Genomic DNA, 57,671 nt, shown 5'->3' with positions numbered 1-57,671 from the left:
GTCGATGTGCTCGCCACGGACCGGCGTCAGCAGCGGGGCGATGCGCGGATCGAGCAGGTCGGTCACGGCCATGCCCCAGATCGCGTCGTTGCGTGGTTGTGCGGATTCCGCCAGCAGGCGTGCGGCAAGATCGCCGCTGGAAAGACGCAGCACATGGATGTCCAGATCCGGCAAGGCATGCCTGGCCGCATCCAGGTAGCTGGCTATCTCGTCGCTTTCCAGCGCGGAATACACGGTGACCTGGCCCGCCTGCGCCACGCCGCAGGCCATGCCCAGGGCGACTGTCATGGCAATGCTGCGGAATGGACGCATGGATGGCCCTATGCTGTGACGCGGGTTGTCTTCCACCTGAGGGGGCACCATACCCCACCCATGTGGCATTTTGGGTATATTTGCAAAGCTGTGGTTTTACTTCCAGCAGAGAATTTTCGTTTTTGTCATCCCACCGAAACGTGTTGCCGCTAAGGGGCGCACGGCCAATCCCAGGAGTTCTGTCGATGGAATCGTTGTCCGCCGCCGGGCGGAAGGAGTTCGAGGCATTCGCCACCGGCATTGCCGATAACGCCCGCGCGCTGTCGTTGCCGCGGTTTCGCCGGCCCGTCGACGTCACCCTCAAGGGCGACATGAGCCCCGTGACCGCCGTGGACCGCGGCGTGGAATCGATGCTGCGCGAGCGCATCGAGCACGCCTGGCCCACCCATGGGTTGCTCGGTGAGGAATACGGCGCCACTCGCACCGACGCGGAATTCGTCTGGTCGATCGACCCGATCGACGGCACCCGCAGCTTCATCTCCGGCTGGCCGCTGTGGGGCACCCTGCTGGCGCTGCTGCATCGGGGCCGACCCGTCATGGGCGTGCTCGACATGCCCGCCCTGGACGAACGCTGGATCGGTCACGTGGGGGTCGGTACCACCATGAACGGGCGGCCATGCCGCACCACGGGCTGCGAGGCCCTGGCCGACGCCACGCTCTACACCACCACGCCTGACATGTTCGACGCGGCGGAGTGGGCACGCTTCGATCGCACCAGCCGCGCGGCGTACAGCCGCCGCTTCGGCGGTGATTGCTACGGCTACGGCATGCTGGCCTCCGGGCATATCGATGCCGTGATCGAGGCGAACCTCATGCCGTACGACTACCTGGCCATCGCGCCGGTGGTGCAGGCGGCCGGTGGGGTCATGACCGACTGGGAAGGCCGCGACCTGGGCCTCGACAGCGGCGGCCGCGTCGTCGCCGCAGCCACGCCTGCCCTGCACCGGGCGATCATCGCTTCACTGCAACAGGACTGACCTGCATGGTCTCGCGCGATCGTCGCCGTTTCCTCCAGGCTACCGGCACCACCGTCGTCGCCTCGCTGGTGGCGCAGGGATTCCCGGCGGCGATCGCACGCGCGCTTGCCACGGCGCCCGATCGACGCACGGGCAGCATCGCCGACGTCGAACACGTGGTCATCCTCATGCAGGAAAACCGCTCGTTCGACCATTATTTCGGCAGCCTGCGCGGCGTGCGCGGGTTCGGCGACACGCGCGTGCTGGAACTGGGCACCGGCGACCCGGTATGGAAGCAACCGGTGGCCACGTCGCACACCAAGGGCTGGAAGTCGCGCGGGCTGGCAGACGATGTGGCCTGGGTCTATCCCTTCCACCTGGATACCCGTGCCAGCGGCGACCATCACGAAGGCACGGATCATGGGTGGAGCACCGGACACGGTGCGTGGAACCTCGGCCGCAACGATCGCTGGATCGAGCAGAAGCAGGATGTGCTGACCATGGCGTACCTGCGTCGTGAGGACGCCGCATTCCACTATGCGTTGGCCGACGCGTTCACCGTGTGCGACGCGTACCACGCCTCCGCGCTGGGCGACACCGCGATCAACCGCATCTACCTGTGGAGCGGCTCGTGCGATCCGTCGGGGCGCCTGGGCCGCAAGCCGAACGGGCCGGGCACCGAAGAGCGTGCGGACGCCAACGGGTATACATGGACGACCTACCCGGAGCGCCTGGAAAAGGCGGGTATCCGCTGGCGCGTTTACCAGGGCGGTACGGGCGAGCCGGGCTCACCGACCGACAACTACACCGACAACTCGCTGGAGTTCTTCGCCGCCTACCAGGTGAAGGAGGGCGCGGATCCACAGGGCCCGCTGGTACGCAACGGCGCTTCGACGCACACTTTGCGCGACTTGCGTAACGACGTGATCCATGGGCGACTACCGCAGGTCAGCTGGATCGTCGCGCCTTATCAATACAGCGAACATCCCACCTCATCCCCGGCCGACGGCGCGTTCTACATCCGCCGCGTGCTCGATGCACTCACCGTCAACCCGAAGGTGTGGTCGCGCACGGTGCTGTTCCTCAACTACGACGAGAACGACGGTTTCTTCGATCATGTGGTGCCGCCGGCGCCGCCGTTGCGCAGCGAGGAAAACGCGCAGGGCAGGGTGTCGGACGATCTGGTCGCCGGGCTCGACGACGAGATCATGGACCTGGATGCGCACCCGCGCATCTCCGCGCCCATCGTTCCCGGCAGCGATCCGCGCGGCCGGCAACCGGTCGGCCTGGGCAACCGCGTGCCGATGATCGTGGTGTCGCCGTGGACCCGCGGCGGCTGGGTGTGCTCGGAAACCTTCGACCACACCTCGGTGCTGCGCTTCCTCGAAAAACGCTTCGGCGTGGAGGAGCCGAACATCAGTGCGTGGCGTCGCTCGATCTGCGGCGACCTGACCAGCGCGTTCGACTTCGCGGCCGAGGTCGACGAGCGCATGCCGACCCTGGGTGTGCCGGAAGGCTCCAGCGGCAAGGCACCGATCCGTGTGCCGTCTGCGCAGTCGATGCCGGTGCAGGAAGCCGGTACCCGCCCGTCGCGGACATTGGGTTATGCATGGACCATTCAGCACAGCCTGGATGGCGACAGCAGTCGCATCGTCTTTGAAAACATGGGGCGCCTGGGTGCGGCCTTCCTCATCTACGACGGTTTGCAGCGCGATGCGCCGCCGCGTCGTTACGCGGTGAGTGCGGGCACGCGCGTGGCGGATCGGTGGGACATGCCACAAGCCGGCGATGCCTACGATCGCCGCATCCATGGCCCGCAGTCGTTTCTCGCACATCTTCGCGGATCGAGGCAGCACATGATCGAAGCGTCGGTGTCGGGCGTCGGCGGCGAGCGCCGGCTTGACGTGCACCTGAGCAACCGCGGGCGCCTGCCGGTCGAGGTTCGGGTGACGGAGCGATACGCTGGCGCGTCGGCGCATCGTGTGGTGGTCGAGCCCGGCAGTGAATCGACGTTTCCGCTGCAGCTGGGCGCCAGCGCGGGATGGTACGACGTGACGATCGACCTGCCCGACGCACCTCGATACCTGCGTCGGTTTGCCGGGCATCACGATGACGGAAAGCCGGCGACGAGCGATCCGGGCTACGGTGCGACCGAGCAGCGCATCGATCAGCCGTTTCGCAATGATCAGCGATGAATGGAAGGGCTCGCCGTCATTGGCGGTCGTTTTCTCGCCGCACCCGTACGAACACGGCGGTTCCCGGCGACGGCACAAGCGACGGCACTAGCCCATGTGCCTGGTACGCAGCTAGCCCGAGCGGGCGGCCCATGCCCGGCGAGCCCCGGTTGGAAGCGACCAGGGGCGCGGATGGCTATACTCTCTGGTCAGCCCCAGCGAAAGTCTCCCCGTGACCCACGAACTCGCCTCGATCATCGATTTCATCCGCTACGGCGCCAGCCGCTTCTCGGCCGCCGGCCTCACGTTCGGCCACAGCCACGACAATCCGATCGACGAGGCCACGCACCTGGTGCTGGCCGCGCTGCACCTGCCGCCGGACATTCCGCCGGCCTACGGCGCCGGTGTCCTCGTGGCGGACGAGAAGGCGAGGGTGCTGGAGCTGATCGAGCGCCGCGTGACCGAGCGCGTGCCGGTGGCCTACCTGGTGGGCGAGACCTGGTTCGCGGGCATGAAGTTCAAGAGCGACCGCCGCGCGCTGGTGCCGCGCTCGCCCATCGCCGAGCTGATCGAAGGCCGCTTCACGCCCTGGCTGGACGATCGCCATGTCACCCGGGCGCTGGACCTGTGCACGGGCTCGGGCTGCATCGGCATCGCCATGGCCGAATACAACCCCGACTGGCAGGTCGACCTGGTCGACGTCAGCGACGACGCCCTGTCGCTGGCCAACGAGAACATCGCCTTCCAGCACGTGGAAGACCGCGTGCGCGCGATCAAGTCCGATCTGTTCGCCGGCGTCCAGGGCGAGGTCTACGACCTGATCGTCTCCAACCCGCCCTACGTCACCCACGACGAATACGCCGCCATGCCGCCCGAATACGGTCATGAACCGGTCCTGGGATTGACCTCCGGCGATGATGGACTGGACCTCACCCTGCGCATGCTCGACGAGGCTGCCGCTCACCTCAGCGAGGATGGCCTGCTGATCGTCGAGGTGGGCGACAGCGAGCATGCGCTGGTCGCGCTGCTGCCGCGGGTGCCCTTCGTCTGGCTGGAGTTCAAGGTCGGCCAGATGGGTATCTTCGCGCTGGAACGCCGCGACCTGATCGAGCACGCGGCCGACCTCGCCGCGGCGCGCGCCGCAAGAAACTGACCCCATCGGAAACACCGTGTCCTCCAATACGTTCGGCAAGCTCCTCAGCGTCACCACCTTCGGCGAAAGCCACGGCCCGGCGATCGGGTGCGTGGTCGACGGGTGCCCTCCCGGTCTGCCCCTGGAGGCGGCGGAATTCCGCGCCGACCTCGAACGGCGTGCCACCGGTCGCTCGCGGCATACCTCGCAGCGGCGCGAGACGGACGAGATCGAGATCCTCTCGGGCGTCTACGAGGGCGTTACCACCGGCACGCCCATCGCGCTGCTGATCCGCAACGTGGATGCCCGCTCCAGGGATTACGGCAACATCCTGGAAACGTTCCGCCCCGGCCACGCCGACTACACCTACTGGCAGAAGTACGGTGTGCGCGACCCGCGCGGCGGCGGACGTTCCTCCGCACGCGAAACCACCATGCGCGTGGCCGCCGGTGTCATCGCCAAGAAGTGGCTCGCCCAACGCTACGGGGTAACCGTACGTGGTCACGTCGCGCAGATCGGCCCACTGGTGCCGGGCGGCTTCGACACGGCGGCCATCGAGGGCAATCCGTTCTTCTGGCCCGATGCGTCACAGCTGCCCGAGCTCGAGTCCTACATGGATGCGCTGCGCAAGTCGGGCGATTCGGTGGGGGCGAAGGTCACGGTGGTGGCCGACGGCGTGCCGGCCGGGTGGGGCGAACCCATCTACGGCAAGCTGGACGGTGAACTGGCCGCGGCCATGATGTCGATCAACGCGGTGAAGGGCGTGGAGATCGGCGACGGTTTCGACGCGGTCGCCCAGCGCGGCACGCAGCACCGCGACGAGCTGTCCACCGACGGTTTCCTCTCCAATCATGCGGGCGGCATCCTCGGCGGTATCGCCTCCGGACAGCCGGTCGTGGTGTCCATGGCGTTCAAGCCCACGTCCAGCATCCTCGTGCCCGGCCGCAGCGTCGATCGGGCAGGGCAGCCGGCGGAGGTGGTGACCAAGGGTCGGCACGACCCCTGCGTGGGTATCCGCGCGGTGCCGATCGCGGAGGCCATGATGGCCCTGGTGCTGATGGACCAGGCCTTGCGTCACCGCGCACAGTGCGGTGACGTGGGCGAGGTTCCGCCGCGCATTCCCGGCAGCGTGGGGAACGGCGCATGACGCGGCCCACGGTATGGGTGGCCCGCCCGTTCTTTCCCGACATCGTCGACCGGCTCCGCGAGCACTTCGAGGTGCGCGCGGAGACCGAGGAACGCGGGTTCTCGCCGGCCGAACTGGCCGAGCGCCTTGCCGATGTCGACGCCGCGATCACCGGGCTGGCCGAGCGGATCGACGCCGGCGTGCTGGAAGGTGCACCCCGGCTCCGCTTCGTCGCCAACCTGGGCGTGGGCTACAACAACCTCGACCTGGATGCCCTGACCGCGGCTGGCGTGGGGGCCTCCAATACCCCCGACGTGCTCAATGAGACCGTGGCCGACTATGCCTGGGCCATGATGCTTGCCGCCGCGCGCCGCGTCGGCGAGGCCGAACGCTGGCTGCGCGATGGCCAGTGGAAGGGGCCGCGTTTCGAGGGCTGGCTGGGGGCGGACGTTCATGGATCCACCATCGGCATCCTCGGCATGGGCCGGATCGGCCAGGCCATCGCGCGCCGCGCCGCCGGTTTCCGTGCCCGGGTGATTTACCACAACCGCTCGCGCCTGGACGCCTCGATCGAGCGCGAATGCGCCGCTACCTACGTCGACAAGGCCGCGCTGCTGGCCCAGGCCGACCACCTGATCCTGGTGCTGCCGTTCACGCCGGCCAACCGGCACGCCATCGGCGAGTCCGAGCTGAAGTCCATGAAGCCCACGGCCACGCTGGTCAACATCGCGCGTGGCGGCATCGTGGACGACGTGGCCCTGGCCCGGGCGCTGGCTGAGGGTGACATCGGCGCGGCCGCCCTGGACGTCTTCGAAGGCGAGCCCCAGGTCCATCCCGACTTGCTTCGGCTGCAAAATATCGTCCTCAGCCCGCACATCGCCAGTGCAAGCCGCGACACACGTCGCGATATGGCGGCGCTGGCTGTGGACAATGTGCTGGCGGCGTTCGGACACGGTCCCCACGCCGGCCGGCCCCCCTCGATTCTCAATCCGGGGGTGCTGGCCGACGCCGGCCTTCCCGGTTCCCCACGCCCTGACGAAAGCGACCGATGAGCAAGAAGACGAGTTACAAGGTGGCCATGGTGGGCGCGACCGGCGCGGTCGGCGAAACCCTCCTTTCGATCCTCGCCGAACGGGATTTCCCGATCAGCGAACTGGTGCCCCTGGCGAGCGAGCGCTCGGCAGGCGGTACGGTCGATTTCGCGGGAAAACCGCACGTGGTGCAGGACCTGGCCACCTACGATTTCGACGGGGTGGACATCGCGTTCTTCTCGGCCGGCGGCTCGGTCAGCCGCGAGCATGCCCCGCGCGCGGCGGCGGCCGGTGCCGTGGTGATCGACAACACCTCCGAGTTCCGTTACCAGGACGACATCCCGCTGGTGGTCTCGGAAGTGAACCCGCACGCCATCGCCGACTACACGGCGCGCGGCATCATCGCCAACCCCAACTGCTCGACGATGGGCATGCTGGTGGCGCTGGCGCCGATCCATCGTGAGGTAGGCATCGAGCGTATCAATGTGGCGACCTACCAGTCAGTGTCCGGCGCAGGCCGCAGCGGCCTGGAGGAACTGGGCAAGCAGACCGCCCAGATGCTCAATTTCCAGGAAGTGGAAGCGGGCAAGTTCCCCAGGCAGATCGCCTTCAACGTCATTCCCCACATCGACGACTTCCAGCCCAACGGCTATACCAAGGAAGAAATGAAGATGGTCTGGGAGACCCGGAAGATCCTCGAGGATCCTTCGATCCAGGTGAATCCGACCGCCGTGCGCGTTCCGGTGTTCTACGGCCATTCCGAGGCCGTGCATATCGAGACCCGCGACAAGATCACGGCCGAGCGCGCCCGCGAACTGCTCGAGGCGGCCCCGGGCGTCGTCGTGCAGGACGAGCGCAGGGCCGGTGGCTATCCGACCCCGGTCGGCGACGCGGCCGGCAAGGACCCGGTGTTCGTCGGGCGCATCCGTGAGGACATCTCCCACGAGCGCGGCCTGGACCTCTGGGTCGTGGCCGACAACATCCGCAAGGGCGCTGCGCTGAATGCCGTGCAGATCGCGGAGATCCTGATCGAGGATTACCTGTAATGCATCGACGCGTCGTCGCCGCCTGCCTGCTCGTGTCGCTTTCGCCCTGGGCGGTGGCGGCATCGCAGGTGACGCAGGCGACGCCGACCGAAAGCCCCGCCGCCGCACGCGCGCGGCTGGAGGCCGCGCAGCGGCAGGCGGATGCCGAGAACGTCCGGGTCAGGCAACTCAAGGCCCGGATCGATACGCTGGAGTCGCATTCCGATGCGGCGGCGAAAGCCCTGGCCGAGCGCGATCGCAAAATCGCCGAGCTGCAGAAGCAACTCGCCGGACAACACCCGTGACGGCCTCGGTCGGCACGGTTTGACGAACAAAGGGGGCGTGTACAGGGTTCGCGAACGACAGCAGGGTTGTCGCGTAACTGCCCGTGTACGCTATTGTTAGTTGTTGCTGGGGTGCACTACAGTGGCGCCTTCGCGGCCGACCGCCCGAAAGAGGCGCGCCGTCAGCATGATTTTAGTTCGGGGGAAGTCGTAATGAACCGTACGTTGAAGCTGTCGATCATGCTGGCGCTACTCACGGGAGGCGGCCAGGCATGGGCGCAGAACCTGGGCCCGGTCCAGATGCGCTCCACCATGGAACAGCCGCTGGTCGCGGAAATCCCGCTGAGCGGCGTGTCGGGTAGCCTCGACAGCGTTCATGTCGCCCTGGCCTCCGACGAGGCTTTCTCCCGCGCCGGCCTCAGCCGCGAGGGCCTGCCTGTCGCGCTCAGCTTCACCGTGGCCCGCAACGCCGGTGGCCAACCCGTCATCCGCGTGACCAGTGGCGCGCCCGTGCGCGACACCTATCTCGATTTCCTCGTCGAGGTGTCCACGGGCGGCAACAAGGTGGTCCGTGAGGTCACCATGCTGCTGGACCCGCCGGGCACCCCGATCTCCGCGCCGTCCGTCGGTGCGCCGACACCCACCGCGCGTCCGTCGCGTACCTCCGAGGTGCCCTCGCGCACGGCCGAAGCCGCCCAGCCACGCCCGTCGCGCAGCGAGGCCACTCCACCGGCCGCCGCGCCGGAAAGGGCGCCGACGCGCCCGGCCTCGCGTGCGGCGCCCGCCGCCAGCGGCTTCTACGGTCCCGTCCAGCGGGGCCAGAGCCTGTCCGCCATCGCGCGGGACCATGCTGGCGGCGGCGACATGAACCAGATGCTGCTGGCCCTGCACAAGGCCAATCCCGATGCGTTCTATCGCGACAACATCAATGCGCTGAAAACCGGCGCGGTGTTGCGCGTGCCGTCGCCGGAAGATGTCCAGGCCCAGTCCGCGGCGTCCGCGCTGGCCGAGGTGCGTCGCCAGAACGAGGCATGGCGCGCCGGCTCGGCCCGTAAGCCGTCCGTCGTCGCCGACGGCGCGGCCACCGGTGCCACGCAGGACACCGGCAAGGCCACGACTCCCGCCAACGACCGCCTTGCCATCGTCCCGTCGAAAGATGGCGGTGAAGCGGCATCCACGCGCGCCGGCACCCGTGACGGCAAGGGCGACGCGCAGGTGGCCGGCCTGAAGCAGGCGCTGACCACCCAGCAGGAAAACGTCGCCTCGCTCAAGCAACAGGGCGCCGAGCTCACCTCCCGCGTCAGCGACCTCGAGGCGATCAATACCAAGAACCAGCGGCTGCTCAGCCTGAAGGACGCCGAGATCGCCGAGCTCCAGCGCAAGCTGGCCGACGCGCGCAAGGGGGGCGATCAGGCGGCACCGGCAGCTACCGCCGCCGCGAAGCCGACGCCTGCGTCCGCGCAGCCGCCGGTCGCGGCACCCGCCGCTACCTCGCCCGCCGCGACGGCACCGGCCGTAGCGACCTCGCCGGCGACGCCCGCATCGTCCGCCCCGGCCCGGCCCGCATCGGCGGCGCCGGCCGCCACGGTGGCCACCGCGCCGCTGAAGGATGCCGTGAACACGGCGCCGGCCGCGACGCCGGTCCGGAAACCCACCGGCGTGACGCCCGTGCCGGTCGACGACAATCCCTGGTACATGCAGCCCTGGGCGTGGGGTGGCGGCGCCGTCGTCATCCTGCTGCTTCTGGTGGCAGCCGTGTTCGGCCGTCGCAAGCCGAAGCCGGAAGAGGCGACACCGGCCTCGCTGGCCGACCGGTTCGGCCAGCAGGAACCGACCTTCGGCGAGTACGGCCACAACGATGCGATCGACCCCGACCAGCGCGAGATCCTCGACGTCCTGGCCGAGCATCCGGACGACATCGGCCTGCACCTGGAACTGGTCAGCCTGTATTACCGCCGCCGTGACGTCGACCATTTCGAGGCCGCCGCCGAAGCCATGTTCGCCCACGTCGCCGACCCGGATCAGCCGGAGTGGCGCGAGGTGGTGACCATGGGTGAGGATCTTGCGCCCACCCATCCGCTGTTCGGTGGCGTCCCGGTGGACGAGATCGACGAGCCGTACGACACCTATACCGCCGGTTCGCCCCACACCGCCGACGAGGTCGCCGCGCTCGAGGAATTCGACCTGGGCCACTACGTGACCAGCCCCGAAGACGACGAGTTGCCGCTGCGTCCCGAGCCGCAGAAGCACAGCGAGTACCACTTCAACTTCGACCTGACGCCGGTCCAGCGCGCCGAGGCCGAGCATCGCGCCAACGCGCCCGATGTCTTCGACGTGGACGCGCCCGAATCGCCGTACAACGAGGCGCCGCTGCACGACGCGGCACACCACGACACCGATGCGGCCGACGAGCGGCACGTGCCGCCGGCCTCCACCTTCGGCGATATCCTGGGCGAGCAGACCCGCGCGCATGAAGAACCCGCGCCGAGCTGGTCGTTCGACGAGGATCGCGACGGAGTGGTCGAAGCACCCGTACCGCTCGACGAGTCGCATCGTTCCGATACGATGGCCGATGTGCACGTACATCACGCGGAAGAGCCCCGCTTCGACGAGCCCCGCTTCGACGAGCCGCCGGCCTTCCCGACGTTCCCCGACGAGGAGCCACTCACGGATCACGTGCGCGACAACTTCAGCGACGACCCGGTCGACACCAAGCTCGACCTGGCCCGCGCCTACCTCGACATGGGCGACGCCGAAGGCGCCCGCATGATGCTCGACGAGGTGATCGCCGAAGGTACGCAGATGCAGAAGGACACAGCCAAGCGGATCCTCGACGACATCGTCTGATCCGGTGGTTCGCCCCTGCGAAGGCCCCGGTGCGTGCACCGGGGCCTTCGTCGTTTCGTGTCAGGGCACTTATGTCCGGTCGAACACGAGTTCGCGTTCCGGCCAGCGAAGGGCGCCCAGCCGGGTCAGGAAGGCTTGCCCCGCCAGGCGCTCCTGGAATCGTCGGCCTACCGAATAGTCGATGCAGTAGACGTTGCGGTCGGGCCCCAGCGCCTCGTCGAAGGGAACCCCTTCGAACAGGTCCTTGCCGCCCTTGCCGAAGGCGCGCCTGTCCACCGACACCGGCCAGCGCCAGTAGTGGCCGATGACGACGGGCACGGTGCCGCGATAATCGTTCCACCAGGCGGCCCGCTCGACCATCCGCCATTTTCCGCTGCTGAAGAAAGGCGCCTCGCCGATCCGCTCCACGCCGGAGGTCAGCACGCGAACGGGGTTGCCCATCTGGCGGATCTCGTCGACCTGCGCCATGCCGTGGAGCATGCTCATGGCGGCATCCGGGTCGCGAAGCGAGTCGCCGATGTGCTTCGCGTCGTTGTCGGCCGCGACGAGCAGGCCACTGCTCACCAGCCGCGCTTCCGCGGCGTCGTCCGCCACCGTGAACAGGTCGGCCACGGTGTCGACGGTCGCTGTCTTGATCTCCTGCACGGACGTTTCGTTCCAGCAGGCATGCACGACACGTAGTTCCGGGCTTTCGAGGGCGATGGGCAGGTCGCCGAAAAAGGACAGGTAGTCGCTCCGCCTACCTGCATCCGCATCGGTCGAGGTGAGGAACTTGCCTTCGTCGCGGTCGTGGTTGTCCTCGAAGAACCAGCCGTTTCCTTCCTTGCGTGAGCCCCGCAGGATATTCAGCTCGTGATTGCCGAGTACGCATTGCGCACGTCCCGCGGCGACCAGCGCGCCAACCAGGTCGAGCACGGCGGGGCTGTCCGGGCCGCGGTCGCACAGGTCACCGACGAAGACGAGGCGTCGCCCCTCGGGGTGGCGGCCCTGTGCGTCGTAGCCCATGCGGGAAAGAAGCTGATGCAGGGCCTCGATTTCGCCGTGTACATCGCCGATCAGGTCGAGCGGTCCGTCGAATAGCTTTCCTATGAGCGCCATGGGTTGCCTTGTGCGTTGTTGCGATGGGGACGTGGTGGAGATGCGCTTGCCGGTGCATGCGACGCCGTCGCTGGCATGCCGGCGGAAGGTACCATCCTCGCCGCCTCGCACGATGTATTCGTTTTTCGGGTGGAGACGCCTGAGTCGATGTTGTGCAGGGCTTCCTTCGTGGCGGATGCCTTGAGGGTTCGCGGACATCGTCCGCTCCTACACATGCGTTGCGTTTGCCTTATGGTAACATATATGGCACCATATCCTCCTGAACAAAGGATTGGTGGATGGTCACAATTCAGGAATACGTCGCAGACGACGGGCGCAACTATTACCGTGAATGGTTCAACAGCCTCACCGCGCCTGCCGCCGCCAAAGCGGCCACGGCCGTTGCCCGTATGGCGGCGGGCAATACCTCGAATCTCAAAGGTATTGGCAATGCGTTGGCTGAGTGGAAAATCGATTGGGGTCCTGGAATTCGCCTTTATGTATACCAGGACGGTGACCGGCTCGTAGTTATGCTCGGTGGCAGCGACAAAGGCGATCAGTCTGCTGCAGTCACTGCGGCGGCTGCGCTGGCCGCGGAATATAAAGCGCGCAAAAAAGCAGCTACGAAGTGGGTCAGATCAGCAGAAAAAATTGCCAGCAAACACGTAGGAAATAAAACCAGCAAAGCCGGCAAGAAAAAATAGCCGTCCAAATGACGGTATGAACATCCTGATCGAGGAGCCTTTATGGCACTGACAGTAGACTATCGCGAAACCATCGCGAATCGCATCAAAGAAGATCCTGAATTCGCAAGCGCGCTTCTTGACGAAGCCATGGCACTCATGGTGAATGGTGAAGCCGAGGCTGCACGCCTCCTCATGCGTGACCTCACCCATGGATTGGTCGGGTTCGAAACCCTCGCCCAGGCCACGGGAACGCCGTCCAAATCGTTACATCGGATGCTTTCGCCTCGCGGCAATCCGAGCATGAATGTACTGTCCGGCATTTTTGCCGAACTGGTGAAGGCCACGATCCATGCGCGGGCATTGGTGCATGTAAGCGCTGAGCCTCTCGTCGCCTGAAGCTGGGTGGACCAGGTTGATCTTCATGACGACCAAACGGAGACGTGGGTGAGGCTCGTTGTCTGAAGAGCTGGCTTCGTTTTGCGGTGTGAGACGCCTGCGTTGATGTTGTGCAGGGCTTCTTTCGTGGCGGATGCCTTGAGGGTTCGCGGACATCGTCCGCTCCTACCTGGGCGTTTGTTGGGTAGTCAGTCCGGGCGTTTGCTGGGTGGCCAGTCCGGGTTTTTGTTGGGCGGCCGGCATGGACTTTTGTTGGGTAGCCAGTTCGGCTTCGAAGTTTTGCCGTGCGTCGGTGGCATAGGCGCGGCAGCCGGCGGGGTCGATCATGGCGTCCGTGCCGTCTTGCTTGCGCTTTGCGACGCGTTCCCAGAAATCGACCATCTCCGGATGCGGGGCGATGGGGATATCGCAGGGCAGGTCGGCGACGACGGCAAAGCTGTGTTCGAAATCCCGGACGATGTCGGGATATCGGGCATTTCCTACCAGATGGAAGCCTGGGGCGGAAAGGCTGCCCACGTCGACCATGGCGAGACAGCGCCTCCCCTCGCAGGAAGTCCAGGTCCAGGTCGTATTGCCCTTGGTGTGTCCGGGTGTCGCGTGGGCCGTTATCGTCAGGTCGCCCAGGTGCAGCACCTCGCCATCCACGACCGTTCGATCCACGTGCACAGGCGGGAAAGCGAACCCGTTGCCGTACTGGGGATCGTCGTTGCCGCCACGTTCCAGCAGGGGCGCGTCGGCCACGTTGGCGATCACCTTCGCGCCGGTGTCCGCGGCCAGCCGGGCCAGGTCGCCCGCATGGTCGGAGTGCGCATGCGTATTGAGTATCCACTTGATGTCGTGCAGGCGTATGCCGAGCTGGCGCAGGTTCGCTTCAATCAGGACGGCGTCGCCGGGTACGCCACCGTCGATAAGGATGTGCCCGCCAGACGACGCAATGAGGAAGACGCCCAGCCCCCTGGTTCCGACGAACCAGGTGTTGCCGTAGATGCGGAAGGGCCTTTGCGGCGCGGTCCACGCGGGGTGTTCGGCGATGTTCCCGCGCAGGTCCGCGGACATCCGGTAGGGCGCGTTCGCTGCCGTCGTCGCTGGCTTCCGGGTCGCTTCGCTGCGGGCGGCATCGCTGGCTGGCGTAGCGGTATGGGCGAAGGCCGTCGAGACGAGCAGGGCGCAAACGAGACTTGCGTAGGTGAACGATGCCATGGGGTCAGCCTGCGTGATAGTTGGTCCGCTGCGAGCATGCGGGCCGCACGGGGCCTCCCGGAGGCGTGATTGTGGCAACCACGGGTCGTTGTGGGGGTGTCCCTACGCGCCCGAACGCACCGCCTGGCGCGCGAATGGTACCCTTTGCGGTTTCCACGGCCCCCGACACCTTTCCCATGCGCATCGCCCTTGGCGTCGAATACGACGGCACCGATTTCTTCGGCTGGCAGCGGCTCAGCCATGCGAAGACCGTGCAGGGTGCGCTGGAGAAGGCGCTCGGCTTCGTTGCCCACGCGCCGGTGGAGGTCACCGCGGCCGGCCGCACGGATGCCGGCGTGCACGGACGCTGCCAGGTGGTCCATTTCGATACCGAGGTGGTGCGCGACATGCGCGGCTGGATACTCGGTGCGTGCTCCAACCTGCCGCACAGCGTGGCGGTGACCTGGGCGCAGCCGGTGGCCGACGACTTCCATGCGCGGTTCTCGGCGCGTGCGCGCCGCTATCGCTATCGCATCCTGCCGCGCTTCGTGCGCCCCGCGCTGGACGCACGATTCGTCGCCTGGGAGCGGCGGCAGATCGATGCGGAGGCCATGCACGAGGCGGCGCAGGCGATCGTGGGCGAGCACGACTTCACGGCGTTCCGGGCCATTTCCTGCCAGGCCGCGCATGCGCGGCGCAACGTGCGCGCCATCCGCGTGTTCCGCGAGGATATCCACGTGGTGGTGGAGATCGAGGCCAATGCCTTCCTGCATCACATGGTCCGCAACATCGTCGGGTCCTTGCTGCGGATCGGCCGCGGCGAGGAAGCCGTCGGCTGGATGGCCGAGCTGCTGGCCGGCCGCGACCGCGAGGTGGCCGGTGCCACCGCGCCCGCGGAAGGCCTGACCTTCCTCGGTCCGCTTTATGAACCCCACTGGGGGCTACCACAGGAAGTGACGCAATGACCCGGATCAAGTTCTGCGGCCTGACCCGCATCGACGACGTGCAGCTGGCGGTACGCCTCGGCGTGGATGCCATCGGCCTGGTGATGACGCGCCGGAGCAAGCGCTTCGTCGACCCCGTGGCGGCGAAGCGCCTGCGCGACGCCGTGCCGCCCTATGTCAGCGTCGTGGCGCTGGTGATGGATGACGAGCCCGCCTTCATCGATGAAGTGGTGCGGGTGGTACGCCCGGACATGCTCCAGTTCCACGGCACGGAAACCGATGCGCAGTGCGCCGCCCACGGCGTGCGCTACACCAAGGCCATCGCGATGGGCGAGGGCGCCCCGGCCCTGGCCCGGCTGCATCTGTTTCCCGGCGCCGCGGGGCTGCTGCTGGACGGGCACGGCCTGGGCGAGCAGGGCGGCAGCGGGCAGCGGTTCGACTGGTCGTCCATGCCGCAGGATCTTGCGCAGCCGCTGATCCTGGCCGGTGGCCTGGACGCGGACAACGTGGCCGAGGCGATCCGCATCGCGCGGCCCTGGGCGGTGGATGTCTCCAGCGGCATCGAGGTTTCGCCGGGCATCAAGGAAGCGGCTAAGATGGAACGCTTCATGTCCGCCGTACGACGATAGCGAGAACGCAATGACCGAGATCACGGATTTCCACGCCTACCCCGACGCGCACGGCCGTTTCGGCGACTACGGCGGCATCTACGTGGCCGAAACGCTCATGGAACCGCTGGCCGAGCTGACCGCCGCGTACGAAAAGCTGCGTGTCGATCCGGACTTCATCGCCGAGCTCGACCGCGACCTCAAGTATTACGTCGGCCGCCCCAGCCCGGTCTACCTGGCCGAGCGCCTGACCCGGCACGTCGGCGGTGCGCGCATCATCCTCAAGCGTGAGGACCTCAACCACACCGGCGCGCACAAGATCAACAACACCGTGGGCCAGGCGCTGGTCGCCCGGCACATGGGCAAGACCCGCATCATCGCCGAGACCGGTGCCGGCCAGCACGGCGTGGCCAGCGCCACCGTGGCGGCACGCCTGGGCCTGAAGTGCATCGTCTACATGGGTGCGGTGGACATCGAGCGGCAGAAGATCAACGTCTATCGCATGCGCCTGCTCGGCGCCGAGGTGGTGCCGGTCACGTCCGGCTCCAAGACCCTCAAGGATGCCCTCAACGAGGCCATGCGCGACTGGGTCACCAACGTGACCGACACCTTCTACATCATCGGCACCGTCGCCGGCCCGCATCCGTACCCGCAGATGGTCCGCGACTTCAACGCCATCGCCGGTCGCGAGGCGCGTGAGCAGACCCTCGAGCAGTTCGGTCGCCTGCCGGACGTCATCACCGCCTGCGTCGGTGGTGGTTCGAACGCCATCGGGCTGTTCCACGCCTTCCTCAACGACCGCGACGTGCGCATCGTCGGCGCCGAGGCCGCGGGCGACGGCATCGCCACGGGCCGCCATGCCGCCTCGCTGGCGGCCGGCAAGCCTGGCGTGCTGCACGGCAACCGTACCTACGTGCTGTCGGACGCCAACGGCCAGATCGTGGAAACGCACTCCGTCTCGGCCGGTCTCGACTACCCCGGCGTCGGTCCGGAACACGCGTTCCTGAAAGATGCCGGCCGGGCGGAATACGTCGGCGTCACCGACGACGAAGCCCTCGAGGCCTTCCACCTGCTGGCCCGCACCGAAGGCATCCTGGCGGCGCTGGAGTCCAGCCACGCCATCGCCCAGGCGATCAAGCTGGCGCGTGAACTGCCGAAGGACGGCCTGGTGCTGGCCAACCTCTCGGGGCGTGGCGACAAGGATGTGCACACCATCGCCGAGCGCGAGGGGATCCTGCTCTGATGAACCGCCTCGACACGCGCTTCGCCGCCCTGAAAGCCGCCGGCCGCACCGGCCTGATCACCTTCGTCACCGCGGGCGATCCCCTGCCTGACGCCGTGGTGCCGATGCTCCATGCGCTGGTGGCCGCCGGCGCCGACGTCATCGAACTGGGTGTGCCGTTTTCCGACCCGATGGCGGATGGCCCGGTCATCCAGCACGCCAGCGAGCGGGCCATCGCCCAGGGCGTGGGCCTGGCCAACGTGCTGGCCTGGGTCGCGGCCTTTCGTGAGGCAGACAACGAAACCCCCATCGTCCTCATGGGTTATCTCAACCCGGTGGAGATGTACGGTTACACGGAGTTCGCCGAAGATGCGGCGGAGAAGGGCGTCGACGGCCTGCTGATGGTGGACTGTCCGCTGGAGGAATCCCACGTGCTGGAGCCCCTGCGCGCGGCCGGCCTGCACCAGATCGTGCTGGCCTCGCCCACCACGGCCAAGACCCGCCTGGAGGCCCTCTGCGAGGCCGCCGCGGGCTTCCTGTATTATGTGTCGGTTGCCGGCATCACCGGTTCGGCCCAGCTCAACACCGGCGATATCGCCGAGCGCGTGGCGGCGGTCCGGGCGCGGTCCAGGGCGCCGGTGGCCGTCGGTTTCGGCGTGCGTGACGCGGCCAGCGCCGTGGCGATCGGGGCCTTCGCCGACGCCGTGGTCATCGGCAGCGCGCTGGTCGATCGCCTGGCCGGCGCCGAGTCCGCCGACGATGCCGCTCGCCGCGCGCACGATTTCCTTTCGCCCATCCGCGCCGCGCTCGACGCGCGCTGATCGGCACCACCCTTTCGGAGAACCACCATGAACTGGCTGCAGAAAATCATGACGCCGAAGACCCGCGCACCCAGCGCGGCCGTCGGCAAGGGCAAGGTGCCCGAAGGCGTGTGGGAGAAGTGTGCCGGCTGCGGCACCGTGCTCTACAAACCCGAGCTCGAGAAATCGCTGATGGTGTGTCCCAAGTGCGGGCATCACCACGCCATCTCGGCGCGCGTGCGCCTCGACGCATTCTTCGACGAGGGTAGCGCCACCGAACTGTGGCCAAAGCTCGAGGCCGTCGACGCGCTGAAGTTCAAGGACCAGAAGAAGTACAAGGACCGCGTCGTCGCCGCGCAGAAGTCCACCGGCGAGCGCGACGCGCTGATCGCGATGTCCGGTCGCCTGCTGGAGCGTCCGGTGGTCTCGGTCGCCTTCGAGTTCGCCTTCATGGGTGGCTCGATGGGCTCGGTGGTGGGCGAGAAGTTCGCCCGTGCCGCCGAGAAGGCCTTGGCCGATCGTAGTGCGCTGGTCTGCTTCGCTGCCACGGGTGGCGCGCGCATGCAGGAAGGCCTGTTCTCGCTGATGCAGATGGCCAAGACCTCGGCCGCCCTGGCGCGCATGCGCGATGCCGGCGTGCCCTACATCTCGGTGCTGACCCACCCGACTACCGGCGGCGTCTCGGCCAGCCTGGGCATGCTGGGCGACCTCAACGTCGCCGAGCCCAAGGCCCTGATCGGCTTCGCCGGCCCTCGCGTCATCGAGCAGACCGTGCGCGAGACCCTGCCGGAAGGCTTCCAGCGTCCGGACTTCCTGGTCGAACACGGCGCCCTCGACATGGTCGTCGACCGTCGCGAGATGCGCGATACGCTGGGTTCGGTCTTCGGCATCCTCGGCAAGGCGCCGCGCGTCGCCGCCTGATCAGACCAGCACCCGCTCCGCCCACAGCGACAGCGTACCCAGGGCGCCACCGATCACGGTGGCGGCCAGCACGTCGCTGGGGTAATGCAGCCCCAACACGACACGCGATGCGCCGACCAGCGCGGCGAAGCCGATCAGGAACGGTGCCAGCACCGGATAGTGCGCCACCGCCACGACGGTGAACGACACCGCCTGTAGCGTGTGGCCCGACGGAAAACTGAACTCGTCCAGCGGCGGTATGTGCGCGATCACGCCGGGGCAGGTGCGGAACGGGCGCGGGCGACGCGTCCAGCGCTTCAGCACGCGGTAGAGCATCAGCGCGGTAAGCCCGGTGACGGCCATCTGCAGCGCCACGGCCACGCCGTGCCAGCCGCCGACCAGGGCGATGACGCTCATCAGGGCGTACCAGAACACACCGTCGCCCAGCCGGCTGACGGCACCGAAGAAGATCCCGATGGCCCGGCGTGCGCCCCACCGGTTGGCGGCGACGCACATGCGGCGATCGAGGTTGGCCCTACGCGGCGACGGCGGTACGCGATGCATGGACGTTCTCCTCGGACAGGGATGTCATGATCTGGTCGAACTCGGCAATCACCGATTCCGGCGACGAACCGGCTACCGATGCGCGTGCCGCACTGCCCATGGAGCGGCAGGCGAGCAGGTCCGCACCCAGCACCGCGGCGCGTTCGATCAGGCCGCCTTCGTTGCCCGGCGCCACGCGGATGCCGTTCTGCCCGTTGCGGATGAATTCCCGCGCGGCGGCTTCGGCGTAGGCGACCACCGGGGTACCCGAGGCCATGGCTTCCAGCACCACGTTGCCGAAGGTTTCGGTGAGGCTGGGGAATACGAAAAGATCGGCACTGGCGTAGCAGGCCGCCAGTTCGTCGCCACGGCGCGTGCCGGGGAAGACGATGTCCGGATGAGCGGCTTCCAGCGCGGCGCGTGCCGGACCGTCGCCCACCATCACGCAGCGGGCCGTCGGCACGCGTCGTTGCAGGGCACGATAGGCATCGACGACCACCTGCAGGTTCTTTTCCGGGGCGAGGCGACCGACGCTGAGCATCACCGGCGCATCGGGCGCGGCGCCCCAGGCGTCACGAAGGCGCTCGTCGCGACGCTCCGGGTGGAAGCGCCGCGTGTCCACCGCGCGGCGCAGCACTCGCACGTCGTGCACGCCCAGGTCGTTCAGTTCGGCGGCCAGCTGGCCGGTGGGAACCAGCGTGGCGTGCGCGCGGCGGTGGAAGCGCGCGAGGTACTGGCGTACCAGGGGCGTCAGTGCGCCGAAGCCGTAATGGCCCACGTAGAAATCGAAGCGGGTATGGAAGCCGGTGGCTACGGGAATGCCCAGGCGGCGCGCCGCACTGACCGCGCTCCAGCCCAGCGGGCCTTCCGTGGCCACGTAGATCGCGTCCGGGCGGTCCGAGCGCCAGCGACGTTCGAGGCGAAAGCGGGAGGGCAGGCCGAAGCGGAGGCTGTCGTAGCGGGGCACGGCGGCGGCTTCCACCGCCAGCACGTCCATGCCGGCATCCGCCAGGGCGGGTGTATCCGGGTGGATCGGACGAATGAGGTCGACCGTATGGCCCCGCCGCAGCATGCCGCGGGCCAGCGACTGGACGGTCAGGGCAACCCCGTTCACGTCCGGCGCGTAGGTCTCGGTAACGATGCCGAGTCGCATGGCGGTGCCCCTTGTGTCCTGAGCCTGAGCCATCCTTGCGTGCCGGCATGTCGCGGGCATGATGGCCAGATGACCGCGCGGTTACGACGTCCACCGGGCGTATCGGTTAAAATCGCGGTCTTGTCCGCCCGATGATCCCCACGATGACCGTCCGCACCCGATTCGCTCCCAGCCCCACCGGCTACCTCCACATCGGCGGTGCCCGCACCGCGTTGTATTGCTGGCTGGAATCGCGTCGCCGCGGCGGGGAATTCGTGCTGCGCATCGAGGACACCGACCGCGAGCGTTCCACCCAGGAGGCCGTGCAGGCCATCCTCGACGGCATGCAGTGGCTGGGCCTCGGCCACGACGAAGGCCCGTACTACCAGACGCAGCGCATGGATCGCTACCGCGAGGTGGCCGACCAGCTGCTGCGCGAGGGCAAGGCGTATTACGCCTACGAGACCAAGGAAGAGATCGAGGCCATGCGCAACGCCGCTATGGAGGCGGGCGTCAAGCCGCGTTACAACGGCTATTACCGTGATCGCAACGAGCCGCTGCGCGACGATCCCAACCGCGTCATCCGCTTCAAGAACCCGTCCACGGGGTCGGTGGTGTTCGACGACAAGGTCAAGGGTCGCATCGAGTGGTCCAACGAAGAACTGGACGACCTGGTCATCTTCCGTTCGGATGGTTTCCCGACCTACAACTTCGCCGTGGTGGTCGACGACATCGACATGGGCATCACCGAGGTGATCCGCGGTGACGACCACGTCAACAACACGCCGCGCCAGATCAACATCTACAAGGCGCTGGGCGTGCCCGTGCCCGAGTTCGCCCACCTGCCCATGATCCTCGGCCCGGACGGGCAGAAGCTGTCCAAGCGCCACGGCGCGGTGAGCGTCATGCAGTACCGCGACGACGGCTTCCTGCCGCACGCGCTGCTCAATTACCTGGTCCGGCTGGGCTGGTCGCACGGCGACCAGGAAATCTTCTCCGTCGCCGATATGAAAACGCTGTTCGACGTGGCCGACGTCAACAAGGCCGCGTCGCGTTTCGATGTCACCAAGCTGTCATGGCTCAACCAGCATTACCTCAAGCACGACGACCCCGCCACGCTCGGTCCCGAGTTGGCCTGGCACCTGGCGAAGATCGGCATCGACCCCTCGCAGGGTCCGAACCCCGCGGATGTCGTGGTGGCGTTGCGCGATCGCGTGCAGACCTTCAAGGAAATGGCCGAGCGCGCAAAGATCTGGTACGGCCCGATCGTGGCGTGGGATGACAAGGCGGTCGAAAAACACCTGCGCACCGATACCGCGGTGGCGGCACTCGAACAGGCCAGGGCCGAACTTGCCGCGCTTGCCGAGTGGACGCCCGAAGCGGTGCATGGCGCCGTCGAGCGCGTGGCCGCCGCGCTGGAACTGGGCATGGGCAAGGTGGCCGCGCCGCTGCGCGTGGCCATGACCGGCACCCAGGTCTCGCCGTCGATCGAGCACACCATCTACCTGGCCGGCCGCGACGGTGCGCTGTCACGGATCGACGAGGCGTGCGCCCGCGCCCGTGGATGAACTGCTCGCCCGGGCGATGCAGGGCGTCGACCCCGACGCCCCCGGTGCGTTCCTGGCGATCTTCGCCAATCTGATGCGGCTGGTGCCATGGGGCGAACTGATCCTGTGGCAGGTCGTCTTCATCGTGGTCGGTGCCGCGCTCGGCTGGTGGCGCGGTCGCCTCGTCGCCGGTATCGTCGCCGCGCTGGTACTGGGTCCCTTCGGCTGGGTGGTACCGTTCCTTCCTCGCAAGCCGCCACGCTTGCCGCCGCCACTCCCGGGGTCGAAAAAGCGCTGAACGGCCCGCGTGTTAGGATGACGCACACGAGGATATCGATGTGACCACGCCCGCAGCCCATAAACACGCGCACGACCACCACGACGACGCCCGCGGCTTCGTCGCCGCTGTCGAGCAGGCGTCGATCCAGCGCGGCCTGCGCCTCACGCCCCTTCGGCGCGAGGTGCTCGAACTGGTTGCCGGCGCGGGCAAGCCGATCAAGGCCTACGACCTGCTGGATCGCCTGCGCGAGAAACACGGCAACGCGGCGCCGCCCACGGTCTATCGCGCGCTCGATTTCCTGCTGGAAAACAGCTTCATCCACAAGCTGGAATCGATCAACGCGTACGTGTCCTGCCACCATCCGGCGGAAGCGCACCAGGTGCCGTTCCTTATCTGCGACAAGTGCCACTGCGCGCAGGAAGTCTGCGACGAACGCGTTGCCGAACTGATCGAGGCGCAGGCCCGCGCACTCGGGTTTCGCCCGCAGGCGCAAACCCTCGAAGTCCACGGCATCTGCAAGAACTGCCGCTAGGAACCCTATCGCGCACATCGTGCGCTCCTACGCCGCGTTCGGGCTCCGGCGCAAAAAAAACGGGGCGTCGCAATCACTGCGATGCCCCGTTCCGTTTCCGACCGGGCCGGGAGGGGGGCGTCCGGGTCGGTAACTCAGAAGAACGCGCGCACGCCCACGGAGATGTTGCGACCGGGCATGGGTGCCACGTCCTTGAACAACGAGGTGGCGGGGCGCGCCGTCTGGTTGGTCAGGTTGTTGCCGTCGACGAAGGCTTCCCACTGGCTGCGATCGTCGTTGACGAAGGTCCACGCAAAGTGCGCGTTGACCAGGGTGTAGCCCGCCGTATCCGTTTCGAACGCGGCGATCTTGTCCTGTTTCATGTAACGCACCGCACCCAGGCTGGCGCGCAGGCTGTCGGCGCTCCAGCTCAACGTGGAACCCACGCGACCGGCGGGAATGCGCGGCACGTTGCCGGCGCCGTCGGACAGCGTGGCGCGTACCGTGTCGCCAAACACGCGAAGATCCCAGTTGCCCGACGTGCCCTTGGCCAGGTGGAAGGTCGCTTCCGCCTCCGCGCCGCGGAAGGTCGCGTCGTTCTGCGACCAGATACGCACGGGCAGATCGTCTTGCACTTCGCCGGTGTCGGCCAGGTAGATGAAGTTCTTGTACTTGTTGTAATACACCGCCACCTTGCCCTCGACCGCATCACCATGGAAATGCAGGCCCAGTTCCGCCTGGTTCGATTTTTCCTTGTTGAGGTCGCTGCCGATCTCGAACGTGTTGGATGCGGCGTGCGGGCCGTTGGCGAAGAGTTCTTCTTCCGACGGCGCGCGTTCGGCGTGGTCGAGGTTGAGCGACAGGTGCCATTGATCCGCGAAGCGCCAGGCGGCACCGGCCGAGAAGCTGTTGGGACTGTAGTTGCGCTTCGCGCCATTGTCGGGCTCGACGTCCTGCTTGTCGTGGCGCGCACCCAGTTCCACTTTCACCGGACCGAATTCGCGCTGCTCGGTAAGGAAGACGCCCGCGCCCTTGGTCGTCGTCGGCGGCACGAAGGTTTCCTCGCCCACCGCGGAGAACCGGCGATGTTGCGTCTGCACGCCGAAGGCGCCGTTCCAGCCGGCGAATTCCTCGTGCGTGACGACCAGGCGGCCCTGGTTGCTGTTGGTCGTGAACGTGGTGCCCGGCGTGTCGCCTTCGTATTCCACGTGCTGGTAGGCGCCATGCCCCAGATTGAATTCGACCCTGGCGATGCCGTCGATGGGCTGGACCAGGCCGCCCTTCAGGCTGTAGTTGGTCTGCGCCATCTTGATGTGTACCGGGTCCTCGCCCTCGGCCGCATCGCCGGGTTCGGCGGGGCTGCCGTAGAGGTCCATGAAGCGCGACACCGACACGCCCACATAGCCCCACGAGCCGAGTACCGACGCACCGACGGCACCTGAGGTGGTCTTCACCGCGCTGTTGGCGAGCGTACCGCCGGGGATGTCGTAATCCTCGTTGTCGCGATGCATGCCGTCCACGTGGATCGCGAAGGTGTCGTTACCCGCGTCGAGGCGGAGCAGGCCGGTCTTGCCGTCCGAGACGGAATCGTGGCGCAGCTCTGCGCGGCCGGCGAAGCCGTTGTCGGGTGCCTTCTCGGGCACGCGACCGTCGACGACATTGACCACGCCGCCGATGGCGCCGGAGCCGTAGAGGAGGGTGGCCGGGCCCTTGAGCACCTCGATCTGGTCGGCCAGGAACGGCTCCAGGGTGACCGCGTGATCCTGGCTGACGTTCGAAACATCCTGCGAGGACAGGCCGTTCTCCAGTACCGCGACGCGCGGGCCGTCCAGACCGCGGATGATCGGACGACCCACGGCGGTGCCCAGGGCCGAACTCTGCACGCCCGGAATGGCCGACACCGTTTCGCCCAGCGACACGGCCTTCGCGTCGTCGAGGGCGGAGCCGGCCAGTACCGCCACGGGCGCGACGATCTGGTCCGCGCTCTGGCCCAGCGGCACGGCGTTCACCACGATGGCGTCCAGCTTGTCGGCGTTCTTGCGCGACTTGCCTTGGCCCTCTTTGGGTGAGGCGGGGGCGGTGGCATCCTGTGGCGCATCTTCGGCCATGGCGGGAACAGCGCTACCGAACGTGGTGGCGAGCGTCAGGGCGAGAAGGGTTCGGCGCATCGGGAGGTCACTCCATGGTGTGTTCTGAGATGTTATAAAGTATCATCACTTGCCTGGACCTGTGCAAGAAGTCACGCTATGCATCCCATGACCGACCTTCGCCTCGACCCCGCCGATACCGCCACGCCCCGCCGCTGGTGGCATGTGGCTGATCGCTTCGGTGCCACGGCGTCGTTCCTGTGCGCGATCCACTGCGCTGCCATGCCGTTCGTGATCGCGCTGCTGCCGGTGATGGGCCTGTCGTTCCTGGCCGATCACCGCTTCGAAACGGGTTTCGTCGGCTTCGCCTGCGTACTGGCGACGCTGGCGCTGGTCTCCGGTTACCGGCGGCACCGCCGGCGCCTGCCGCTGATGCTGGCGCTGCCCGGTCTCGTCCTGCTGGTGGCGGGCGTCACCGTTCTGCACGAAGGCTCGCTGCTGGTGCATAGCGCACTGGTGACCTGCGGGGGCCTGCTGGTGGCCTCGGCGCACTTCGTCAACCTGCGCGTCGACCACGGCGATCATGCGGGGCACATCCACGGGCCGTCCTGCGTCCACCCGTGATTGTGTAACCGCGGCCCCGGCGCCTAGCCTTCCGCCCATGTCACACGATCACGCCCATTCGCACCACCACGACCATGCCCACGCCGCCGGTGGCAGCGAGCGCAAGCTGTTGTTCGCCTTCGTCCTGACCACGATCATGCTCGTCGTCGAGGCGGCGGGCGGCCTGGCCTCCGGTTCGTTGGCCCTACTGGCCGATGCCGGGCATATGCTGGTGGATGCGCTGGCGTTGCTGCTGGCATTCCTGGGCGCGCGCTTCGCCGCACGCCCGGCCGATGCGCGGCGCACCTACGGCTATGGCCGTATCGAGGTCCTGGCCGGCTTCGTCAACGCGCTGACCCAGTTCGCCCTGGTCGCCTTCATCGTCTACGAAGCGGTGATGCGGCTGTTCCATCCCGCGCCCATCCTGTCCGGCATCATGCTGGCGGTCGCGCTGGTCGGCCTGGCTGCCAATGTCATCGTATTGCGCACCCTGCACGGCCACGACCCCGACGACGTCAACATCGCCGGCGCCAGCCTCCATGTGCTGGGCGACCTGCTGGGCTCGGTGGCCGCCGTCCTCGCCGCCTTGGCGGTGCGCTGGATGGACTGGAACTGGGCCGACCCGGTCCTTTCCATACTGGTCTCCCTGCTGATCCTGCGCAGCGCGTGGTCGCTGGTGCGACGTTCCGGGCACATCCTGCTGGAAGGCACGCCGGAGGGGGTCGACCTGGCCGACGTGCAACGGCAGCTGATGGCGGCGGACCCGGCCATTGTCGACATCCACCACGTACACATCTGGCAGGTCACGGCGGGCTCGCGCATGGCCACCCTGCATGCGGAACTGGCCCCGGGCGCCGATGTCGGGCGGGTGCTGACCGCGATCAAGACGACCCTCAGCGAGCGCTGGCGCGTGGGCCACGCCACCGTTCAGGTGGATCCCGGCCACTGCCAGGACGACCTGGAAGGCTGCGGCCAGGACGGCGGCAGCCACGCCCACTGACCCTGCCGCCCAAGGGCGGTGCTTGCCATTTGCGCCGCCGCTGATACGATGGCCGGCCGATCCTCTTCATCATTCCGAATCAAGGAGTTTCCCATGGGCAAGGGCGACCGCCGCACCCGTCGCGGCAAGATCTACCGTTCCAGCTACGGCAATGCCCGTCCGCACGTCGACGTCGTCACCGGCGCCGCCGTGGCTAAGCCGGCTGCCGCTAAGCCTGCCGCCGCCGCTGCCAAGAAGGCCGCGCCGCGCAAGAAGGCGTAAAGCCCGCCTTGCGTGAGACGAGAAACCCCGCTTCGGCGGGGTTTTTCGTTGGTGGTGGTCGGGTCAGTGCCGACGATGCGGCAAGGCTTCGTACAGGGCCGTGGCTTCCTGGCGGCATGCGGCGGCTTCCGCGCGCAGCGAGGGCTCCTGTTCGGCGAGGAACGCATGCATGAGCGCGAACGAGCAGGCATCGTCCGCCTCGGCGCCGGTGAGCGATCGCGCCCGCTGCAGCGCCGTGCGTGCCAGGGCCAGCGCATCCGAGGGGTCGGGTTCGGGCGACCAGGGCGGTAGCAGGTCGACGGGCTCCGGCACCATGTGCAGCAGGGGCGTCTCGTAAGGCGAGGTGCGGTAGATCCACGTGGGACGGGCCTGGGCGCCCGTTATGCCCTGGATAGGCATGACCGGGGTTTCCGCGAAGTGCACGGCGGCGGAGGGTGTTTCCCCGATGCGCCGCGACCGGCGTAGGCGTCGGCGCCGGACCAGCGGCCTGGCCGCGGCCAGGCCCAGCAGGCCCAGGGCAATGGCTGCCGCGACCATCCCCGATCCGCTTTGCCACGGGAGACGCCTGGGTGTGGAGCCGACGCCCGGCGCAGCGGGCGCACCCGCGGGGAGCGAGGCGGTTTCGCGTGGACCGGGCGGCCGGTCGGGCTGTTCCATGGCGTCGAGCATGCGCGATACATCGCGCATTTGCCGGGCGCGGCGTGCACGCCGGTCGTCCGGGTCGTCGGCGCCGGCACAGCCCGTGAGCAGACAGACCAGCAGCGTGAGACAGGCGGCAGGCCGCAACATCGACGATCCTCGACAGCCAGGGTCGCCAACGCCCGGATGGGCGAAGGGACCGCGATGTTAGAGCGCGTCGCCCGTGCGATCGATGGAAGTTTTCGGAAAAATCGTCCGGATGTTGCCCGTGGCGGTCAGGCCCTGGGCGACGAAACACGCACGCCGGCGATCCAGCTTTCGCGCAGCAGCGTGCCGCCGATCCAGTAGCACAGCTCGGGCAGGTGCCTGACACGCCAGACCGCCAGGTCCGCGCGCTTGCCGGTTTCCAGGGTGCCGCGATCGTCCAGCCCGAGGGCACGGGCGCCGTGCACCGTCGCCCCGCGCAGGGCTTCCTCGGGCGTGAGGCGGAACAGCGTGCAGGCCATGCTCATCGCGAGGCGCAGCGACAGTAGCGGGGAGGTGCCGGGATTGAGATCGGTGGCCACCGCCATGGCCACGCCGTGTTCCCGAAAGCGGGCGATCGGCGGCGGGCGCGTGTCACGCAGCGCGTAGTACGCGCCCGGCAGCAGCACCGCCACGGTGCCGGCCGCGGCCATGGCGCGCACGCCCTCGTCGCTGGTCCACTCCAGGTGATCGGCGGACAGGCCGGCATAGCGGGCGACCAGGGCCGCGCCACCCAGGTCGGACAACTGCTCGGCATGCAGTTTCACCGGCAAGCCCAGGGCCGCGGCCCGGGCGAACACGCGCTCGGTTTCCGCGTGCGTGAAACCGATGCCCTCGCAGAAGGCATCCACGGCATCCACGAGGCCCTCGTCGGCCAGCGCGGGCAGCATGCTGTCGCAGACCAGCGCGACGTAGTCGTCGCGGCGGCCAGCGTATTCCGGCGGCAGCGCGTGCAGGCCGAGGAAGGTGGTGCGCACGTCGATGCCCAGCGTCTCGCCGATGCGTCGGGCAACGCGAAGCATGCGCCGTTCGGCGTCGAGCGCCAGGCCATAGCCCGACTTGATTTCCAGGGTGGTCACGCCGTCGGCCAGCAGGGCCTGCGCACGCGGCAGCGACTGGCGCAGCAATTCATCCTCGTCCGCGGCGCGCGTGTCCCGCACGCTGGACACGATGCCGCCGCCCGCGCGGGCGATCTCCTCGTAGGTCGCGCCTTCCAGCCGTTGCTCGAACTCGCGGGAACGTTCGCCGCCGAAGACGAGATGCGTGTGGCAGTCGACCAGGCCGGGAGTGACCCAATGGCCGGGCAGCGATTCGACCCGGTGGGCGAGCGCATGCGGGTCGCCGGGAAGCTCGGCACGTGGGCCGACGAACGTGATCACGCCGTCCCGCCAGCCGATCGCAGCGTCCTCAATGGCGCCATAGGCCTTGCCGGTCGGCGCCAGCGTGGCCAGGCCGACATCGAGCAGCAGGTGATCCCAGCGATCCCCGCCGCTCATGGCGCGTGTCCCGGTTCCGTGGCCGGCGTCGGCTCACGCCGGGCGCGCTCGGCTTCGTACTGCACGATCAGGGCATCCGCCAGCGCCTTGTAGACCGGCACGCGGCAGACCAGGGCGGACGCGCCGCGCGCCAGCAGGCAGGCGGCCATGATCGGCAGCGCCATCATGTGGTTGGCGGTCAGCTCCAGCGAGATCACCGTGGCCGTGAGCGGGGCCTGCGTCACGCCGGAGAGGTAGGCCGCCATGCCCAGCAGCACCACGGCCGAGGTGTCCGCGCCCGGGAGCAGGTGGGCGATGTTGCCACCCAGGCCAGCGCCGACGGCCAGCGCCGGCGAGAAGATGCCGCCGGGGATGCCTGCCCAGGACGAGGCGATGTTGCCGAGGAACTTGAGCACGCCGAACAGCGGGCCGGTGTCGCTGTGGCCCTGCAAAATGTCGCGCGCCTGGGCGTAGCCGGTGCCGTACAGGCCGTTGGCGCTCAGCAGGCTCAGCAGCACCAGCGCCAGGCCGCAGCCGGCGGCGAACACGATCGGCTGCCGTGCACGGAGCCGACCGACCACGCCGCGCAGGCCCAGGGTCGAGGGAATGATCAGGCGCGCGAACAGGCCGCCGGCCAGGCCACCGACGATGCCGGTGAGCAGTACGGCCAGCCACGCGCGACCGAGCGGAAGCGAAGCACTGATATCGCCGAAATAGGCATAGTTGCCCAGCACGCCCAGCGAGACCACGCCGGCGACGAAGACGGCGGTCAGCAGCGTGCCGCTCATGCGGTGCTCGAACGTGCCGGACATTTCCTCGATGGCGAACACGATGCCCGCCAGCGGCGTGTTGAACGCGGCGGCCAGGCCGGCGGCGGAGCCGGCGAGGATGAAGCGTCCCGCCGCGGTGGGATCGTCGAACCCGAAGCGGCGTCCCATCGAGTAGAGCAGGCCGGCGCCCACGTGCACCGTGGGTCCCTCGCGGCCGACCGACGCGCCGCCGAGCAGCGCCGCCAGTGTCAGCGCCATCTTGCCCAGCGCGACGCGCAGGGCCAGCAGGCGCGTACGGAAGTCTTCGTCCTCCACTTTCAGCGCCGCGATGGCCTGCGGGATGCCCGAGCCCCGCGTCGCCTTCAGCGCGCCCTGGGTGAGCCAGCAGAGCAGGGCGAACATGGGCGGGGTGATCAGCAGCGGCACCCACCAGCCATGCGACGCCACGCTGTGGAAGAGTTCGAACGCGTAGTCCGCCGCCTTGGCGAAAAAGACCGCGGACAGGCCGACCACGATCGCGCCGGTCCAGAACAGCACGCGTCGCCGCCATTGCAGGGGGGAGAGCAGGTCGTGCTGGCGCAGCTTGCGCAGGCGCTGGAAGCGCGGGTGGTGCGGAGCGTCCGCGTCATCGTGGGGAGGCAGGTCGCTCACGGGGTCTCCGGCATGCGCGCCGACGGAGTCGCCTGGCGTTCGGGTGGGATGGTCGGGGTCATCCGCACATTATGCGCCCGCGGGCCGGGCGGCCGACAGCACGCTGCCGGCCCGTGGCCGCGGCGTCGCCGCGAGATACCATGACGGGACATCTTTCGAGGATTGCCGCCATGTCGCATGCCACGCTTGCCGCCGACTACTTCTGGCACGACCGCGCGTGGCGCGCGGGAGGCGACGGTATCGCCGTGGCGAACGGGCGCTTCGCCGACGAGGCGCCGGGCCCGCACGAGCGCGTCGGACGTTTCGTACTTCCCGGCATGCCCAACCTGCACTCGCATGCCTTCCAGCGGGCGATGGCCGGCCTGGCCGAGCGGCGGGGCCCGGGTGAGGACAGCTTCTGGACCTGGCGCGAGACGATGTACGCCTTCGCCGAGGCGATCGATCCCGACGACATGAAGGCCATCGCGACGCAGGTCTACGTCGAGATGGTGAAGGCCGGCTATACCCAGGTCTGCGAGTTCCACTACCTGCACCACGGCCCGCGCGGCGAGCCCTACGCCGACCCCGCGGCGATGTCGCTGGCGCTCGTCGAAGCGGCGCGCGACGCCGGCATCGGCCTGACACTGCTGCCCGTGCTGTACATGACCGGCGGTTTCGACGGCCGTGCCCTCAACGAGCGCCAGCAGCGTTTCCGTCATGACGTCGGCCAGTACGTCGCCCTGCTGGAACGCCTGGCGCCCTTGCAGGACGACATGCTGCGGATCGGCGTGGCGCTGCATTCGCTGCGGGCCGTGCCGGAGGACGCGATGCGGGCCTTGCTGTCGACCGGCGTATGCCGCGACATGCCCATCCATATCCACATCGCCGAGCAGATCGGCGAGGTGCAGGACTGCCTCGCGGCACGGGGCGCACGCCCCGTCGAGTGGTTGCTCGATCATGCCGAGGTGGATGCGCGGTGGACGCTGGTCCACGCCACGCACCTCACCCCGCACGAGACCGACCGCCTGGCGAAGACCGGAGCGGTCGCCGGCCTGTGCCCCACCACCGAGGCCAACCTGGGCGATGGCGTGTTCCCCCTGGGGGCCTTCATCGATGCGGGTGGCACGCTGGGCATCGGCTCGGATTCGCACATCTCCGTGTCGCCGGTGGAAGAACTGCGCTGGCTGGAATACGGCCAGCGTCTCGTCACGCGGCATCGCAACGTCGCCGCACGCCGTCCGGAAGAAAGCGTGGGCACCGTGTTGTGGCAGCGCGCGCTGGACGGCGGCGCGCAATCCGCCGCGGTGAACGTGGGCCGGCTGGCCCACGGATCGCGCGCCGATCTGCTCGTGCTGGACGATACCTCGCCCCTGCTGGCGGCCCGCGGCGAAGCCGACGTGATCGACAGTTTCCTGTTCGCCGGTAACACACCGCTGGTGCGGGATGTCATGGTCGGCGGCCACTGGCGCGTACGCGACTTCGCGCACGTGGCGGAAGCGCGGGCGGCGGAGGCTTACCGTGGCGTCGTCGAGAGGCTGGCCGCCGCGTGAGGGGCCGGCCCTGACGGGCACTTCAGCCGGCCGTAGAGGCCTTCGGCCGACGGTTGGTCTTTCGCGGCCGCCTCCGGCGAGGCGTAGATGGACACGGCCAGGTCGCAACGGTTCTCGCGCAGCGTGAAGCGCACCGTATCCATCCGCGAAGGCGGCTCGTCGTCGAGCCGGCAGGTGCTGTCCCCGGCCAGGCGCAAGGTCAGCCGGTCATCCTTGCTCTCGATCACCTCGAAGCGCGCGCCGGTGCATCCGTGCCAGCTGAGCGCGTCCTTGCCGACATTCAGCAGCCGCAGGCCGGTGAATGCGTTGCTGTAGGGCTCCCAGTCGCCAAGGAGCCACGCCGGGGCCGGGGCCGGCGCGGGCTGGGCGGTGGAGAGCAGGGCAAGGGCAAGCAGGTTGAGCATGGGGATACCTGTTTTTTGCGGACATCCAACGATACCCGCACACACGCCGGATGTAGGAGCGCACGATGTGCGCGATAGGCACGCCTCGGCGCACGATCGGACGGGGATTGCGGGTTGTTGCAATGCGGCGGGGATCGTGGTTTATTCGGGGCATGAGCCGCTTCGCCGCCAATAACGCCAATACCAATAATGCCCGGAACCTCGGGAGGGTCGGCGTGTAGGCGGTTGCAACTGAAACCACCGAATACATCGAAGGCCCGCCCTCACCAGGCGGGCCTTTTTTCGTTCTGTCCCTTCATGTCGTAAACCTTGCCAGTCAGGAGCAACACCATGTGTTCGATCTTCGGGATGTTCGGCCTGCAGGCCGGTGACGACCTTGTCGCGTTGCGCCGCGAGGCCATGGCGCTTTCGCAACGCCAGCGCCATCGCGGTCCGGACTGGAGCGGGGTCTATGTCGACGAGGGCGCCATCCTCGTGCATGAGCGACTGGCCATCGTCGATCCGGCCAGCGGCGCGCAACCGCTGCGGTCCCCCGAGGGCGACCTGGCCCTGGCCGTCAACGGCGAGATCTATAACCATCGCGAACTGCGCGCGGTCAGCGATTACGCCTTCACCACCGCCTCGGATTGCGAGGTCATCAACGCGCTGTACCGCGAGCACGGCGCCGATTTCCTGGGCAAGCTCAACGGCATCTTCGCCTTCGCCCTGTGGGATGCGGGGCGCAAACGGCTGATCGTGGCGCGCGATCCGGTCGGTGTCTGTCCGCTGTACTGGGGACATGATCGTGCCGGTCGTCTGTGCGTCGCCTCCGAGATGAAGTCGCTGGTAGGCGTATGCGCGGATGTCGCGCCGTTTCCTCCCGGCCATGTCTACGACAGCGAGACCGGTGAGGCGGTGAGCTACTGGACCCCCGCATGGCGCGACTACGACGCCACCGCCGGAAAGACCATTTCGCCGAAAGACCTTCGTGCGGCGTTCGAGGCGGCAGTGCACCGCCAGATGATGACCGACGTGCCCTACGGCGTACTGCTGTCCGGCGGGCTGGATTCCTCCCTGGTGGCGGCGGTGGCGGCGGGCTTCGCACGCCGACGCATCGAGGAAGACGACCGTGGCGAGGCCTGGTGGCCGCGCCTGCACTCGTTCGCCATCGGGCTGGAGGGCTCGCCGGACCTGAAGGCGGCTGAGGTCGCCGCCGAGGCGCTGGGCACGGTCCACCACGGGTTCCGTTACACCTTCGAGGAGGGCCTGGACGCGCTGCCCGAAGTCATCCGGCATATCGAGACCTACGACGTCACCACCATCCGCGCCTCCACGCCGATGTTCCTGCTGGCCCGCCGGATCAAGGCGATGGGCGTGAAGATGGTGCTCTCGGGCGAAGGCGCGGACGAAATCTTCGGTGGCTACCTCTACTTCCACAAGGCGCCGTCGGCCCGTGCCTTCCACGAGGAAACGGTGCGCAAGCTGGATGCGTTGCACTATTACGACTGCCTGCGCGCGAACAAGTCCATGTCGGCCTGGGGCGTCGAGGCACGCGTGCCGTTCCTCGACGTAGCGTTCCTGGAGACGGCGATGTCGATCGATGCCGAGGCCAAGATGGTCGCCCGCAAGGGTATCGAGAAAGGCCTGCTGCGCGAGGCGTTCGAGGGCGCGTTGCCCGATGCCATCCTGTGGCGCCAGAAAGAGCAGTTCAGCGATGGCGTCGGCTACGGCTGGATCGACGGGCTGAAGGCCCATGCGGAAGCCATGGTCTCCGATCGCGAGTTCGCCGCCGCCGCGTCCCGTTTCCCCACCAACACCCCGGCCACCAAGGAGGCGTTCTTCTACCGGAGCATCTTCGAGACGCATTTCCCGGGCGAGGCCTGCGCCGCCACGGTACCCGGCGGCAAGTCCATCGCCTGCTCGTCCCCGGCCGCCCTGGCATGGGATCCGGCCTTCGCCGCCGCCGCCGATCCGTCCGGCAGGGCCGTCCGCGGCGTGCACCGGGAGTCGCTGCCAGCCTGAGCCGCCCCCGCCCCGGGCCGCCAGCCCGGGGCGGGGGGTAGGAGCGCACGCACGTGCGCGACATGTTTTCGCCGAACGCCCGGATGTCATGCGCTGGCTTGCGGGCCGCTTCAGACCCCCTTCGCGCACGTGTGTGCGCTCCTACACCTGCTTATTTGCTAGGATTGGGCGCTTTAGTCGGCGCCCCAGCGGCGCGTTACCAGGCCAGCCACACCATGATCGAGACCAATCCGATCCTTGCGCAGATCGCGGACCTCAAGGGCCGCGTCGAATCGCTTAGGGGGTATCTTTGACTACGCTGTCAAGAAAGAACGCCTAGAAGAAGTCAACCGCGAGCTGGAAAATCCCAAGATCTGGGATGACCCCAAGCGCGCGCAGGAGCTCGGCCGCGAACGCGCCCAGCTCGACGGCATCGTCACCGGCATCGAAGAAATGTCCGGCTCGCTCGACGACTCCAACGAACTGCTCGAGATGGCCGCCGCCGATGGCGACGAGGCCACGGTGCAGTCCATCGTCGACGACCTGAAAAAGGTCGACGCCCGCGTGGGCAAGCTCGAATTCCAGCGCATGTTCTCCGGCGAGCTCGACTCGGCGGCGGCGTTCGTCGATGTCCAGGCCGGCGCCGGTGGCACCGAGGCCCAGGACTGGGCGGAAATCCTCTTGCGCATGTACCTGCGCTGGGCGGAATCGCGCGGCTGGAAGACCGAGATGATGGAAGTCAGCGCGGGTGAAGTCGCGGGCATCAAGTCCGCCACCTTCCGCGTCGAGGGCGACTACGCCTACGGCTGGCTCAAGACCGAGATCGGCGTGCATCGCCTGGTCCGCAAGAGCCCGTTCGATTCCGACAACCGCCGCCACACCAGCTTCACCTCGGTGTTCGTTTCGCCGGAAGTCGACGACAACATCGAGATCGACATCAACCCGGCCGACCTTCGCACGGACGTCTACCGTTCGTCGGGCGCCGGCGGTCAGCACGTCAACAAGACCGAGTCGGCGGTGCGTATCACCCACGTGCCGACCAACACGGTCGTGGCCTGCCAGACAGAGCGCAGCCAGCACGCCAACCGCGACCGCGCGATGAAGATGCTCAAGGCCAAGCTCTACGAACTGGAAGTGCAGAAGCGCAACGTGGAGAGGGATGCCCTGGAAGCCACCAAGTCAGACATCGGCTGGGGCAGCCAGATCCGCAACTACGTGCTCGACCAGTCCCGCATCAAGGACCTGCGCACGGGTATCGAACGTTCCGACACGCAGAAGGTGCTCGACGGCGACCTCGACGAATTCGTCGAAGCCAGCCTGAAATCCGGCCTCGAGGCCGGCTCCAAGCGCCTCGACGCCTGATTCCACCGGGGGCGCATGGGCGCCCCCGTCTTCCTCCGAAAAGAAGCCACGACCCAAGCCATGACCGAAAACGCCAACGCCGAAGCCTCCGCGACCGCCGCCGACGAGAACCGTCTCATCGCCGAGCGCCGCGAGAAACTGAAAGCGCTGCGTGCGCAGGGCATCGCCTATCCCAACGACTTCAGGGTCGACAGCTTCGCGGGCGACCTGCAGGACGAGTTCGCCGACAAGGACACCTGGACGGCCGAAGCCATCGAGGCCACGCCTCGCCGGGTCGCCGTGGCCGGCCGCATCATCCTCATGCGCGGGCAGGGCAAGGTCAGCTTTGTGCAGATGCAGGACGGCACCGGCCGCATCCAGTTGTTCGTCCACCAGGGCACCGTAGGCGAGGAGGGTTACAACACCTTCAAACGCTGGGACCTGGGCGACATCGTGGGCGCCGAAGGCGTGCTGATGCGCACGAAGACGGGCGAACTCTCGGTCAAGGTCGAGACCCTCCGCCTGCTGACCAAGTCACTGCGCGGCCTGCCGGACAAGCACCACGGCCTGGCCGACGTGGAACAGCGCTACCGCCAGCGTTATGTGGACCTGATCGTCACCGAGGAATCGCGCCGCACCTTCGCGCTGCGCTCGAAGATCATCAGCCACGTGCGCCGCTGGCTGGAAGCCGAACCGCGCCGCTTCATGGAAGTGGAAACCCCGATGATGCACGTGATCCCGGGCGGCGCCACCGCACGTCCGTTCACCACGCATCACAACGCGCTGGATATCCCGCTGTTCCTGCGTGTGGCGCCGGAGCTGTACCTCAAGCGCCTGGTGGTCGGCGGTTTCGATCGCGTCTACGAGATCAACCGCAATTTCCGCAACGAGGGCGTGTCCACGCGGCACAATCCCGAGTTCACGATGCTCGAGTTGTACCAGGCGTACGCCACGTACCACGAGATCATGGACATCACCGAGGGCATGATCCGCACCGCGGCTACCGAGGTCATCGGCAACACCGTGATCGAGTGGGACGGGGCGGCCGTCGACGTGGGCCCGGCATTTCGCCGCTGGCGCATGGAAGACGCCGTGCTCGAGCTCAACCCCGAGATCAGGCCGGCCGACCTGCGCGACCGCGCCGCCATGGCCGCGCACGCCGCGCGCCTGAAGATCCAGGTCAAGCCGTCGTACGGCTGGGGCAAGCTGCTGCTGGAGATATTCGAGGCGACGGTGGAGCACACGCTGATCCAGCCCACCTTCATCACCGACCACCCGGTGGAGGTCTCGCCGCTGGCGCGCGAGAGCGATACCGACAAGGGCATCACCGACCGCTTCGAGCTGTTCATCAACGGCAAGGAGATCGCCAACGGCTTCTCGGAGCTCAACGACTCGGAAGACCAGGCCGCGCGCTTCCAGGCCCAGGTGGACGCCAAGGATGCCGGCGACGACGAGGCCATGCATTACGACGCCGACTACATCCGTGCGCTGGAAGTGGGGCTGCCGCCCACCGGTGGCCTCGGCGTCGGTATCGATCGTCTAGTCATGCTGCTGACCGGCTCGTCGTCCATCCGCGACGTGCTGCTGTTCCCGACCATGCGCCCCGAAGCCTGACCGGCCTCGCCCACGGAGACATCCCATGTTCTACGCCATTGTCGCGCTCGATCACCCGAATTCGCTGGAAAAGCGCCTTGCCGCGCGCCCGGCGCACCTTGCACGCCTGAATGCCCTGAAAGACGAAGGCCGCCTGAAGCTGGCCGGCCCGTTCCCGGCCATCGATGCGAACGACCCGGGCGAGGCCGGCTACACCGGCAGCATGATCGTGGCGGAGTTCACCGACCTGGCCGCCGCCGAGGCCTGGGCCAAGGCCGATCCGTACGTCGAGGCGGGCGTCTACCGCGATGTCAGCGTGCGGCCGTTCCGCGCCGTGCTGCCGTGACGGTCGAAAAGGTCGAGCGAATCCGGGCGCTGCTCACCGCGGCACTGGCCCCGGTGGAGCTGGACGTGATCGACGAGGGCCACAAGCACGCCGGGCACGCGGGCGAGGGCAGGGGGCACTTCTTCGCCCGCATCGTCACCCCGGCCTTTGCCGGCACCAACCCCATCCAGCGCCATCGCATGGTCTATGCCGCCCTCGCCGAGATGATGCCCGACGGTATCCACGCGCTGGCGATCGAGGCCAGGGCCCCCGGCGAATAAGCCAAAGTCGCTACACTGCCGGTTATCGGTTGTAGGAGCTCGCGGCCGCGTCCCCACGGAAACCATCATGCGTCTGACCACGATCAAGCTGGCGGGATTCAAGTCGTTCGTCGACCCCACCACGCTGCACCTGCCCACCAACATGACCGGCGTCGTCGGGCCGAACGGCTGCGGCAAGTCCAACATCATCGACGCCATCCGCTGGGTCATGGGCGAGTCCGCGGCCAGCCGCCTGCGCGGCGACTCGCTCACCGACGTCATCTTCTCCGGCTCCAGCGCGCGCAAGCCCGTGGGCCAGGCCGCGGTCGAACTCATCTTCGACAACAGCGACGGCACCATCCAGGGCGAGTACGCCAGCTTCGCCGAGATATCGGTCAAGCGCATCGTCAGCCGCGACGGCCAGTCGTCCTATCACCTCAATGGCGCGCGCTGCCGCCGGCGCGACATCACCGATCTGTTCCTGGGTACCGGCCTGGGCCCGCGGTCCTACTCGATCATCGAGCAGGGCATGATCAGCCAGATCATCGAGGCGGCCCCCGAGGAACTGCGCACGCACCTGGAGGAAGCCGCCGGCATCTCCAAGTACAAGGAGCGTCGCAAGGAAACCGAAAGCCGCATCAAGGCCACGCGCGAGAACCTCGACCGCGTGCGCGACGTGCGCGACGAGGTCGACAAGCAGCTGGACCACCTCAACCGGCAGGCCCGCGCGGCCGAGCGCTGGAAGGCCTTCAAGGAAGAACACACCCGGCGCGAGGCGGAACTGCGCGCGCTGGAATACCGCACGCTGCACCGTCGGCACGAGGGTGAGGGCTCCGGCCTGCGCGAGGCCGAGCTGGAAATCGAGAAGCACCTGGCCGGGCAGCGTCAGGTGGAAGCCCAGATGGAAAGCGTGCGCGAGCGTCACCAGGGCGCCAGCGAACAGCTCAACCAGGTCCAGGCCGAGGTCTACAAGGTGGGCGCGGAAATCGCCCGCGTCGAGCAACAGGTGCGGCACAACCGCGACCTGAGCGAGCGTCTGACCCGCGCCCGCGCGGATGCCGAGCGCGAATTCGAGGAACTGCAGGGCCATATCGGTGCCGACCGCGAGCAGGTGGAAACCCTGCGCATGGCGCTGGCCGAGGGCGAGCCCAAGCTCGAATCGCTGCAGCAGATGCAGGACGAAACGAGCGATGCGATGCGTGCCACCGAGGCGAAGCTGGCCGACTGGCAGCAGCGCTGGGATACGCACACCCGCGGCGCATCGGAATCCAGCCGGGCGGCCGAGGTGGAGCGGACCAAGCTGGCCTACCTCGACCGGCAGACGGTGGACCTGTCGCGCCGCAAGGAGGCCCTGGATACCGAACAGCGTGCCACGGATATCGCCGCCCTCGACGCCGCGGCGGAACAGCTCGACACCGAACACGACACGCAGCGCGAGCGCGTGGAACACCTGGGCGGCGTGCTCGACCAGCACAAGGTGGCCTACGAGCGCGTGCTGGACGAAGAGCGTCAGGTGCAGACCGCGCTGAACGATGGCCGCCAGCAGTTGCAGACCGCGCGTGGCCGCCAGGCCTCGCTCGAAGCCCTGCAAAGCGCCGCGCTGGGCCAGGAGGAAACCGCCGCCAGCGGCTGGCTGGCGCGCCTGGGGCTGGATCGCTCGCGCCGCCTGGGCGAGTCGCTGCAGGTGGATGCCGGCTACGAATCGGCCGTGGAAACCGTGCTGGCCGGCTTGCTCGACGGCGTACTGGTGGATGCGCCGGAAGCGCTGGTGCCCGAGTTCGAGGCCCTGGGCCAGGCCGATGTCGCCTTGTTCGCCCGGGAAGACGGTGCGGCCGGGCCGGCCGGTACGCTGGCCGAGCACGTGCGTGGCCCCGTGGCCGCCATGGCCTTGCTCGGTCGTGTCATGGTCGCGGAATCGGCCGAAACCGCCGCCGCGCGCGTGGCAACGCTGCAGCCGCACCAGTCGGTCATCACGCCGGACGGCGCCTGGATGGGTCCGGGCTGGGCGCGCATCCTGCGCGCGCAGGGCAACCAGGTGGGGGTGCTGGCTCGCGAGCGCGAGATCCGCCAGCTGGCCGGCCAGATCGAAACCCTCGAAGCCACGATCGACGAGCGCACCGAACAACTGGAGGCTCTTCGCGCCAGCAAGTTCGAGACCGAGCGCCAGCGCGACGACGCGCAGCGCGACCTCTATGCGGCCCACCGTCGGCTTTCCGAGCTGGCCGGCCAGTTGCAGAGCCATCGCGGCAAGATGGAAACGGCGCGCGCACGCGCCGAGAAGGTCGGTGGGGAAATCTCGGCGATCGTCGACCAACTGGACGAATTGCAGGGCCAGACCCGTGAGGCGCGTGCCCGCCTCGACGAGGCCGTGGGCCTCATGGGCGATCGCGAGGACGAGCGCCGCGGCCTGGAAAATGAGCGCCGCGAGTTGCTGGAAGCCCGCGAGGAAGCACGTATCAACGCGCGTGAGGCCGCCGACCAGTCGCACCAGCTGGCCCTCAGCATGGAATCCAAGCGCTCCGCGCTCGGCTCGCTGGAGCAGGCGCTGGCCCGACTGGACACGCAGCTGCGCCAGGTCGTGGCCCGGCGGGACGAGATCGACCAGCAACTGGCGGCGGGCTCCGATCCCATCGCCGAACTGGAAGCCGAACGGCAGACCTACCTCGACCAGCGCCTGTTGGTCGATCGCCAGCTGGTGGAGGCACGCCGTGCGCTGGAAGACTGCGATGCGGAGTTCCGCCGCCTCGAGCAGGAGCGCCAGCGCGTCGAACAGGTGCTGGGCCAGGTGCGCGAAAGCGTGTCCGAAAAGCGCCTGGCGGCGCAGGCACTCCAGCTGCGAGCGGAACAGCTCGCCGAAGCCATCGTCGCCTCCGGTCTCGAACTCGATGCCCTGCTCACCGAACTGCCCGAGGACGCGGAGCCGGCGCGCTGGCAGCAGCAGCTGGTGGACCTGTCCGGCAAGATCGCCCGCCTGGAGCCGGTCAACCTGGCCGCCATCCAGGAACACGCCGAGCAGTCGCAGCGCAAGGAATACCTCGACGCGCAGCTGCTGGACCTGACCAGCGCGATGGAAACCCTGGAAGGCGCGATCAAGAAGATCGACCGCGAAACCCGCCAGCGTTTCAAGGAAACGTTCGACCGGGTCAACGCCGGCGTGCAGGAGCTTTTCCCACGCCTGTTCGGCGGCGGCCACGCGTATCTCGAACTCACCGGCGACGACTTGCTGGACACCGGCGTGTCGATCATGGCCCGGCCGCCCGGCAAGCGCGTATCCAACATAACCTTGCTGTCCGGCGGCGAGAAAGCGCTCACCGCCGTCTCGCTGGTGTTCGCCATCTTCGGCCTCAATCCCGCGCCGTTCTGCCTGCTGGACGAGGTGGACGCGCCGCTGGATGAAGCCAACGTCGGGCGCTTCTCGGCCATGGTTCGTGAAATGAGCGAGAAGGTGCAATTCATTTTCGTCAGCCACAACAAGGCCACCATGGAGGCCGCGCATCAGCTGTGCGGCGTTACCATGCGCGAGCCGGGTGTCTCTCGCCTCGTCCAGGTGGACCTGGCCGAGGCGTCCAAGCTCGTCGGCGTCGCCTAAGTACCGCTCTTCAAGGAAATCGAACCATGAATCCCGCCATCGGCCTCGCCTGGAACCCTGCCGTGGGCATCCCGATGCTCTTCGTCGGCATCGTCGTGATGGTGCTGCTCTGGCTCTTCGGCCAGCCACGCAAGGAGCAGGGCCGTCGCAAGCCGGTGCCCGAGCAGCCCGGGCGTGCCCGCGAACGCCGCGAGCCGGTGTTCAACGATGGCGAGGAGGTTGCCGAGGACGACGAGTTCGACGATCGGGACCACGCCTCTTTCAGTGCGCGTGACGCCGCGCACGAGGTGGCAGGCGACGCCAACGATCCGCTGTTCAATCCGCGTCCGCGGCACACCGAGCTGGATGTGGACCTGCGCGCGGAACTGGAGCGTCTGGGCGCCTCGCTGGCCGGCGAGCGTACCGCCTCCGCGGCACCCCTGGCCGACGACCTCGCGGCTCGCGATGCCCATCGTGCCGAGCCGCCGCGTCCGGCGTCGCCGCGCCAGGAGCCGTCGCGCCATGAATCGCAGCGTGTCGAGCCGCGCCTGGACCTCGACCTGCCGTTCGACCTGGACGACCCGCGCGGTACGCACGCGTCCACCGCTGCGCCCTCACCGGTGCCGCCTCGCCCGCAAGCGCCTTTGCCGGCACCGGCTCCGCCGCGCACCCCGCCGCGCTCCGATCTCGGTCGCCGCCCGCCGAACGCGCCCGTGGAGCGCATTGTCAGCCTCTACGTGGTGGCCCGGGAGGGCAGCCGGTTCAACGGTTCCGACCTGATCGTCGCCGCCGAGAAGGCCGGCCTCGAATTCGGCGACATGGGCATCTATCACCGCCTCGTGGACGGCCATCCCGAACAGGGGCCGATCTTCAGCGTGGCCAACCTGACCAAGCCGGGCAATTTCGACATGGCACGCATCGCCACGTTGCAGACGTCCGGCCTGTCGTTCTTCATGGCGCTGCCGGGTCCGGTGCCCGCCCTGGATGCCTGGGACGCCATGCTGCCTACGGTGCAGCGCCTGGGCGAACTGCTCGACGGCCTGGTGCTGGACGAGGAACGCAATGCCCTCGGGCGTCAGCGCATCGCGCACATCCGCGACGAACTGCGCGGCTGGGACCGCGGCCACGAAGGCGAAGAGATCAAGTTCGGGCACTGACATGTATACCCCGAAGGCGTTCGTCGAAGACCGGCCGCACATCCTGCACGGGGCCATCCGACGTATCGCCTTCGGCACGCTGGTCACCGCGGGGCAGGGTGGCATCGAGGCCAGTCATGTTCCCTTCGTACTGGCCCCCGACGAAGGTCCTCTGGGTACGCTGTATTGCCATGTGGCCAGAGGCAACGACCACGTAAACCGCAGCGAGGGCGAGGTCCTGTCGATCTTCGCCGGGCCGCACGCCTATATCTCGCCCAACGGTTATCCGGGCAAGGCCAAGCACCATCGAGAGGTGCCCACCTGGAACTACATCGCCGTCCATGCCTACGGCCCGGCGCATACGTTCACCGACCCTGAGTCGCTGCGCGACCTGCTCGAGCGGCTGACGGCCCAGGCCGAGCACGATGCCGCCCAGCCCACACCCTGGCGGGTCGGGGATGCCCCCGACGACTATCTCGCCGCCATGTATCGCGGCATCGTGGGCATCCGCATCCCCATCGCCCGGATAGAAGGAAAATGGAAGCTCGGCCAGAACCGCACGGAGGCCGATCGCCTTGGTGCCGCCGCCTTGCTGGCGCAGAGACAGGGTGACGACGAGCAGGCCGTCGCAGCGCTCATGCGCGATGTCGGGGCCTGAACCACGCGTACAAATCCACGATACCTGTTCACGCTTCCGCAACACCCCTGTGCGTCACTGTGAAGGTCTTGGCATGTCCGGGATTGGCACGATGCACACATGATGCCCGGCATGCTTGTGATTACCCTTCGAGGAACACGAGTCACATGCCTGCAAGTACGCGTGCCCCCTTCCGAATTTACTACCTGCATCCATTGCTGGCAGGTCCGCTGACCGCCTGGAACGCATGGATCGAGCATGCCGCCTCGCTCGGCTTCCGCCAGTTGCTGATAGCGCCGCCCTTCGATGCTTCCGATACCGGTGACGTTTTCGTTACACGGGATTTCGATCGTCTTAACACGTCGGTTTCCGACGAGGGCGAGGCCACCGACCGGCTGGCCCAGATCGCCAAGGCGTGTCGCAATCATCGCATGGAGTTGTGGCTGGACCTGTCACTGGATGAGGTGTCCTCGGATGCGCCGGTACGCCAGGCGCATCCCGATTGGTTCCGCGCCGTGGCCGCCCAGCACGGCACGCCGGACCCGCGCTGGACGCCGGCCGAAAGTGACAGCGTGCGCTGGCGTTTCAACGATCCCGACGTGGCCGAGGCGGCCACGCAGTGGTGGGTCGACCGCATGCATCGCTGGACCGCCGCCGGCGTCGAGGGTTTTCGCGTGGTGCACCCGCAACGCCTGCGTGCCGAACGCTGGAAGCCGCTGATCGAGGCCGTGCGTGGTACGCATACCGATGCCGCGGACGCGGCGTTTCTCGCCTGGACGCCCGGCCTGGCGCCCGAGGATCTCGCGGCGCTGGCCGGTGCGGGATTCGACGCGGTGGTGTCGTCCGCCAACTGGTGGGATTTCAGGGCGCCGTGGTTCGCGGACGAGGCCGCGCGCCTTGCCGCGGTGGCACCGGTCCTGGCCTGCGTGGAAGAACCGTTCGGTCCGCGTTTCGGCGAGCAGATGGGTGAGCACAACCAGCTGGAACACGCGCACCAGCGTGCGATCGCCTTCGCCGCCACGTCCCCGGGCGGCTGGATGATGCCGATGGGTTTCGAGTTCGCCCAGCACGACCGCCTCGACCCGCGTCGTGGCCAGCCGGTCACGCCGGCATCGCTTGCGCAGGGTGCGATCCTCGACGTGAGCGATACCGTGCGCGCCGCGAATGTGGCCGTGCGCGAGGAGGTGCCGTCGGCACCGTTCGTCGCCGTCGGTCATGGCGTCGCGTCGTTCCTCACGGTGCATGGTCCCGATCCGAGGACCGCGCCCGGCGCGACCCTTACGCTGGTCAACGCCTCGCTGGATCGGGACGCCGTAGTCACCGCGGCGCAGGGACTGGTAGGTGCGGCAACGCACTTCGCCCCGTGGACCTCGGCGGAAGGGCGCAAGGTGTTCGACCAGGGCGACAGCCTGGTGCTGGCACCGGGCGGCGTCCTGACGCTGACAGGACAGCCGGCTGTTCCGGCGAAACGCAAACTGGGAAGCAGCGTGCAGAAAGAATGGCTACAGGCGGCATCGCGTGCCGATCGCGTCATGATCGAGAACGTGCAGCCGGTCGTGGATGCAGGGCGCTTCCCGGCCAAGCGCGTGGTCGGTCAGCCTGTGGACGTCACCGCCGACATTTTCATGGATGGGCATGAGGTGCTGGCCGCACGGCTTCGCTATCGCGCCCAGGACGAACGCGCCTGGCGCGAGATCGTCATGCAGCCGGTCAATAACGATATCCATGCAGCCAGCTTCGTGCCGACGCGGGTAGGGCGCTACGAGTTCCAGGTGGAGGCATGGCACGATCGCTTCGCCAGCTACCACCATGAAATCGAGGTCAAGCATGCCGCGGGCGTACCGCTGGGCCTGGAACTGGAAGAGGGCCGCCTGATGGTCGAGGCCCGGGCGAAGGACGCCGCGGGCCCGAAGGCCAAGGCGCTGCGCAGCCTGGCGGCATCGCTGGCGAAGGCCGACGACGAACAACGTCTTGCGTCGTTGCTGGACGAGGCCACCGTCGCCCTGATGATGGCCACCGATCCGCGCGCTCGCTCGTCCGCCACCGAAACGTTCACGCTGGAAGTGGATCGTCGCGAGGCCGGTTTTGCCAGCTGGTACGAATTGTTCCCGCGGTCGATGACCGACGACAAGGCGAAACACGGCACGTTCCGCAACACGATCGCGCGGCTGCCGGCCATCCGCGACATGGGCTTCGACGTGCTGTATTTCCCGCCGATCCATCCGATCGGCAAGGCCTTTCGCAAAGGGCCCAACAACACGCTGACGCCGGGCCCGGACGATCCCGGCAGCCCGTACGCCATCGGTTCGCCGGACGGCGGCCACACGGCGGTGCATCCGCAATTGGGCACGATGGACGATTTCCGCGCACTGCGCGACGCCGCCCATGAGCACGGCCTGGAGTTGGCGCTGGACTTCGCCATCCAGTGTTCGCAGGACCATCCGTGGCTGAAGGAGCATCCGGAATGGTTCGACTGGCGCCCGGACGGCAGCATCAAGTACGCGGAAAACCCGCCCAAGAAATACCAGGACATCGTCAACGTCGATTTCTATGCGGACGGTGCCATCCCCTCGCTGTGGCAGGCGCTGTGCGATGCCGTGCTGTTCTGGGCCGCCGAAGGCGTGCGCACGTTCCGCGTGGACAACCCGCATACCAAGCCGTTCCCGTTCTGGGAATGGATGATCGGGCGGGTGCGCGCGAAGTATCCGGACGCCCTGTTCCTGTCGGAGGCCTTCACCCGGCCCAAGCCGATGTACCGCCTGGCCAAGGTCGGCTTCAGCCAGTCGTACACCTATTTCACCTGGCGTCACTCCAAGCAGGAGTTCATCGACTACCTGACCGAGCTGACCACCACCGCGCCGAAGGATTTCTTCCGCCCGAATTTCTTCGTCAATACGCCGGATATCAACCCGTACTTCCTGCAGACCTCGGGGCGGCCGGGCTTCCTGATCCGGGCGGCACTGGCGACGACACTGTCCGGCCTGTGGGGCATGTATTCCGGCTTCGAGATCTGCGAGGCCGCCCCCTTGCCGGGCAAGGAAGAGTACCTTGACTCCGAGAAGTTCGAGGTGCGCGTGCGCGACTTCGACGCGCCCGGCAACATCGTGGCGGAGATCACCCAGCTCAACCATATCCGCCGCGCCCATCCCGCGCTGCAATCGCACCTCGGCGTGCGCTTCCTGTCGTCCGGGAGCGACCAGGTGCTGTTCTTCGAAAAGCGCTCGCAGAACGATCTGGTGCTGGTCGCCATCAGCCTGGACCCGCACAACGCCCAGTCCTCCGACCTCACGCTGCCGCTGGACGACTGGGGCCTTGCCCCGGATGCCGCGCTGGACGTGCACGACCTCCTTCATAACCAGCCCATCGCGTGGCGCGGTGCCCAGCAGAACGTATGGCTCGGCCTCGGCCAGCCTTACGCCATATGGCATGTCCGTCTTCCGGGAGTCTGATCCATGGCTACACGTGCCAAAGGCAAGAAGCAGGCGAGCGCGCCCGATTTTTCGAACGATCCGCTCTGGTACAAGGACGCGATCATCTATCAGGTGCACCTGAAGTCGTATTTCGATGCGAACGACGATGGCGTGGGCGATTTCGAGGGCCTGATCCAGAAGCTGGACTACATCGCCGAGCTTGGCGTCAACACGCTGTGGCTGCTGCCGTTCTATCCCAGCCCGCGGCGTGACGACGGCTACGACATCGCCGAATACAAATCCGTGCACCCGGACTACGGCAAGCTGGCCGACGCCAAGCGGTTCATCGCCGAGGCGCACCGACGCGGCCTGCGCGTCATCACCGAGCTGGTCATCAACCACACCTCCGACCAGCATCCGTGGTTCCAGCGCGCGCGCCTGGCCAAGAAGGGTTCGGCCGCGCGCAACTTCTACGTCTGGTCCGATACCGACCAGGCCTATGACGGCACGCGTATCATCTTCCTCGACACCGAAAAGTCGAACTGGACCTGGGACCCGGTGGCCGGCCAGTACTTCTGGCATCGCTTCTTCTCACACCAGCCGGACCTGAATTTCGACAACCCGGCGGTGATCAAGGCCGTGCTCGATGTGATGCGGTTCTGGCTCGACCTGGGCGTGGACGGCCTGCGCCTGGACGCGGTGCCTTATCTCATCGAGCGCGAGGGTACCAACAACGAGAACCTGCCCGAGACCCACGACATCCTCAAGCTGATGCGTGCGGAGATCGACCAGCACTACCCCGACCGCATGCTGCTGGCCGAGGCCAACCAGTGGCCGGAAGACACACAGGATTACTTCGGCAACGGCGACGAATGCCACATGGCGTTCCACTTCCCGCTGATGCCGCGCATGTACATGGCGATCGCCCGAGAGGACCGCTTCCCGATCACCGACATCATGCGGCAGACCCCGGCCATCCCGGAGAACTGCCAGTGGGCGATCTTCCTGCGCAACCACGACGAGCTGACGCTCGAGATGGTGACCGACAACGAGCGCGATTACCTGTGGCAGACCTACGCCGCCGATCGCCGCGCCCGCATCAACCTGGGCATCCGTCGCCGCCTTGCGCCGCTGCTGGAGCGCGATCGCCGGCGTATCGAACTGATGAACGCATTGCTGCTGTCGATGCCCGGCACGCCGGTGCTCTACTACGGCGACGAGATCGGCATGGGTGACAACATCCACCTGGGCGACCGTGATGGCGTACGTACGCCGATGCAGTGGTCCGTGGACCGCAACGGCGGTTTCTCGCGTGCCGATCCGGCCAGCCTGGTGCTGCCGCCCATCATGGATCCGCTGTACGGATACCAGGCGATCAACGTCGAGGCGCAGGGGCGCGATCCGCATTCCCTGCTGAACTGGACGCGGCGCATGCTGGCCGTGCGCAAGCGCTACAAGGCGTTCGGTCGCGGCACGCTCAAGTTCCTCTACCCGGGCAACCGCAAGGTATTGGCCTACCTGCGCGAGTTCGAGGGCGAGCATCTGTTGTGCGTGGCCAACATGTCGCGCTCGCTGCAGGCCGTGGAACTGGACGTGGCCGCCTTCGACGGCCAGGTGCCGATCGAGATCATGGGCGGTTCGTCGTTCCCGCCGATCGGGCAGCTGCCTTACCTGCTGACCCTGCCGCCGTACGGTTTCTACGCGTTCCAGATCTGCGCGAATGCGCAGATGCCCGACTGGCACGAGGTGCCGGCCGAGCCGTTGCCGGATTACGAGACGCTGGTGGTGCGTGGTGCGCTCATCGAAGGTCCGGTCATGGCCCACCATCGTGGCGTGATCGAAACCCAGGTGTTGCCGGGCTACCTCGGCGTGCGTCGCTGGTTCGCCTCGAAGGACCGTGGCATCGCCAGTGCCCGGATTCTCTACGCGGTGCCCTGGCCCGACCATGGCGACGACCTGATCTTTACCGAGGTGGAGGTCAGCCTGGCCGATGGCGGCGTCGAGCAGTACAGCCTGCCGGCCGGTATCGTCTGGGAGGACGAAAATCCCACGGCACGCGCGCAGCAACTGGCATTGGCGCGCGTGCGTCGTGGCCGCCGCATCGGCCTGCTTACCGATGGCTTCACCCTGGATGCCTTTGCCTCCGGCCTGCTGATCGGCCTGCGCCAGAGCACCGAGCTGCCGGTCAACGGCGGGGTGGTGCGTTTCGAGACCACGGATGCGTTCGCCGGCGTGCATTTCGATGCCGAGATCCCCAGCCGCTGGTTGTCCGCCGAGCAGTCCAACAGTTCCATGATCATGCACGACGCCGGCGTGGTGAAGCTGTTCCGCCGCACCGCCGTGGGTATCAACCCGGAAGTGGAGATGGGCCGTTACCTGACCGAGCGGGGCTACGCCAACACGTCGCCGCTGCTGGGCGAGGTGGTGCGCATCCAGGAAGGCGGCGAACGCACCACGCTCGCCGTGCTACAGGGTTTCCTGCGTAACCAGGGCGATGCGTGGCGCTGGACGCTCGATTACCTGCGTCGCAGCTACGACGAATACAGCCATTCGGAGGATGTGGCGCGCCAGACGGAAATCGATGGCGGATACGATGCCTTCGCCACGGCGGTGGGCACGCGCCTGGGTGAATTGCACGCGCTGTTGGCGCAGCCGTCCGACGTGTCGGCGTTTTCGCCCGAGCGAGCCGGCGACGCGGACGTCAAGGCGGTGCAGGACAGCATCCGCGCGCAGATCGCCCGGGCCATGGCCTCGATCGATCAGCTCAAGGATGTGGCCGAGCCGGCGTCTTCGGATATCGCATCCCTCCGCGGCGTGGCCGGCGTTCTCGACGCGCGGGTCGGCAAGCTGGCGAGTGCCGGCGTTTCCTCGTTGAAGACGCGTGTGCATGGCGATTTCCACCTCGGTCAGATCCTGGTGGTGCAGGACGATGCCTACATCATCGACTTCGAAGGCGAGCCGGCCCGCACGCTGGATGAGCGTCGGGCCAAGGGCTCGCCGCTACGCGATGTGGCCGGCTTCCTGCGCTCGCTGGACTATGCCGCCGCCATGGCACGCCGCGGCGAGGATGGGCTGGCTCCGGTCGAGGACGAAGGCTTCGTCGATTATCTCGCCCGGTTCCGTGAGCGTTCGTCGCGCACGTTCCTCGAGGCGTACCGTCGCGTGCTCGACGCGGCCCCCGTGCGCTGGGTGGAGTCCGATGCCCTCGCGCCCATCGTGGAGCTCTACGTCATCGAGAAGGCTGCCTACGAAGTGAACTATGAAGCCGCGAACCGACCTGGCTGGGTCGACGTGCCGGTGCGTGGACTGCTCCATGCCGCCCGCGGCGACATGTCCAACGAACTGAAGGATGCGACGTGACCGATCCCCGTACCTATGGCCTGAACGATACCGCCGCCGTGGACGCGCTCGTCGACGGGCGGCATGGCGACCCCTTCGCGCTGCTCGGCGCGCACACCGTGGACGGGCGCCGCGTGGTGCGCACGCTGCAACCGGGTGCGCAGGCCGTCGAGCTGATCGACGCCGACGGTCGCGCGCTGGGTCAGCTGCTGCGCGTGCATGACGGTGGCCTGTTTGCCGGTTTCCCGGACAGCGAGGCGGCGTATCGACTGCGCATCCACTGGCCGTCCGCCACGCAGGAGATCGACGACGCCTATCGCTTCGGCAACCTGCTGGGCGACGACGACCTGGCGCGGCTCTCCGCGGGCACGCATACCGAGCTGTTCCTCTGCCTCGGCGCGCATCCCATGACCATCGACGGCGTGACCGGCGTGCGCTTCGCGGTATGGGCGCCGAACGCGCAGCGGGTCAGCGTCGTGGGTGATTTCAACAGCTGGGATGGTCGTCGGTTGCCGATGCGCAAGCGCGTGCCGGCCGGTGTGTGGGAGTTGTTCGTGCCGGGCCTGTTGCCCGGCGCGCGCTACAAGTACGAGATCTGGGGCGCCGACGGCTCGGTGTTGCAGCGTGCGGACCCGGTGGCCTTGTCCGCCGAACTGCCGCCGTCCACGGCGTCGATCGTCGCCGACCCCACCGCCTTCCGCTGGACCGACGACGAGTGGCTGCGCCGACGCGGTGCGATGCATCACGCCGGGTCGCCGCTGTCGATCTACGAAGTGCACGCCGGCTCCTGGCTGCGCGGCGAGGACGGACGCGAACTGCAGTGGGACGAGTTGGGCGAACGCCTGATTCCCTACGTGGCCGGCATGGGTTTCAGTCATATCGAACTGCTGCCGGTATCGGAGCACCCGTTCGGCGGATCGTGGGGCTACCAGCCGCTGGGCCAGTTCGCGCCGGCGTCGCGTTTCGGTACGCCGGAAGCCTTCGCCCGTTTCGTGGATCGCTGCCACGAAGCCGGGGTGGGCGTCATCGTGGACTGGGTGCCCGCCCATTTCCCCACCGATATCCATGGCCTTGCCCATTTCGACGGTACGCCGCTGTATGAGCATGCCGACCCGCGCGAGGGCTTCCATCAGGACTGGAACACGCTGATCTACAACCTGGGGCGCAACGAGGTGTCGGCGTACCTGGTCGCCAGCGCACTGGCCTGGCTGGAGCGCTTCCATATCGACGGCCTGCGCGTGGATGCGGTGGCTTCCATGCTGTACCGCGATTACTCGCGCAAGCATGGCGAGTGGGTGCCCAACCAGTACGGTGGTCGCGAGAACCTGGAATCCATCGCCTTCCTGCGCCGGGTCAACCAGCTCGTGGCCGAGCGCCACCCCGACTGCATGACCATCGCCGAGGAATCCACGGCCTGGCCGGGCGTGACGCAGCCGGTGGAGCAGGGCGGCCTCGGTTTCGACTTCAAGTGGAACATGGGCTGGATGCACGACTCGCTGGAATACATGTCGCGCGACCCGCTGTATCGCCAGTACCACCATGGCGAGATGACCTTCAGCATGGTCTATGCGTACTCCGAGAAGTTCGTGCTGCCGCTTTCGCACGATGAGGTGGTTCACGGGAAGCGCTCGTTGCTCGGTCGCATGCCGGGCGACGAATGGCAGCGTTTCGCCAACCTGCGCGCGTACTACGGTTTCATGTGGGCGCATCCGGGCAAGAAGCTGCTGTTCACGGGCGCGGAAATCGCCCAGCCGCACGAGTGGAACCACGATGCCCAGATCGCCTGGGAACTGCTGGATTCGCCGTTGCACCTGGGCGTGCAGAAGACCGTCCGCGACCTCAACCACCTGTACGCCGCCACGCCGGCCCTGCATGCGTGGGACACCGATCCGCGCGGCTTCCGCTGGGTGGTCGGCGACGATGCCGGCCAGAGCGTCTTCGCCTGGCTGCGCTTTGCCGAGGGTGGCCGCCCGGCCCTGGTGGTGAGTAACATGACGCCGACGCCGCGGCATGGCTTCCGCCTCGGCGTGCCCGAAGGCGGGCGCTGGCGCGAGGCCTTCAATTCCGATGCCGTCGACTACGGCGGCTCGGGCGTCGGTAACGAGGGTGCGCGGCACGCCGAAGCCATACCCGCGCACGGCTTCGACCATTCGCTGGTGGCGAGCCTGCCGCCGCTGTCCACGGTCATCTTCGTGGCCGACTGACGAGGAATACGATGCCTGCACTTCCCGAGCGCATGCAGTCCGGCACGTCGCACCCCCTGGGTGCCACGTGCGACGGCATGGGCACGAACTTTGCGGTGTTTTCCGCCCATGCGGAACGCATCGAACTCTGCCTTTTCGATCCTTCCGGCAAGCGCGAGATTGCCCGCTACGATCTTCCCGAGTGCACCGACGAGGTCTTCCACGGGTACCTCCCACGCGTGCGTGGCGGCACCCTTTACGGTTTTCGCGCGCACGGCCCGTACGCGCCGGAAGAGGGGCACCGCTTCAATCCCAACAAGCTGCTGCTGGACCCCTATGCGCGCCTGCTGCACGGGCAGGTGCGCTGGTCCGATGCGCTGCACGGCTACCGGGTGGCGTCGCCGCGCGCGGACCTGTCGTTCGACCGGCGTGACAGCGCCGCGGCCATGCCCAAGGCCGTGGTCGTCGACGAGCCGATGCACTGGACCCACAACAATCGTCCGCACACCCCATGGAACGAGACGATCATCTACGAGACCCACCTGAAGGGCATCACGCGGATGCTGCATCGTATCCGCCCGCACGAGCGGGGCACCTTCATCGCGCTGGCTGATCCCTATGTCATCGATTACCTGGTCAAGCTGGGCATCACCGCGGTGGAACTGCTTCCCGTGCATGCGTTCCTGCAGGATCGTCGCCTGGCCGAGATGAAGCTGCGCAACTACTGGGGCTACAACACCCTGGCGTTCTTCGCACCGGAGCCCGCCTATCTCGCCGAGGGTGCCCTGAACGAAATTCGCGCCGCCGTGCAGGCGCTGCATGCCGCCGGCATCGAAGTCATCCTGGACGTGGTCTACAACCACACCTGCGAGGGCAGCGAGCTGGGCACCACCATGTCGTTCCGCGGGCTGGACAACAAGAGCTACTACCGCCTGATGCCGGACAACCCCCGATACTGCATCAACGACACGGGCACCGGCAACACGGTGAACACCGCCCACCCGCGCGTGCTCCAGCTGGTCATGGATTCCCTGCGTTACTGGGTACAAACCTTCCACGTGGACGGTTTCCGCTTCGATCTCGGCGTGAGCCTGGGCCGCGAGGAGCACGGTTTCGACCCCTGCTGCGGCCTGTTCGACGCGATGCGCCAGGACCCGGTGCTGGCCAACGTCAAGCTGATCTCCGAGCCCTGGGACATCGGTCCCGGCGGCTACCAGCTGGGCAACCATCCGCCGGGTTTCGCCGAGTGGAACGGTCAGTTCCGCGACGATATCCGCCGGTTCTGGAAGGGCGATTCCAACATGCGCGGCGCACTGGCCGGTCGTCTGCAGGCCTCTGGCGAACTTTTCGACCACCAGAAACGCAAGCCGTGGGCGTCGGTCAACTTCATCACCGCCCACGACGGGTTCACGCTGCAGGATCTGGTCAGCTACAACGACAAGCACAACGACGCCAATGGGGAAGACAACCGCGACGGCGGCAACGACAACGAGAGCTTCAACCACGGTGTCGAGGGTCCCACCGAGGATCCGGCCATCCGCCTGCAGCGTGACCGGCAGAAGCGGGCCATGCTGGCCACGCTGTTCTTCTCGCACGGCACGCCCATGCTGCTGGGTGGCGACGAATTCGGTCGTACCCAGCACGGCAACAACAACGCCTATTGCCAGGATACCGAGCTGTCATGGTATGACTGGAAGCTGGCCACGTCCGATGGGGGGCGCGAGCTGACCGAGTTCGTTGCGCGGCTGGTCCGCCTGCGCGAGCAGCACCCCACGCTGCGCGCCGCGCACTTCCTCCGTGGCGACACCGAGGTGGCACCGGGCATGCGCGAAGTCGCCTGGTTCGACGAGAGCGGCGCGGAAATGACCCTGGATACCTGGGGCTACACGGAGGGGCGCCTCCTGGCGTTGCGACGTGCCCAGGTGCATGCCGAAAAACGTGCCGACGTGACATTGATCCTGGTCAATGCCACGGCGGAAACGCACCTCTTTCAATTGCCGCAGCCCGCCGCCCACTGGCGGCTGCGCTGTAACACTGCCGCGCCCCTGGCGCCGGAGCTACCTTGGACCGAACCGACGATACAGGTGGAGGGCAGGAGCGTGGTGCTGCTGGCGGCAACCGTGAAGACGGAGCCGGCATGACGACCCACTACGCACACGCCATGCCCTACGGCGCGCAACGCATCGGCGAGGACAGTGTGCGATTCCGGCTATGGGCGCCCGATGCCGAGAGCGTCTCGATCGAATGCGATACGGGGCACACATCGACCATGCGCGCGCTGGACGACGGCTGGTTCGAATGCGTATGCCCCGCGGAAGCGGGCACCGGGTACCGGTTCCGCCTGGCCGACGGCACGGCCGTACCGGACCCGGCGTCGCGCCGCCAGCGCGGCGGCGACGTGCATGGCTACAGCATGGTGGTCGATCCACACGCTTTCACCTGGCGACACACCGAGTGGCAAGGCAGGCCCTGGCACGAGACCATCCTGTATGAAGTACACGTCGGCGCGCTGGGTGGGTTCCATGGCGTGGAGATGATGCTGCCGCACCTGGCTTCGCTCGGGATCACCGCGATCGAGCTGATGCCGATCGGCCAATTTCCCGGCGAGCGCAACTGGGGCTACGACGGCGTGCTGCCCTATGCGCCTGCCGATGCCTATGGTTCGCCGGACGACCTGAAGTCGCTGATCGACACGGCGCACGGGCTGGGTGTCATGGTGTTCCTCGACGTGGTCTACAACCACTTCGGCCCCGACGGCAACTATCTCGGCGCCTATGCCTCGGCGTTCTTCGACGAATCGGTGCACACGCCGTGGGGCGCCGCCATCGGCGTCGCTACGCCGCAGGTCGGCGATTTCTTCGTACATAACGCCTTGTACTGGGTCGAGGAGTTCCGCTTCGACGGGCTGCGCTTCGACGCCGTGCATGCCATCGGCAACCCCGGCTGGCTCGCCTCGCTGGCCGCCCGGGTGCACGCCGCCGTGGGACCGGAGCGGCACGTGCACCTGGTGCTGGAAAACGAGGCCAACCAGGCCAGCCTGCTGGGGCGGGGGCGTTTCGATGCGCAGTGGAACGACGATTTCCACAACGCCTTGCATGCGCTGCTCACCGACGAAAGCGAGGGCTACTACCAGCATTACCATCCGGCCTTGCCCAAGCTGCTGCGCAGCCTTCAGGAAGGCTTCGTCTTCCAGGGCGAGGCCATGGGGGGAAAGCGCCGGGGCGAATCCAGTGCCCACCTGCCGCCGAGCCGCTTCGTCAACTTCCTGCAAAACCACGACCAGGTGGGCAACCGCGCGTTCGGCGATCGCCTGACCACGCTGGTGAACGCGGAAACGCTGGACGCGGCCCTGGCCCTGCTGCTGTTGGCGCCCTTCGTGCCGATGCTCTTCATGGGCGAGGAATGGGCCAGCCGCACGCCGTTCCTGTTCTTCACCGACTTCCAGGACGACGATCTGCGCATCGCCGTGCGCGATGGCCGCCGCCGGGAGTTCGAGGCGTTCACCAGCTTCGCGGGTGAGGACATTCCCGACCCCAACGTGTACGACACGTTCACCGCATCCATTCCCGTTCGCGATGAAGACATCGGCGAAGCGCGCCGGCAGCGGGTCAGGGAACTGATCGCGCAGCGCAACCGACACGTCGCCCCGTACATCGGCGAAGCGACCGCGGCCGGTGCCGAAGCGCTGGGCGACCGGGCGTTCCGTGTCGCCTGGAAACTGGGTACGGCCACCCTTACCCAGTACGTCAACTTCGGCGACACCGACATCACGATCCAGCAGCCACCATCGCCGTCCGCGGCATGGCTGCACGGCGATGCCGCGGATGTCGCTTCCGTTTCGCGTGGGTCCGTTCCGGCCCGTCGCACCGTCGCCTGCCTGGAGTCCTGATCCGTGAACGTCCCCCTCGACGATCGTCTTGCGCTGCTCGCCGGACAGGCCGGTATCGATGTCGACTGGCGCGATGCGCTGGGCCGGCCGAAGACGACGCCCGATGCCACCCTGCGCGCCGTGCTCCGCGCCGTGGGCTTGCCGGCCGATAACGGCGACGATGTCGAAGCCAGCCTGCGCCTGCTGGAGCAGGAGCGCACGGGTCGCCGACCGCCGCGCATGATCACCGCCGACGCGGGCGACCGGGTGGCTATTCCGCCCTTGCCCCGCGGGCGCGTATGGAAGCTGCTGGACGGGGAGGGTGGCCGGGTCGCGGAGGGCGAGCTGCCTTCGGGCGCGGCCGACATCGCCGCACCCGCCATGCCCGGCTATTACACCCTGATGCTGGGCGAAGACGAGATCACCCTTGCCGTCGCACCGCCCCGTGGCTTCGGCATCGGCGATATCGCCAGCGTCCGCCGGCCCTGGGGCATGGCCGTGCAGATGGCCGCGCTGCGTCGTCCCGGCGACGGCGGCATCGGTGACTTCACCGCGCTGGAACTCTGCGCCCGGGCCGCGGCGGAGAAGGGCGCGGATGCCCTGGCGATCAGCCCGCTGCACGCGCTGTTTGCCGCGGCACCGGAGCGTTACAGTCCTTACGCGCCGTCCAGCCGTCTGTTCCTCAACGGCCTCTATGTCGATCCCGTGCGCACCAGCGGCGAGCAGACGGTGCGTGCCGTGATCGATACGCACAACCTGCGCCAGGAACTGGCCGAACTGGAATGGCTCGAGTTGATCGACTGGCCGCGTGCCGCCCGCGCGCGGATGACGGTATTCCGCTCGTTGTTCGAATGGGCATCCGTGGATCTGGCGCACTCGGACCGTTTCATGGCGTTTCGTCGGGAGCAGGGCGAGCCGCTGGAGCGGCACGCGCGCTTCGAGGCGTTGCACGGCCATTTCACCGCGCACGGTCGCCCGGGCGGCTGGCAGGGCTGGCCGAAGGAGTACCACGATCCCTCGTCGCGCGAGGTCACCTCGTTCGTCAACGAGCATGGTCGCGAGGTGGCCTTTCATGCCTGGCTGCAATGGCTGGCCGCGCAGGGCCTGGAGGGCGCGCAGAAGGCCGCCCGCGATGCCGGCATGGCCATCGGACTCGTCGCCGACCTGGCGGTGGGCGCGGACTCGGGCGGCAGCCACGCCTGGGCGCACCAGGCGGAAATGCTCGGCGGCCTGTCCGTCGGCGCACCGCCGGATGCGTTGAATCGTCTCGGTCAGGACTGGGGCCTCACCACGTTCTCGCCCCGTGGCCTGCGCGAGACGGGGTTCCGCGGCTTCATCGGCATGCTGCGCGCCGCGCTGGCACATGCCGGCGGTGTACGCATCGATCACGTGCTCGGGTTGAAGCGCTTGTGGCTGGTGCCGCACGGCGCCGGTGCCACCGAAGGCGCCTACCTGCGTTACCCGCTGACCGATATGCTGCGCCTGATCGCGCTCGAGTCGCACCTGCATCGCGCCATCGTGATCGGTGAGGACCTGGGCACCGTGCCGGCCGACTTCCGTCATGCGATCGCCGACAAGGGCGTGCTGGGTATCCGTGTGCTGTGGTTCGAGCGCGCCGAGGACGGCGGTTTCGTCTCGCCGCGCGAATGGTCCGATAACGCCATGGCCACCACCAGTACGCACGATATCCCCACCGTGGCCGGCTGGTGGAGCGGGCGCGACGTGGAGTGGCGCAAGCGTACGGGGCTGGACGATCCCGCCGTGGACGAGGTGGCCCAGCGTGCGGGCGAGCGCAATGCGCTCTGGCGTGCGATGTGCGCTTCCGGTTCGGCCTGGAACGAGGATGCCCCGCCGGGGCTCGAAGACATCTCGCCGG

At 67.6% G+C, this 57,671-nt stretch carries 46 protein-coding genes (2 of these 46 only partly in view); 36 read left to right on the top strand and 10 right to left on the bottom strand.

Going from position 1 to position 57,671, the window contains the following annotated elements; genetic code table 11:
• On the bottom strand, positions 1-288 hold the 5' portion of the coding sequence (locus AB8808_RS13645) for an ABC transporter substrate-binding protein (protein WP_369930210.1). The gene continues 690 nt to the left of window position 1, outside the view; the window shows 288 of its 978 coding nt (coding positions 1-288); the start codon lies at positions 286-288; its stop codon lies beyond the left edge, outside the window.
• 209 nt (positions 289-497) lie between these two features.
• On the opposite strand from AB8808_RS13645, the gene hisN reads away from it, so the two are divergent.
• The 8 genes from hisN (at position 498) to AB8808_RS13605 (ending at position 10,887) form a co-directional block, all read left to right on the top strand.
• The gene (hisN, locus tag AB8808_RS13640; protein ID WP_369930208.1) at positions 498-1,289 is read left to right on the top strand and encodes a histidinol-phosphatase; all 792 of its coding nucleotides are present in this window, start codon (positions 498-500) and stop codon (positions 1,287-1,289) included.
• Between the two features lie 5 nt (positions 1,290-1,294).
• The gene (locus AB8808_RS13635; protein WP_369930206.1) at positions 1,295-3,463 is read left to right on the top strand and encodes a phosphocholine-specific phospholipase C; all 2,169 of its coding nucleotides are present in this window, start codon (positions 1,295-1,297) and stop codon (positions 3,461-3,463) included.
• A 211-nt stretch (positions 3,464-3,674) separates the two neighbouring features.
• Positions 3,675-4,595 (top strand): 50S ribosomal protein L3 N(5)-glutamine methyltransferase, encoded by a 921-nt coding sequence (prmB, locus tag AB8808_RS13630; protein ID WP_369930204.1) that lies wholly within the window; start codon positions 3,675-3,677, stop codon positions 4,593-4,595.
• Positions 4,596-4,611: 16 nt separating this feature from the next.
• Complete coding sequence (gene aroC, locus AB8808_RS13625; protein WP_369930201.1) at positions 4,612-5,721, top strand: chorismate synthase; 1,110 nt, start codon at positions 4,612-4,614, stop codon at positions 5,719-5,721.
• Positions 5,718-6,752 (top strand): 2-hydroxyacid dehydrogenase, encoded by a 1,035-nt coding sequence (locus AB8808_RS13620; protein ID WP_369930199.1) that lies wholly within the window; start codon positions 5,718-5,720, stop codon positions 6,750-6,752. Before aroC ends, AB8808_RS13620 begins: the two co-directional genes overlap by 4 nt.
• On the top strand, positions 6,749-7,777 hold the full coding sequence (locus AB8808_RS13615) for an aspartate-semialdehyde dehydrogenase (RefSeq protein WP_369930197.1): 1,029 nt from the start codon (positions 6,749-6,751) through the stop codon (positions 7,775-7,777). The genes AB8808_RS13620 and AB8808_RS13615 overlap by 4 nt, the downstream gene beginning before the upstream one ends.
• Positions 7,777-8,061: a hypothetical protein gene (locus AB8808_RS13610; RefSeq protein WP_369930195.1), complete on the top strand. Its 285-nt coding sequence runs from the start codon at positions 7,777-7,779 to the stop codon at positions 8,059-8,061. Before AB8808_RS13615 ends, AB8808_RS13610 begins: the two co-directional genes overlap by 1 nt.
• Before the next feature lie 192 nt (positions 8,062-8,253).
• Positions 8,254-10,887, top strand: coding sequence for a motility hub landmark protein FimV (locus AB8808_RS13605; protein WP_369930193.1), 2,634 nt, complete (start codon positions 8,254-8,256; stop codon positions 10,885-10,887).
• Positions 10,888-10,956: 69 nt separating this feature from the next.
• On the opposite strand, the gene AB8808_RS13600 is transcribed toward AB8808_RS13605, so the two are convergent.
• Positions 10,957-11,985 (bottom strand): metallophosphoesterase, encoded by a 1,029-nt coding sequence (locus tag AB8808_RS13600; RefSeq protein ID WP_369930191.1) that lies wholly within the window; start codon positions 11,983-11,985, stop codon positions 10,957-10,959.
• 278 nt (positions 11,986-12,263) lie between these two features.
• On the opposite strand from AB8808_RS13600, the gene AB8808_RS13595 reads away from it, so the two are divergent.
• Complete coding sequence (locus tag AB8808_RS13595) at positions 12,264-12,668, top strand: type II toxin-antitoxin system RelE/ParE family toxin (protein WP_369930189.1); 405 nt, start codon at positions 12,264-12,266, stop codon at positions 12,666-12,668.
• A gap of 42 nt (positions 12,669-12,710) precedes the next feature.
• Positions 12,711-13,046 (top strand): helix-turn-helix domain-containing transcriptional regulator, encoded by a 336-nt coding sequence (locus tag AB8808_RS13590; RefSeq protein WP_036140757.1) that lies wholly within the window; start codon positions 12,711-12,713, stop codon positions 13,044-13,046.
• 165 nt (positions 13,047-13,211) lie between these two features.
• Here AB8808_RS13590 and bla read toward each other — a convergent pair whose 3' ends face one another.
• Positions 13,212-14,246, bottom strand: a complete 1,035-nt coding sequence (bla, locus tag AB8808_RS13585; RefSeq protein ID WP_369930187.1) for a subclass B3 metallo-beta-lactamase — start codon at positions 14,244-14,246, stop codon at positions 13,212-13,214.
• 176 nt (positions 14,247-14,422) lie between these two features.
• Between bla and truA the strand changes: the two genes are divergently transcribed.
• Genes truA through accD form a run of 5 tightly spaced genes read left to right on the top strand, consistent with a single transcriptional unit; the run spans position 14,423 to position 18,720 of the window.
• Complete coding sequence (gene truA, locus AB8808_RS13580) at positions 14,423-15,190, top strand: tRNA pseudouridine(38-40) synthase TruA (RefSeq protein ID WP_369930185.1); 768 nt, start codon at positions 14,423-14,425, stop codon at positions 15,188-15,190.
• Positions 15,187-15,798, top strand: a complete 612-nt coding sequence (locus tag AB8808_RS13575; RefSeq protein WP_369930184.1) for a phosphoribosylanthranilate isomerase — start codon at positions 15,187-15,189, stop codon at positions 15,796-15,798. The genes truA and AB8808_RS13575 overlap by 4 nt, the downstream gene beginning before the upstream one ends.
• Positions 15,799-15,808: 10 nt before the next feature.
• On the top strand, positions 15,809-17,020 hold the full coding sequence (gene trpB, locus AB8808_RS13570) for a tryptophan synthase subunit beta (protein ID WP_369930182.1): 1,212 nt from the start codon (positions 15,809-15,811) through the stop codon (positions 17,018-17,020).
• A complete protein-coding gene (gene trpA, locus AB8808_RS13565; RefSeq protein WP_369930180.1) occupies positions 17,020-17,820 on the top strand; it encodes a tryptophan synthase subunit alpha in 801 nt (266 codons plus the stop codon). The genes trpB and trpA overlap by 1 nt, the downstream gene beginning before the upstream one ends.
• 27 nt (positions 17,821-17,847) lie before the next feature.
• Positions 17,848-18,720 carry an acetyl-CoA carboxylase, carboxyltransferase subunit beta gene (gene accD, locus AB8808_RS13560; protein WP_369930178.1) on the top strand — a complete coding sequence of 291 codons (873 nt, stop codon included), beginning with the start codon at positions 17,848-17,850 and terminating at the stop codon, positions 18,718-18,720.
• Here accD and AB8808_RS13555 read toward each other — a convergent pair whose 3' ends face one another.
• Together AB8808_RS13555 and AB8808_RS13550 are read right to left on the bottom strand one after the other, a co-directional pair.
• Positions 18,721-19,263 carry a phosphatase PAP2 family protein gene (locus AB8808_RS13555; protein ID WP_285401264.1) on the bottom strand — a complete coding sequence of 181 codons (543 nt, stop codon included), beginning with the start codon at positions 19,261-19,263 and terminating at the stop codon, positions 18,721-18,723.
• The gene (locus AB8808_RS13550) at positions 19,235-20,395 is read right to left on the bottom strand and encodes a glycosyltransferase family 4 protein (protein ID WP_369930175.1); all 1,161 of its coding nucleotides are present in this window, start codon (positions 20,393-20,395) and stop codon (positions 19,235-19,237) included. The genes AB8808_RS13555 and AB8808_RS13550 overlap by 29 nt, the downstream gene beginning before the upstream one ends.
• Positions 20,396-20,538: 143 nt before the next feature.
• Between AB8808_RS13550 and gltX the strand changes: the two genes are divergently transcribed.
• Genes gltX through AB8808_RS13535 form a run of 3 tightly spaced genes read left to right on the top strand, consistent with a single transcriptional unit; the run spans position 20,539 to position 22,733 of the window.
• Positions 20,539-21,942: a glutamate--tRNA ligase gene (gene gltX / locus AB8808_RS13545; protein ID WP_369930173.1), complete on the top strand. Its 1,404-nt coding sequence runs from the start codon at positions 20,539-20,541 to the stop codon at positions 21,940-21,942.
• On the top strand, positions 21,935-22,219 hold the full coding sequence (locus AB8808_RS13540) for a hypothetical protein (protein WP_036140764.1): 285 nt from the start codon (positions 21,935-21,937) through the stop codon (positions 22,217-22,219). Before gltX ends, AB8808_RS13540 begins: the two co-directional genes overlap by 8 nt.
• 34 nt (positions 22,220-22,253) lie before the next feature.
• Positions 22,254-22,733, top strand: a complete 480-nt coding sequence (locus AB8808_RS13535; protein WP_369931258.1) for a transcriptional repressor — start codon at positions 22,254-22,256, stop codon at positions 22,731-22,733.
• A gap of 134 nt (positions 22,734-22,867) precedes the next feature.
• Here AB8808_RS13535 and AB8808_RS13530 read toward each other — a convergent pair whose 3' ends face one another.
• The gene (locus tag AB8808_RS13530) at positions 22,868-24,880 is read right to left on the bottom strand and encodes a TonB-dependent receptor (protein WP_369930171.1); all 2,013 of its coding nucleotides are present in this window, start codon (positions 24,878-24,880) and stop codon (positions 22,868-22,870) included.
• Positions 24,881-24,967: 87 nt separating this feature from the next.
• Between AB8808_RS13530 and AB8808_RS13525 the strand changes: the two genes are divergently transcribed.
• From AB8808_RS13525 to AB8808_RS13515, 3 genes are all read left to right on the top strand, one after another.
• On the top strand, positions 24,968-25,423 hold the full coding sequence (locus AB8808_RS13525; protein ID WP_369930169.1) for a MerC domain-containing protein: 456 nt from the start codon (positions 24,968-24,970) through the stop codon (positions 25,421-25,423).
• A gap of 37 nt (positions 25,424-25,460) precedes the next feature.
• The gene (locus tag AB8808_RS13520) at positions 25,461-26,402 is read left to right on the top strand and encodes a cation diffusion facilitator family transporter (RefSeq protein WP_369930166.1); all 942 of its coding nucleotides are present in this window, start codon (positions 25,461-25,463) and stop codon (positions 26,400-26,402) included.
• Between the two features lie 93 nt (positions 26,403-26,495).
• Positions 26,496-26,663 carry a 30S ribosomal protein THX gene (locus AB8808_RS13515; RefSeq protein ID WP_081916503.1) on the top strand — a complete coding sequence of 56 codons (168 nt, stop codon included), beginning with the start codon at positions 26,496-26,498 and terminating at the stop codon, positions 26,661-26,663.
• Positions 26,664-26,726: 63 nt separating this feature from the next.
• Here the strand turns inward: AB8808_RS13515 and AB8808_RS13510 are convergent, their stop codons facing one another.
• The 3 genes from AB8808_RS13510 to AB8808_RS13500 all read right to left on the bottom strand — a co-directional run bounded on the left by AB8808_RS13510 (position 26,727) and on the right by AB8808_RS13500 (position 30,222).
• Complete coding sequence (locus AB8808_RS13510; protein WP_369930164.1) at positions 26,727-27,452, bottom strand: hypothetical protein; 726 nt, start codon at positions 27,450-27,452, stop codon at positions 26,727-26,729.
• Between the two features lie 125 nt (positions 27,453-27,577).
• On the bottom strand, positions 27,578-28,822 hold the full coding sequence (gene hutI / locus AB8808_RS13505) for an imidazolonepropionase (protein WP_369930162.1): 1,245 nt from the start codon (positions 28,820-28,822) through the stop codon (positions 27,578-27,580).
• The gene (locus AB8808_RS13500) at positions 28,819-30,222 is read right to left on the bottom strand and encodes a chloride channel protein (RefSeq protein ID WP_369930160.1); all 1,404 of its coding nucleotides are present in this window, start codon (positions 30,220-30,222) and stop codon (positions 28,819-28,821) included. The genes hutI and AB8808_RS13500 overlap by 4 nt, the downstream gene beginning before the upstream one ends.
• Before the next feature lie 170 nt (positions 30,223-30,392).
• On the opposite strand from AB8808_RS13500, the gene AB8808_RS13495 reads away from it, so the two are divergent.
• Positions 30,393-31,751 carry a formimidoylglutamate deiminase gene (locus tag AB8808_RS13495; RefSeq protein ID WP_369930158.1) on the top strand — a complete coding sequence of 453 codons (1,359 nt, stop codon included), beginning with the start codon at positions 30,393-30,395 and terminating at the stop codon, positions 31,749-31,751.
• Here the strand turns inward: AB8808_RS13495 and AB8808_RS13490 are convergent.
• A complete protein-coding gene (locus AB8808_RS13490; protein ID WP_369930156.1) occupies positions 31,715-32,155 on the bottom strand; it encodes a hypothetical protein in 441 nt (146 codons plus the stop codon). The two genes, AB8808_RS13495 and AB8808_RS13490, sit on opposite strands and share 37 nt — an antisense overlap.
• Positions 32,156-32,485: 330 nt before the next feature.
• Here AB8808_RS13490 and asnB point away from each other — a divergent pair, with 330 nt between their 5' ends.
• The 14 genes from asnB to malQ form a co-directional block, all read left to right on the top strand.
• Positions 32,486-34,156, top strand: coding sequence for an asparagine synthase B (asnB, locus tag AB8808_RS13485; RefSeq protein WP_369930153.1), 1,671 nt, complete (start codon positions 32,486-32,488; stop codon positions 34,154-34,156).
• 215 nt (positions 34,157-34,371) lie between these two features.
• A protein-coding gene (gene prfB, locus AB8808_RS13480; RefSeq protein ID WP_369930151.1) for a peptide chain release factor 2 occupies positions 34,372-35,497 on the top strand; the annotation gives its coding sequence in 2 pieces (ribosomal slippage) (positions 34,372-34,446 and positions 34,448-35,497; 1,125 coding nt in all).
• Between the two features lie 60 nt (positions 35,498-35,557).
• Positions 35,558-37,090 carry a lysine--tRNA ligase gene (lysS, locus tag AB8808_RS13475; protein WP_369930149.1) on the top strand — a complete coding sequence of 511 codons (1,533 nt, stop codon included), beginning with the start codon at positions 35,558-35,560 and terminating at the stop codon, positions 37,088-37,090.
• A gap of 25 nt (positions 37,091-37,115) precedes the next feature.
• On the top strand, positions 37,116-37,415 hold the full coding sequence (locus AB8808_RS13470; RefSeq protein WP_036140774.1) for a YciI family protein: 300 nt from the start codon (positions 37,116-37,118) through the stop codon (positions 37,413-37,415).
• Positions 37,412-37,675: a BolA family protein gene (locus tag AB8808_RS13465; RefSeq protein WP_369930146.1), complete on the top strand. Its 264-nt coding sequence runs from the start codon at positions 37,412-37,414 to the stop codon at positions 37,673-37,675. Before AB8808_RS13470 ends, AB8808_RS13465 begins: the two co-directional genes overlap by 4 nt.
• A 67-nt stretch (positions 37,676-37,742) precedes the next feature.
• A complete protein-coding gene (gene smc / locus AB8808_RS13460; RefSeq protein ID WP_369930144.1) occupies positions 37,743-41,243 on the top strand; it encodes a chromosome segregation protein SMC in 3,501 nt (1,166 codons plus the stop codon).
• Between the two features lie 26 nt (positions 41,244-41,269).
• Positions 41,270-42,379: a cell division protein ZipA gene (gene zipA, locus AB8808_RS13455; RefSeq protein ID WP_369930142.1), complete on the top strand. Its 1,110-nt coding sequence runs from the start codon at positions 41,270-41,272 to the stop codon at positions 42,377-42,379.
• Between the two features lies 1 nt (position 42,380).
• Positions 42,381-43,016, top strand: a complete 636-nt coding sequence (locus AB8808_RS13450) for an FMN-binding negative transcriptional regulator (protein WP_369930140.1) — start codon at positions 42,381-42,383, stop codon at positions 43,014-43,016.
• Positions 43,017-43,162: 146 nt separating this feature from the next.
• Positions 43,163-46,444: a maltotransferase domain-containing protein gene (locus tag AB8808_RS13445; protein WP_369930138.1), complete on the top strand. Its 3,282-nt coding sequence runs from the start codon at positions 43,163-43,165 to the stop codon at positions 46,442-46,444.
• Positions 46,445-46,447: 3 nt separating this feature from the next.
• Positions 46,448-49,765 (top strand): maltose alpha-D-glucosyltransferase, encoded by a 3,318-nt coding sequence (gene treS / locus AB8808_RS13440; RefSeq protein ID WP_369930136.1) that lies wholly within the window; start codon positions 46,448-46,450, stop codon positions 49,763-49,765.
• Positions 49,762-51,948: a 1,4-alpha-glucan branching protein GlgB gene (glgB, locus tag AB8808_RS13435; protein WP_369930134.1), complete on the top strand. Its 2,187-nt coding sequence runs from the start codon at positions 49,762-49,764 to the stop codon at positions 51,946-51,948. The genes treS and glgB overlap by 4 nt, the downstream gene beginning before the upstream one ends.
• An 11-nt stretch (positions 51,949-51,959) precedes the next feature.
• Positions 51,960-54,068, top strand: a complete 2,109-nt coding sequence (gene glgX, locus AB8808_RS13430) for a glycogen debranching protein GlgX (protein WP_369930132.1) — start codon at positions 51,960-51,962, stop codon at positions 54,066-54,068.
• Complete coding sequence (treZ, locus tag AB8808_RS13425; protein WP_369930130.1) at positions 54,065-55,816, top strand: malto-oligosyltrehalose trehalohydrolase; 1,752 nt, start codon at positions 54,065-54,067, stop codon at positions 55,814-55,816. Before glgX ends, treZ begins: the two co-directional genes overlap by 4 nt.
• 3 nt (positions 55,817-55,819) lie before the next feature.
• Positions 55,820-57,671 carry the 5' portion of a 4-alpha-glucanotransferase gene (gene malQ, locus AB8808_RS13420; protein ID WP_369930128.1) on the top strand. The gene runs 227 nt beyond the window's last position, so the window shows 1,852 of its 2,079 coding nt (coding positions 1-1,852); it begins with the start codon at positions 55,820-55,822; its stop codon lies beyond the right edge, outside the window.

The organism is Xanthomonas sp. NCPPB 2632, from assembly GCF_041228075.2.
In the GTDB taxonomy this organism is placed as follows: domain Bacteria; phylum Pseudomonadota; class Gammaproteobacteria; order Xanthomonadales; family Rhodanobacteraceae; genus Luteibacter.
Note: the sequence above shows the minus strand (reverse complement) of the source record. Positions and strands in the feature narration are given on the sequence as shown.

Bases quoted from the DNA above. Each gene is read 5' to 3' on its own strand.
- AB8808_RS13495 (WP_369930158.1), top strand. From the start codon at position 30,393: ATGTCGCATGCCACGCTTGCCGCCGACTACTTCTGGCACGACCGCGCG.
- smc (WP_369930144.1), top strand. From the start codon at position 37,743: ATGCGTCTGACCACGATCAAGCTGGCGGGATTCAAGTCGTTCGTCGAC.
- asnB (WP_369930153.1), top strand. From the start codon at position 32,486: ATGTGTTCGATCTTCGGGATGTTCGGCCTGCAGGCCGGTGACGACCTT.
- trpB (WP_369930182.1), top strand. From the start codon at position 15,809: ATGACCGAGATCACGGATTTCCACGCCTACCCCGACGCGCACGGCCGT.
- trpA (WP_369930180.1), top strand. From the start codon at position 17,020: ATGAACCGCCTCGACACGCGCTTCGCCGCCCTGAAAGCCGCCGGCCGC.
- AB8808_RS13530 (WP_369930171.1), bottom strand. From the start codon at position 24,880: ATGCGCCGAACCCTTCTCGCCCTGACGCTCGCCACCACGTTCGGTAGC.
- AB8808_RS13525 (WP_369930169.1), top strand. From the start codon at position 24,968: ATGACCGACCTTCGCCTCGACCCCGCCGATACCGCCACGCCCCGCCGC.
- AB8808_RS13555 (WP_285401264.1), bottom strand. From the start codon at position 19,263: ATGCATCGCGTACCGCCGTCGCCGCGTAGGGCCAACCTCGATCGCCGC.
- zipA (WP_369930142.1), top strand. From the start codon at position 41,270: ATGAATCCCGCCATCGGCCTCGCCTGGAACCCTGCCGTGGGCATCCCG.
- AB8808_RS13470 (WP_036140774.1), top strand. From the start codon at position 37,116: ATGTTCTACGCCATTGTCGCGCTCGATCACCCGAATTCGCTGGAAAAG.
- AB8808_RS13615 (WP_369930197.1), top strand. From the start codon at position 6,749: ATGAGCAAGAAGACGAGTTACAAGGTGGCCATGGTGGGCGCGACCGGC.
- AB8808_RS13515 (WP_081916503.1), top strand. From the start codon at position 26,496: ATGGGCAAGGGCGACCGCCGCACCCGTCGCGGCAAGATCTACCGTTCC.
- AB8808_RS13575 (WP_369930184.1), top strand. From the start codon at position 15,187: ATGACCCGGATCAAGTTCTGCGGCCTGACCCGCATCGACGACGTGCAG.
- hisN (WP_369930208.1), top strand. From the start codon at position 498: ATGGAATCGTTGTCCGCCGCCGGGCGGAAGGAGTTCGAGGCATTCGCC.
- AB8808_RS13445 (WP_369930138.1), top strand. From the start codon at position 43,163: ATGCCTGCAAGTACGCGTGCCCCCTTCCGAATTTACTACCTGCATCCA.
- treS (WP_369930136.1), top strand. From the start codon at position 46,448: ATGGCTACACGTGCCAAAGGCAAGAAGCAGGCGAGCGCGCCCGATTTT.
- gltX (WP_369930173.1), top strand. From the start codon at position 20,539: ATGACCGTCCGCACCCGATTCGCTCCCAGCCCCACCGGCTACCTCCAC.
- AB8808_RS13620 (WP_369930199.1), top strand. From the start codon at position 5,718: ATGACGCGGCCCACGGTATGGGTGGCCCGCCCGTTCTTTCCCGACATC.
- treZ (WP_369930130.1), top strand. From the start codon at position 54,065: ATGACGACCCACTACGCACACGCCATGCCCTACGGCGCGCAACGCATC.
- AB8808_RS13520 (WP_369930166.1), top strand. From the start codon at position 25,461: ATGTCACACGATCACGCCCATTCGCACCACCACGACCATGCCCACGCC.
- truA (WP_369930185.1), top strand. From the start codon at position 14,423: ATGCGCATCGCCCTTGGCGTCGAATACGACGGCACCGATTTCTTCGGC.
- AB8808_RS13450 (WP_369930140.1), top strand. From the start codon at position 42,381: ATGTATACCCCGAAGGCGTTCGTCGAAGACCGGCCGCACATCCTGCAC.
- AB8808_RS13590 (WP_036140757.1), top strand. From the start codon at position 12,711: ATGGCACTGACAGTAGACTATCGCGAAACCATCGCGAATCGCATCAAA.
- glgX (WP_369930132.1), top strand. From the start codon at position 51,960: ATGCCTGCACTTCCCGAGCGCATGCAGTCCGGCACGTCGCACCCCCTG.
- AB8808_RS13595 (WP_369930189.1), top strand. From the start codon at position 12,264: ATGGTCACAATTCAGGAATACGTCGCAGACGACGGGCGCAACTATTAC.
- AB8808_RS13510 (WP_369930164.1), bottom strand. From the start codon at position 27,452: ATGTTGCGGCCTGCCGCCTGTCTCACGCTGCTGGTCTGTCTGCTCACG.
- AB8808_RS13610 (WP_369930195.1), top strand. From the start codon at position 7,777: ATGCATCGACGCGTCGTCGCCGCCTGCCTGCTCGTGTCGCTTTCGCCC.
- AB8808_RS13490 (WP_369930156.1), bottom strand. From the start codon at position 32,155: ATGCTCAACCTGCTTGCCCTTGCCCTGCTCTCCACCGCCCAGCCCGCG.
- AB8808_RS13550 (WP_369930175.1), bottom strand. From the start codon at position 20,395: ATGCGACTCGGCATCGTTACCGAGACCTACGCGCCGGACGTGAACGGG.
- hutI (WP_369930162.1), bottom strand. From the start codon at position 28,822: ATGAGCGGCGGGGATCGCTGGGATCACCTGCTGCTCGATGTCGGCCTG.
- bla (WP_369930187.1), bottom strand. From the start codon at position 14,246: ATGGCATCGTTCACCTACGCAAGTCTCGTTTGCGCCCTGCTCGTCTCG.
- AB8808_RS13600 (WP_369930191.1), bottom strand. From the start codon at position 11,985: ATGGCGCTCATAGGAAAGCTATTCGACGGACCGCTCGACCTGATCGGC.
- AB8808_RS13635 (WP_369930206.1), top strand. From the start codon at position 1,295: ATGGTCTCGCGCGATCGTCGCCGTTTCCTCCAGGCTACCGGCACCACC.
- lysS (WP_369930149.1), top strand. From the start codon at position 35,558: ATGACCGAAAACGCCAACGCCGAAGCCTCCGCGACCGCCGCCGACGAG.
- accD (WP_369930178.1), top strand. From the start codon at position 17,848: ATGAACTGGCTGCAGAAAATCATGACGCCGAAGACCCGCGCACCCAGC.
- AB8808_RS13605 (WP_369930193.1), top strand. From the start codon at position 8,254: ATGAACCGTACGTTGAAGCTGTCGATCATGCTGGCGCTACTCACGGGA.